Genomic DNA, 57,098 nt, shown 5'->3' with positions numbered 1-57,098 from the left:
ACGGCGCCCTTCGCGGTCGTGATCGTAGATATGGAAGGAGAAGCAGCGCACGGCGGGACAGATATCGAGATGATCGCGCATCGCGGCCATCAGGTTCTCTTCCGGCAGTCCCGCAAACGCGTTGTAGGACAACAGCGTGCCCCACTTGCCGAGCGCACCCAGATAGCTCGTGAACTCCGGCCCGCAGACGTGATCGAGCACGAGGCCTACGCCCTCGCCCTTCGTCAGTTCACGGGTTCGCGCCACGACATCCTCACGGCGGTAGAAGATCACGTGGTCTGCGCCGTTGCGGCGCGCGAACTCTGCCTTCTCCTCGGTGGAGACGGTGCCGACGACCGTCATCTGCGCGAGCTTGGCGAGTTGCACCAGCGCCGTGCCGACGCCGCCGGCCGCTCCGATCACCAGCACACTCGCGCCCGCGCGCGGATGACGACACTCGTGCAGCAGCGCGTAAGCCACCTGGTAGTTCGAGAGGCAGACCGCCGCGTGCAGATCGACATCCTCGGGAAGCACGTGAACAGCGTCTGCGGGGGCAACGACATACTCGGCGTAACAGCCGCCACGCTGGGCAAGGTCCCGCGCGCTCAGCAGGACTTTCTGACCGATCGCCATACCCTCGACGCCGGAGCCGATTGCGGAAATGCGGCCGGCGACATCATTGCCGGGATTGGCCGGGAGCGGCGGCATCCATTTGTAGACGCCACGGCGGATCAGAACGTCGGGCTGTCCCACCCCGAACGCCTCGGCACGGATTTGGACCTGCCCCGCTGCCGGCACGGGGACCGGAAGCTCGACCACCTCGAGTGCATCCGGCCCACCCGGCTGACGCACCAGAACCGCCTTCATGAGTAATCCCCTCGCCAGACCTGTATTTTCGAAAATAATATCGTTTACGAAAATTATTGCAAGATGGTCGTTCGCGCGGCATGTTGAGGCATCGATTCATTGGCAGAACCATGCCTCACAGCGCCATTCGCCCCCGCAAGGAATTCGGCAAGACCATCGCCGCCGACATCACGTATCGGCTGCGCGAAGAAATCGTCACCTGCGCCCTTCCGCCGGGCGAGCCCTTGCGTTTCGACGTGCTGCGCGAACGGTTCGGCGCCAGTTTCACCACGTTGCGGGAGGCGTTGACCGCGCTCGCCGCGGAGGGGCTGGTCGATGCCCAGGAGCAGCGCGGATTCCGGGTCGCGCCGGTCTCCAGCCAGGATCTTGTGGAAGTGACCGATGCCCGCGTTCTCATCGAAGTCGAATTGATCCGGCGTTCAATTCAGAAAGGCGATGACGACTGGGAAATCGCCGTCATCTCGACGCTGCACAGATTGAAGCGCATCGAGCAGCGCGATCCCGAGCATGCTTTGCGCGACGGCGAATGGAAGATTGCCCATCGCCAATTCCATCAGGCACTGGTCTCGGCCTGCGGCTCCGCGACCCTGCTGGCGATACGCGCCGAACTGTTCGACCGCGCCGAGCGCTACCGGCATCTCTCTGCCAATTTCCGGCCGCGCCCGCGCGACAAGGCCGGCGAGCACCAGGCGATCATGCAGGCGGCCATATCACGCAATGCCGACCAGGCCGCAGAGCTGATCGAGACCCATATCCGCACCACCGCCGACAACGTCGCGAAATACGCCGGGCACCTGCTCGAAACGGAATAGGGCGTCCGATTTCGTTCGCGACGGACTTGCGCTCGGCTAAATTTTCGAAAATAATACACAAGATCGAAAAACGTCAATCTTTGAGGCCGCACCATGAAGCTGTTGTCGTTCGCCGCGGGAGCCCGGGAAAGTTGGGGGGCCGTTATCGAAAACGGCGTCGTGGATCTGGGCCGCGCCTTGCCGCAATACCCGACGCTCGCGGATTTCGTCGGCAGCAATGACTACGAGCGCCGCGACGCCATTGTCGGCCGGCACAAGCCCGACCTGAAGCTCGGCGACATCAAATACCTTCCCGTAATCCCGCGGCCCGAGAAGATCGTGTGCGCGGTGCGCAACTATCTCGACCATCACCACGAAGCGGTGGCGTTCGGCATGAAGCGCGAGATCACGGAATTTCCGCCGATCTTCCTCCGGGTCTGGCGCTCCCAGGTCGGTCACAACGCGCCGGTCATCCGGCCGAAAGTGTCGGACAATTTCGACTGGGAGGGCGAACTCGCCGTCATCATCGGCAAGGGCGGCCGTCATATCAGCCAGGCCGATGCATGGAATCACGTGGCGGGCTACTCGATCTACAACGACGTCAGCGTTCGCGACTGGCAACGGCATGCGCAGCAGATCGCCTCCGGCAAGAACTTCGTCGGCACGGGTCCCTTCGGGCCATGGCTCGTCACGCCGGACGAGATCGGCGATCCGACCAATCTGAAGCTGGAGACTCGCGTCAACGGCACGGTGATGCAGACCTCCACCACCTCGATGCTGATCTTCTCGATCCCGCGCCTGATCGAATATTGCTCGACCATTTTCGACCTCGTGCCGGGCGACGTGATCGCCACCGGCACGCCGGCCGGCGTCGGCTTCACCCGCAAGCCGCCGATCTTCCTCAAGCCCGGCGACGTCGTCGAGGTCGAGATCGAGAACATCGGCGTGTTGCGCAATCCCGTGGTCGACGAGGCATAAGACGGCGGATGACATCCAGTTATGATGTTCGGAAGACCGCGCTCGGTATCGAGACGATCTGGCATGAGCGCGGTCCCCGGCTCGAAAAGCCCCTGCTCGTCGGCACCGCCATTGCCGTGATCCGCAATCCGTTCGCGGGACGCTACGAGCCGGACCTGATGCCGTTTCAAGCTGCTTTGCGCGAGCTTGGGCGCGAGCTCGCGACGAGCCTGATCGCGCAGCTTGGGGGAGCAAGGCATGTCGAAGCCTACGGCAAGGGCATCATCGTCGGCGAAGACGGCGAGCTCGAGCACGGCGCCGTCTGGCACGAGGCGGGGGGACAAGGCATGCGCGAGGTGCTCGGACAGCCGAAGGCGATCGTCCCGGCGGCAAAGACCATCGGCGGTGCAGGCACGCGCCTCATGGTCCCGCTTGGTCACATTCACGCCGCTTATGTCCGAAGTCATTTCGGGACGGCCGAGATGACGCTATGGGATGCTCCCCGGCGCGACGAAATCGCCTTTGGTCTCGTGATGGCAACCGGTGGACGCCCGCATGCGCGGATCGGCGGGCTCTCCGCGTCGGATATTTCGGTTCACGACGGGCAGCGTTGAGACACCCGGACTTGCGGTAGCCCGGAACGGCTAGGCCTTTGGTTCTCGGCGGCTCTGCTGTAAAGCAATTGCCGGAGAGCAGTCGAGGTCAGCATGTCATTGTTGGGCAAGGCGGCCGTCGCAATGTGGTGGAACGTCCGCCCCGAGCAACGCGCGGAGTTCGGCGACTGGCATTCGCACGAGCATTTCCCGGAGCGGATGAGCATTCCCGGCTTCCGGCGCGGCTCGCGATGGACCAGCACCGATGATGCTGATGGCTTCTTCGTGCTCTACGAGCTGGAGCAATACGAAGTCCTCACGTTGCGCGGATATCTCGACCGACTTAACGCACCGACACCATGGTCGACCAAGATGATGCCACATCATCGCGGCATGGTCCGCAGCCAGTGCCGGGTCGCGGCGAGTTTTGGCGGCGGCGTTGCGACCTCGCTCGCCACCATCAGGCTCTCGCCGGAGACCGGACGGGAGACTGAGTTGCAGGCACAACTCTCCGATATCCTCCGCACGCTGGCGCCGCAACCGGGACTGACGGGCGGCCACCTCCTCCTGACCGACACACCCAGGACGAGCTCGCCCACGACCGAGCAGCAGATCCGCGGCAAGGACGGCGCCGCCGACTGGATCATCCTGCTGTCAGGGTACGATGCCGGTGTGGTCGAGCGCGTGGTCGCCGACAAGCTCTCGCCGCCAGCGCTTCACGTCGCAGGCGCGCGGAACAATCCGACCATCGGCCGCTACAGATTGGCGTTTACAATGACGCCGCCGGATGTGGCGGCAGTTTAGCTGGTCCGGCCGGGCGCTCCCCAAAAAAGCCGGCAAGAAATCCGAGATGTCGTGTCGGACCGGCAACGTCTCGTTCGTCCTCGGGGCATGAAGGGGCAACAGACGTCAACGTCGGGCCCATCAATTCATGAGGATGACGAATATGCCCAGCACCGTACGTCTGCACCGCGTTCTGACGACCAGCCCGGAGAAAATCTATCGCGCTTTCCTCGAGGCGGATGCGCTTGCGAAATGGCTGCCGCCGAACGGCTTTGCCTGCACGGTGCATCATTTGGAGCCCAAGGTCGGCGGCACGTTTAGAATGTCGTTCCGCAACTTCACGACGGGCAACAGCCACGCGTTCGGCGGCGAATATGTCGAGCTCGTCCCGAGCGAACGGCTGCGCTACACCGACAAATTCGACGACCCCAATTTGCCCGGCGAAATTCAGGTGACCGTGACGCTGAAGAAAGTCTCCGTCGGCACCGAGCTGGATATCACGCAGGCGGGCATACCGGACGTCATTCCACCGGAAGCCTGTTATCTCGGCTGGCAGGAATCGCTACGGAACTTGGCACGGCTCGTCGAGCCCGAGATCAATCAATAGGGCCAGGACGAGAAAGGGCGCGGGCGGCCGCATGGCTGTGGGGCTACGCGCCCGCCCTCGACTCGAGCCCGCCGGCTGCGGTCCAGCGGTCCGGGTCGGGACTGTGCCCGATCAAGGCGAGGCCGTAGGCGATCGACTCGAACTGGTCCCCCGACATCAGCCGTTCGTTGCCGAACCGCTCGGCGAACAGCCGGCGGACGGCGGGCACGAAGGAGGTCCCGCCGGTCAAGAACACCTTCTCCACCTCGCGCGCGGTGATGCCGGCCTCGCCCAGCACCTTGTCGACGGTAGCGCCGAGCCGGGCGATATCGTCGGCAATCCAGGCTTCGAAGTTCTTCCGTGTGATGGTCGAGCGAATGTCGACGCCGCCGCCATTGAAGTGGAAGTCCACCTCATCCCGGGCCGACAGCGCGACCTTGGCGTCGGACACCGCGCGGTACAGCGAAAAGCCGAGGTCGAAGTCGACGATGGTGATGAAATCCTGAAGCAGGGCCGGCTTCAGCGCGGTGCGCGAAAGCTCCCGCAGCTCGCGCAAATCGCCGTTGCTCTTCATCAGCGCGAGTTGATGCCAGCGCGCGAGGTTGGTGTAGTGACTGTTGGGGATCGGCAGCACCTTGTCGAACGAGCGAAAGCTGGAGCCTTTTCCCAGCCGCGGCGAGACGACGTGGTCGACGATGCGGTAATCGAAGGTGTCGCCCGCGATGCCGATGCCGGCATGGCCGAGCGGCTCGGCGCGCAAGTTGCCGCCTGCTCGCGAGAAACGCATCACGGAAAAATCGCTGGTGCCGCCGCCGAAATCCGCAACCAAGACGGTGGCATCGCGCTCCAGCCGGCGGGCGAAGGAGAACGCTGCTCCCACAGGCTCGTAGACATAGCGCGCGTGGCCGGCGCCCAGCCGTTCGAACGCGGCCCGATAGCGCTGCATCGCCAGCGCCTCGTCGGGATTGCCGCCGGCGAAGCGCACGGGGCGGCCGACCGTGATGCTTGCCGCCTCGAAGCCGAACCTGTCGCTGCCGTGGCGTGCCAGCGTCCGCAGGAACGCCGCGAGGAGGTCCTCGAACTTGTAGCGCTGCCGGAACACCTGGGTGGAATTGAAGCTGGCACTTCCGGCGAAGGTCTTGAACGACTGGAGGAAGCGGTTGATGTGGCGTCCTTCGAGAAACTGCTCGATCGCCCAGGGGCCCCCTTCAGCCTGAGCTCCGGCTCCCGGGCGGTCCTCCCAGAAGCACAGGGCCGACACGTAGACGCTGTGCCGTTGCCCACCATGATCGAAGCGAATGGCTTCGACCCGGCGATCGTCCGCCGCGAGTGCGACGACCGTATTGCTGGTTCCAAAATCGATGCCGATCGAGACGGCGGACGAGGCGCTCGACATGAACCACTCTGACAGATGATTGGAAGGGGCAGACCACTAGCGGCTTTGAATTGCCCTGCCAAGACCCGGTCCATTGTGGCCGGCCGGAATTCGCACCCATCGTGGCGCCGGTGCGCTTCGGGCGAAATAACGCGCCCCTGCTTCCACGTCTTTCTGCGACGGGGAAAGGCATTTTATGGCCACCACCTTGTTACGACAGAAATTTTATGCCCGAAACGGCCGCGTTAACGCGTCATTATGTTGCAATGCGGTAGGTCGGATGCTGCTATGCAATGACACGCATAGACAGTGGCATCTGGTATACATAGATTACCCTCCGAAATGAGACAGCAGTACTGACCGTCTCAAGAAAGGGATTTCCCATGTCCAAGACCGCCTCCGTCGCGCTCGCCCCCTCCACCTCGCTGTTCGCCCGTTTCATGGCGGCGGTCGACCGCTTCCTGATGGCGAGCGCCGAGATCTCGAATCACAACGGCGACCTGCCCCGCTTCGGCCTGTAACCAACGCCTTCCGCGCCGCGACCGCGACGCGCGGGTTTCGGAACAGTCCACATACTACTTTTGATGAATGGCCCCGCACGACGGGGCCATTTCTATTTGCGTTATCCGATTCACAGCCGGGGCCGGAAAGGTCTGCGGCATTTGCGCACGGTGACCGGACCAGCGCTTGAACCTTGGCATAATGAATACAAGAATGCCGCTCCAGCGCTCGCAGAAAAATTAGAGGCGCCACGGGAGGCTTTATGACGGACATGGTGCAGGCAACGGCCCCTACAGCCACGCGGGTTAGCGACACGTATCGCTGGGCGCAATTGGCGGTCGGTGTAGCGGCGATGGTGATGATCGCCAACTATCAATACGGCTGGACGTTCTTCGTCCCCGACATCCAGAAGAAGTTCGGCTGGGATCGCGCCTCGATCCAATGGGCCTTCACGCTCTTCGTGCTGTTCGAGACCTGGCTCGTTCCGGTCGAAGGATGGTTCGTCGATAAATATGGTCCGCGCCTCGTCGTGCTGATCGGCGGCGCGCTCTGCGCGATCGGCTGGGTGATCAATGCGGAGGCCACCACGCTCAACGGCTTCTATCTCGGCATGATCATCGCCGGCATCGGCGCCGGCGGCGTCTACGGCACTTGCGTCGGCAACGCGCTGAAATGGTTTCCCGACAAGCGCGGCCTCGCTGCGGGCATCACGGCCGCAGGCTTCGGCGCCGGCTCCGCGCTCACCGTCGCGCCGATCCAGGCCATGATCAAGGACAGTGGATTCCAGACCACCTTCCTCTATTTCGGCCTGGGCCAAGGCATCATCATCTGCATCCTCGCCTTCTTCCTGCTGGCGCCGAAGCCGGGACAGGTGCCGAGTGTGGTGGCGAATGCCGCGCTGGTGCAGAGCCGTCGCAACTACCAGCCGACCGAGGTGCTGCGCCAGCCGATCTTCTGGCTGATGTACTTCATGTTCGTGATCGTCGGCGCCGGCGGGCTGATGGTAACGGCGAACCTGAAGCCGATCGCGGTCGACTGGAAGGTCGACAGCGTTCCGGTAACACTGATCGGCATGACCATGACGGCGGTGACGTTCGCAGCGACGATTGACCGCGTGCTCAACGGCCTGACGCGTCCGTTCTTCGGCTGGATCTCCGACATGATCGGCCGCGAGAACACGATGTTCCTCGCCTTCGGCATGGAAGGCTTCGGCATCTGGATGCTCTATCTTTGGGGCCACGACCCGATCTGGTTCGTGCTGCTGTCGGGCTTCGTGTTCTTCGCCTGGGGCGAGATCTACTCGCTGTTCCCCTCCACCTGCACCGATACGTTCGGCGCGAAGTTCGCGACCACCAATGCGGGCCTGCTCTACACCGCAAAGGGCACCGCCGCGCTCCTCGTTCCGGTCGCAAACCTGATGCAGCAGGGCTCGGGCAATTGGGACAACGTGTTCATCATCGCGGCCGGCGCCAACATCCTGGCTTCGCTGCTCGCGATCGCGGTGCTCAAGCCCTGGCGCAAGATCGTAGTCGCGAAATCGACCGTCTGATACGCCTCACAAGCGCTATCTCGCGCATGACGCCCGGCCTCGCGGCCGGGCGTTTTCGTTTGCGCAAAGCCTTCTCGATTCCAATAATCCGAACGGAACTGCGCATTTTCTTTGCGCCAGGGCGCCAGTTAAGGCTTGCATTCTGGAATATGGTATACCAAGGTCCCCGCCGCGCTTGCGACGATAAGCCACAATATTTGCGACACTAAGTCATCTTGGCAGCAGTGTTTGCGACCAGACAGGCGCCTTGGGAGGTTGTTGATGATTTCCAGCACGGATGGCGCCGTGACCGCTGCGCCCCTTCGAACCGGTTTCCGTTGGTTCCAACTCGGCATGGGCATCGTCTGCATGGCGATGATCGCCAACCTGCAATATGGCTGGACGCTGTTCGTCGATCCAATCGATGCGGCCCACCATTGGGGACGCGCGGCGATCCAGCTCGCCTTCACCATCTTCGTCGTCACCGAGACCTGGCTGGTGCCGGTCGAAGCCTGGTTCGTCGACAAATACGGCCCGCGCATCGTCATCGTGTTCGGCGGCGTGATGATCGCGCTCTCGTGGATTCTTAACTCGTATGCCGACTCGCTCACCCTGCTCTATGCGGCCGCGGTCGTCGGCGGCATGGGCGCGGGCGCGGTCTACGGTACTTGCGTCGGCAACGCGCTAAAATGGTTTCCCGATCGCCGAGGTCTTGCCGCTGGCGCGACTGCCGCAGGCTTCGGCGCGGGCGCCGCGCTTACCGTGGTGCCGATCGCGATGATGATCGCATCGAGCGGCTACCAGAGCGCGTTCTTGAAGTTCGGCATCGGCCAGGGACTGATCGTGTTCGTGCTCGCCTTCTTCATCCAGCCGCCGCGGATTGCGATCCCGCCGAAAAAGAAGCAGCTCAACCTGCCGCAGACCAAGATCGATTTCACGCCACCGCAGGTGCTGCGTGCCCCTATTTTCTGGGTAATGTACCTCGTTTTCGTCATGGTCGCCTCCGGCGGCCTGATGACCGCGGCGCAGATCGCGCCGATCGCGCACGACTTCAAGATCGCCGACACGCCGGTCACGCTTGCGGGCTTCCAGATGGCGGCACTGACCTTTGCGATCTCGCTCGACCGCATCTTCGACGGCTTTGGCCGGCCGTTCTTCGGCTGGGTCTCCGACACGATCGGCCGCGAGCACACCATGTTCATCGCCTTCGGCACTGCCGCGGTGATGCTGCTGGCGTTGTCGGCCTACGGTCACGTGCCGATCGTGTTCGTGCTCGCGACCGCGGTTTACTTCGGCGTGTTCGGCGAGATCTATTCGCTGTTCCCTGCGACCTGCGGCGACACCTTCGGCTCGAAGTTCGCGACCACCAACAACGGCATGCTTTACACCGCGAAGGGCACCGCCTCGCTGCTGGTCCCGCTCGCAAGCGTGATCTCGACTGCCTACGGCTGGAAGGCCGTGTTCGTGGTGGCGGTGGCGCTGAACGCCACGGCTGCGCTGATGGCACTGTTCGTGATCAAGCCGCTGCGCCGCTCGTTCATCCTCGGCAAGGAAGCCGAGAGCGCGAACACTGCGACGGGCAACGCCAAAACCGAGACGGCGTAGCGACCACACACCTTCACGTCGGTCAGAAGGGGCGCAGCGATGCGCCCCTTTTCTTTTTGCCGGGAGCGACAAACGTCAGCTTGACTGCCGCAAGAATTTTCGGATCAGCCAAATTGAGTCCTTGACGATTGGCATTATGTATACCAAACTTCAATCCATCATTCACCCATGGAGGTTGCAATGCTGGTCGGAGACATTCTGCGCAAGAAGACGCCGCGCGTTGTCACGGTGCGAATGAACGAAACGATGGGTATCGCCGCCAAGCTGATGCGCGCCAACAACATCAGCGCGCTGGTGGTCAAGGACGTGGTCCGCTCGGAAGGCAACACCGCCGTCGGCATGTTCACCGAGCGCGACGTGGTGCGCGCCGTCGCCGAGCACGGCGCCAATGGCGTCAACGTCAAGGTCTCGCAGCTCGTCTCGGTGCAGCAGCTGGTGTCCTGCACCTCGAGCGACACGATCGAGCACGTCCGCCACTTGATGAACCGCAATCACATCCGCCACCTGCCGGTGATCGACGATTACAGCCTCGTCTCCGTCATCAGCATGCGCGACATCGCCGCTGCCATGGACGAAGCGATCAACGGTACGCCGCAAGCAGCCTAAGCGGCACTACCCTTCCCCTGCGACTGCCGGCCCCGGCTCGGATCCTTCCGAGCCGGACCGGATCTTTCGTCCCGGTTTCTGCTCGCGAGGATTTCATGAAGATCTGCATCTACGGCGCCGGCGCGATCGGCGGATATCTCGGGGTTCAGCTCGCACGCGCTGGCGCCGATGTCAGCCTGATCGCGCGCGGCGCCCACCTCGCCGCGATGCGCGAGCGCGGCCTGACGCTGCTCGCAGGCGAAGAGAAGCACACCGTCTATCCCCGCTGCACCGATGATGCCGCCGAGCTCGGCGTGCAGGATTACATCATCATCACGCTGAAGGCGCATTCGATCACCGGCGTGATCGAGAAGATGCAGCCACTGCTCGGGCCCCACACGCGCATTGTCACCGCCGTCAACGGCATCCCCTATTGGTACTTCCACAAGCACGGCGGCCAACACGAGAACTCGACGCTGGAGAGCATTGATCCCGGCGGGCGGCAGTGGCGCGAGCTGGGGGCCGAGCGGGCCATCGGCTGCATCGTCTATCCCGCGACCGAGATCGAGGCGCCCGGCGTGATCCGCCACGTCTACGGCAACAACTTTCCGCTCGGCGAGCCCTCCGGCGAGATCACCGCCGACGTGCAGCGCCTCGCCGATCTCTTTGTCGCCGCCGGCCTGAAGGCCCCGGTGCTCGACCGCATCCGTGACGAGATTTGGCTAAAGCTGTGGGGCAATGTCTGCTTCAACCCGATCAGCGCGCTGACCCATGCAACGCTCGACGTGATCTGCACCGATCCGGCCACACGCGCGCTGTCGCGTGCGATCATGGTGGAGACGCAAGGCATCGCCGAGACATTTGGCGTCAAATTCCGCGTCGATGTCGAGCGCCGCATCGAGGGCGCCCGCAAGGTCGGCGCGCACAAGACCTCGATGCTCCAGGATCTGGAGCGCGGCCGCCCAATGGAGATCGACCCGCTCGTCACGGTGGTGCAGGAGATGGGCCGCCTGACCGGGATTGCGACGCCCGCGCTCGACTCGGTGCTGGCGATGGTGACCCAGCGCGCCCGCATCGCCGGCCTCTATGACGGCGTCTCGACGCCGGCCGATCCGCGCGCCCTGGCGGTGGCATGATGACCGCCGAGACGAAAAAATGGCTGCGCTTTCGTCACGGCGGAGCGACCGGTTTCGGGACACTGACGCCATCCGGCATCAGCGTGCATGAGGGCGAGATGTTCGGCCGCAACGCAGCGAACGGAAAGACGCTGGCGCTGGCCGAAGTCGAGCTGCTGGCACCCTGCGCGCCCAGCAAGATCGTCGCGCTGTGGAACAATTTTCACGCGCTCGCCGCCAAGCTCAACCAGCCCGAGCCGCCGGAGCCGCTCTATCTCCTGAAGGCCACCACCAGCATCGCGGCGCCCGGCGCCGTGATCCGCCGCCCCGCCTCGTATGACGGCAAGACCACCTATGAAGGCGAGCTCGGCATCGTCATCGGCAAGACCTGCGCCCGCGTCACGCCGGCGGAAGCCGATGCCTTCATCTTCGGCTACACCTGCGTCAACGACATCACCGCAAACGACATCCTGACCCGCGACCCGACCTTCGCCCAATGGGCGCGCGCCAAGGGGATCGACGATTACGGCCCGTTCGGGCCGGTGATCACGACCGGCCTAGATCCGGCCAAGCTCACAGTCCGCACCATCCTCAACGGCGCGGAGCGGCAGAACTATCCGATCGCCGACATGATCTTCAGCGCCCAGGAGCTGGTCAGCAAAATTTCGCATGACATGACCCTCCTCCCCGGTGACCTCATCGCCGTCGGCACCTCGGTCGGCGTTGGCGTGATGAAGGAGCCGGCGAATACGGTGACGGTCGCGATCGACGGCATCGGCGAGCTGACCAACGAGTTTCGGCTGTAGCTGCTTCCCTTCTCCCCGTCATTCCGGGGCGCGACCGCCGCCCCGGAATGACAACTGGAAGGTATGGGGCGCGCCCCAAAAACGCGGGAAAACCCGGCAAGCCTCGGAGGGCCATCCACCGATCGGTCGACCCGGCCGGCCTGGATCGCCCCCTCCGAAACACCCCTGCAGCCCGTCCGCCCCTTTGATCTCGGTTCCACTCTCAAATAGCAACACAGGAATGTTGTGTGCCGGCGTGTGGAATTCACGATGTGGCTGTTTTTCCTGGTTGCCTGGTTTGTCCTGCTCGCCGCCATCGCGATCTTCGCCCAGCAGGCGTTTGGTTACGACGTCGGCCACCTGGCCGCCCTGTTTTCGGCCCTGCCGATGCCGCAGCGCATCGCGGCGGGTGCCATCCTGGCCGTGGCGCTGGCGCTGATCGGCCTTCAGGCCTGGCGGATTTCGCGCCAGGACCGGCGTCTCAGCACGCTACGCGACCGCCTCAAGAAGACGCGGGAGGACGTCGTCGTCGCCCATGCCCTGCAAAACCACCTGGACGCGACGGTCCAGCACCTGATCGAGAGCGACCCCCGGGAGGCCGTCTCCGCGCTCCACGACAAGCTGGGCGAGACCGAGCAGCGGGCCCTGCTCCAGCAGAGCCGCAACCAATCCACCGACATGCACGACCAGCTCGCCGAAATCCGCCGCCGCCAGCAGGGGCTGCGCGAGATGGTCGGCAAGGTCGCCGAGCAGCGCCGCGCGGTCGAGCCGGTCTTCACCGAGATCCGCGACCGCCAGAACCAACTCGAGCGCTCCCTGCTCGACCTCGAGACCGACGACCGCAAGAACAACCTCGCCGACCGGCTCAAGGATATCGCGCGCGACGTATCGACGCTGCTGTCCCGGGTGGGCACGGCCCAGGACACGTTCGCGACCCTCAACCAGTACAAGGAAGATCTGGCGAAATCCCACGCCGAGCTGGTGCCGCTGCGCTCGTCCGAGGCCGGCATCGACACCCTGGTCGGCGAATTGAGCCTCAGCCATGAACGCCTCGCCAAGACCATCGACGAGCTCGAGACCGGCGGCGAGACGCCGCTCAGCACACGCGTCGAGGCACTCTCGAGCAACAAGATCGAGATCGAGCAGCGCCTGGCGCGCATCGACGACAGCTCCAACATCCTGAAGGCGATCCGGCTCGATTTCGAGGAGCTCGGTCAGCGCCAGGCGCAGCTCGAACGCTCGCTTGCAGAGGTCGAGACCGACCCCGACGGCAAGACCCTCGCCGACCGCCAGAATGCGCTGAACGATTTTATCATTCAGTCGCGCCAGCGTCTTGGCGCATTGCAAGAGACGCTGACGACATTGAACGCCTTCAAGATCGAGCTTTCGAAGTCGCAGGCCGACCTCGTCCCGCTGAAGGCTCCGGTGTTCGGCATCGAGGCGCTGATCGCCGAGGTCAGCACCACCCGCGACCTCCTCGCCAACACCGTCGGCGAGATTGAAGCGAACGGCGATGTGACGCTCACCTCACGTGTCGACGCACTCACCAAGAGCAAGCGCGAGGTCGAGGACCGTCTCGTCCGCATCTTCGACAATTTCAACGCCCTCGACGGCTTGCGCAAGGACATCGGCGGCATCTTCTCGACCATCAGGAACAGCCTGAACCGGATCGGGTGAAACACGCACGGGATTCGAACCGCGATCCATATCCATGCGACCAACCTCGCATGCGCTTCATCCTCGGTCTCCTCTCCGCTCTGCTCGGCATGCTCGCCGGCTGGTCCGCGCTTGCAGCGCTGGTGATCATGCTGGCCGGGCCGGACCGCGATGGCGGCATCGCCATGGGTGCATTCTTCAACATCGGCCCGATAGGCGGCGTGGTCGGCCTGATCGCTGGCATCTGGCTATTCGCGCGCATCGGCCTCGTTCGAAACAGTGCGGCTCCGCCCGTTGCGGAAACATCCAACGCCGCAGTTCGCGCCGAGACGCGCCTGTCTTTCCCCTTCGCCGTCACGCTTCTGCTGATCACAGCAGGCCTGGTCTGGTGGGCGTGGTACGAGTTCATCCGCTCGCCCTATCTCAGCCACGGCTTCATGACGCTCGAGCTTCAGTTCCGATTGCCCCCCGGAATGACCCTGCCGGATGACAAGGAGGACGTGCAGATCGAGGTCGAGGAAGCGCGGGGGCATGCGATCGCATCGCCGGCTGCAAGTTGGCGCGCTCATGATGGCGACCGCCCGGTGATCCTCGCCTCCGCCTCGCTGATGTACAAGACGCGCCACCGGGTCGTCAGCCTGACGCTCCCGGGCAGTCCTGCGGAAACCTGGCAGATCGATCTTCCGTCAGACCCAGATCCCACGCCCGGTTATTCGCCGTGGCGCGTTGCAGGCGAGCCATCGCGCGCAAGGATCGAGATGAATTTTCGTCTGCGTGCTGATCGCTGACGAACGCGCGGCGCAGCTGCGAAACATTTGGACACACATCACAGCTCCCGCACGCCAGACATATGCCGCCAACATGTCCCGCGTCCGCCGCACTGTAGACGCATTCCGACGCCCATCTGTGAGGCGTGTCTGGGGGCACGGCGTCGCCGTGTTTGGACCAAACCTTCAGGGGTATGACTGTGAAGAAGATTGTATTTGTCGTGGGTGCTACGCTTGCTCTGGTGACGGCTGCGAATGCCGCGGATCTGCCGCGCCGGCAGCCCGTCTATGTCCAGCAGCAGGCGCCGATCGGCAAGATGCCGATTGGCAAGAGCCCGGTTGGAAAGTCCCCGATCGGCAAGGCGCCGGGCCCGGTGGCGTCGCGCTACTGACGCGTGATCTAGCAAGCGCTGAATCAGCGTGAACGGCCGGCAGTCGAGGGGGCACAACGTGACGAACAAAGCTGATCGATCGGGATCCTGCCTGCTCGCAGGGCTCGGCCTTGCGGCCATGATCGCGTGCACGATGCCATCGGCCTCGGCCCACGAAGCGAACAAGCGCGTTGCTGACGCGAATGCGCTTGTCTCGAACGACCCTGGATCAGAACCGGCACCGCAATCGGCGCGACGGCCTGTCGCAAGAGCGGAGAAGGGTCCCTACTACGTCGATTTCCGCGCACGTACGGCCGCGAGTTGGGGCCACGCCTTCGTCTGGTACGGCAAGACCAGCGAACGCGCCGTCGAGGTCGCCGGCCTCACGCCCGCCGGTGACACCTGGGCTTACGTGCTCGGTCACCTGACCTGGGTGCCGTCCGAGACCGGCGCAAGCTACGGCGATCTCGATCCGGACTATTTGACCGCCAGCTATCGCGTCTACCTGAGCGAAGCCGACGCCAAACGCGTGTTCGCCTACATCAAGAAATTGCAGGCGAGTTCGCCGGTCTGGAACGCCGAGACCACGAACTGCACCGGCTTCATCGGCGACATCGCTGAATTCATGGGACTGAAGGTCCCGTACCGCTGGCAGCGCCCGGAAAACTTCGTCAACACCCTCAAGGAAATAAACGGTGGCCGCCAGATGGTGCGGCTGTCGGCGGAGTAGCAAGCCGCGTTCCCGCCGTCGTCCTGGCAAAAGCCAAGACGACGCGGTGAGGCACCGCACATCCGAAATTATCCGCCCTGCGGAATCATCCACACCCCTCGCATAATCGCCCCGCCCCCACCACGCCGGCGCAATAGACTTTTGCTACCCCGGGCGGCATCCTGCCGCCATCAACCGATAACAGAGCCCGCGAGCCACGCGGGCGGGGGAAACAGGTCATGTTGCAGACACGGTTCACAAAACTCGTCGGCGTCGAGCATCCGATCGTCCAAGGCGGCATGCAATGGGTCGGGCGCGCCGAGCTGGTCGCGGCGGTCGCGAACGCCGGGGCGCTCGGCTTCATCACGGCGCTGACGCAGCCGACGCCGGAAGATCTGACCAAGGAGATCGCGCGCTGCCGCGACCTCACCGACAAGCCTTTTGGCGTCAACCTCACCATCCTGCCCGCGATCAAGCCGCCGCCTTACGCCGAATATCGCGCCGCAATCATCGAGAGCGGCGTCACAGTGGTGGAGACCGCCGGCAACAAGCCGCAGGAACATGTCGACGAGTTCAGGAAGCACGGCGTCAAGGTCGTGCACAAATGCACCAGCGTCCGCCACGCGCTCTCCGCCGAGCGCATGGGCGTCGATGCCATCTCGATCGACGGCTTCGAATGCGCCGGCCACCCCGGCGAGGACGACACGCCCGGCCTGATCCTGATCCCGGCCGCCGCCAACAAGATTAAGATCCCGATGATCGCCTCTGGCGGGTTCGCCGATGCGCGCGGCCTCGTCGCCGCGCTGGCGCTGGGCGCCGACGGCATCAACATGGGCACGCGCTTCATGGCCACCAGGGAAAGCCCGATCCACCAGCTGATCAAGGAGAAGATCGTCGCCAATGACGAGCGCGAGACCGAACTGATCTTCCGCACCATGCGCAACACCTCGCGTGTCGCCAGGAACGAGATATCCAGCAAGGTCGTCGCGTTGGAGAAGGAAGGCGCCAAATTCGAGGACATCCGCGACCTCGTCGCGGGCGCCCGCGGCAAGATGGTCTATGCAACGGGCAATTCCGACGAAGGCATCTGGTCGGCCGGTCAGGTCCAGGGACTGATCCAGGACATCCCGAGCTGCGCCGAACTGGTCTCCCGCATCGTGCGCGAGGCGGAAGCCATCATTCGTAGCCGGCTCGAAGGGATGATCGTTCATCCGACAGCGCAAGCCGCGGAATAATCACTGTAAGAAGCGAGAGCAATTCATGAAGGCTTATGTCTATGGCCCTGACGGGGCAGCGATTTCCGACGTCGCAAAGCCCACGCCAAAAGGCACGCAAGTGCTGGTCCGCGTCCGCGCCTGCGGCCTGAACCGCGCCGACACCGGCATGCGCAAGGGCCACGCGCATGGTGCGGCCGGTGGCGTCGGCGCCGTACTCGGCATGGAATGGGCCGGCGAAGTCGCCGAGCTCGGGCCTCACGCGAAAGGCGTCAAGGTCGGTGACCGCATCATGGGCTCGGGCGGTGCTGCGTTCGCGGAATATACGCTGGCCGATCACGGCCGGCTGTTCCGCGCACCCTCAAACATGAATTTCGAGGAAGCCGCCACCCTCCCCGTCGCGCTCGCGACGATGCACAACGCCGTCGTCACCGTCGGCGGCGTGCAACCCGGCCAAAGCGTGCTGATCCAGGGCGCAAGCTCCGGCGTCGGCCTGATGGCGATGCAGATCGCCAAGCTGAAAGGCGCCAAGTTGGTGATCGGCTCGTCGACCGATTCCTATCGCCGCGGCCGGCTGACGGAATATGGCGCCGACCTCGCCGTCGACTCGTCCGATCCCAAGTGGGTCGACGAGGTGCTGAAGGCGACGAACGGCGAAGGCGTCGACCTCATCGTCGACCAGGTCTCCGGCAAAGTCGCCAACCAGAACCTCGCTGCGACCAAAATCAAGGGCCGCATCGTCAATGTCGGCCGGCTCGGCGGCACCCATGCCGATTTCAACTTCGACCTGCATGCGGCGCGCCGCATCAACTATGTCGGCGTCACCTTCCGCACCCGCACCATCGAGGAGGTCCGCGAGATCTTCGACGAAGTCCGCAAGGACATCTGGGGCGCGGTGGAATCGCGAAAGCTGCAACTGCCGATCGACAAGGTGTTCGCATTCGACGACATCAATGAGGCCTTCGAGCACATGGAGGCGAACAAGCACCTCGGCAAGATTGTCGTGACGATGTGATTGCGTGACTGTCATTCCGGGGCGGTCCGAGGGACCGAACCCGAAATCTCGAGATTCCGGGTTGCCTTCGGCGCCCCGGAATGACGGAATTAAAGGCGAACCGACCGTTCTATTCGGAACAGTTCGCAGCAGCATCGCTCCTGCAAATCACTAGCGACTACACCTGTGGATCATCGCTTGATGTTCGCCCGTGGGCTGCTAAATCCCCGCCATGACCTCCCAGCACAGCAAGACATCGGTCGCAGCGATCTCGATCTTCGCCAGCGGCGGCATGGCGGCGGCCAAATTCGCGGTCGGCATCGCGATCGGCTCGCTCGCGCTGATCTCCGAGGCCCTGCACTCCTCGGTCGACCTGATCGCGACCATCATCACCTGGGCGGTGGTTCGGGTGTCCGACAAGCCAGCCGACGAGGAGCACCATTACGGCCACGGCAAGCTCGAAAGCATCTCCGCGCTCGGCGTTACCGCCCTGCTCTACGTGCTCGCCGGCGGCATCCTGGTCGAAGCCTATAGCCGCCTGCGCGAGGGAACCCCGCCGCCGACGATCTCGGCCGTGCCGTTCGTCGTGCTGGTGATCGACATCGTGGTCAATCTTTGGCGCGCCCGCGCGCTGCATCGCGCCGCGCGGGAAACGCGGAGCCAGGCGCTCGCCGCGGACGCGCTGCATTTCGCCTCCGACGTCATGGGCTCCTTCGCCGTGATCGTCGGCCTGATGCTTGCCGCCCTCGGCTATTGGTGGGGCGACGCCGCGGCCGCAGCGGCCGTCGCCGTGATGATTGCGCTACTCGGCCTGCGCATGGCCGGCTCGACCGTGCAAACGCTGGTCGACCGCGCGCCGGAAGGCGCCCAGGAGCAGGCGACCGCCGCGATTCGCGGCGTGCCCGGCGTAATCGACGTCGAGCGATTGCGGGTGCGCATGGTCGGTGCAACCTATTTCATCGACACCATCGCAAAGGTGCCGCGCACCTATCCGATCGACCGTGTCGAAGAGATCAAGCGCAACGCGCAAGCGGCCGTGACCAAGGCATTCGGCGATACTGACCTCACCTTCACGGCCGTCCCCGTCGCACGCGACAACGAGACCGTGCGGGACCGCATCATGGTGATTGCGCGCAATTCGGGCCTCGCCATCCACCACGTCACGGTGTACGACCTCGGCGCCAAGCTGATTGTCGGCATCGACCTCGAGGTCGACGGCGAGATGGCGCTCGACGCTGCCCATGACGTCGCCAACACGCTGGAGCGCAACATCCAGGAGGAGTTCGGCGCCGACGTGGAGATCGACGTCCATATCGAGCCGTTGGAGCCGGAACTTCCGTTCGGTGTCGACGCAGCGCCCGAACGAGTGCAGACTATCGCGGCCGCGCTCACCGAATATGCCGCCGGCGGCGATATCCACGACATCCACAATGTGCGTGTCCGCAACACCGATGCCGGCGAGATCGTCAACTTCCATTGCCGCGCCACGCCGTCGATGAGCGTGATTAGAGTGCACGAGCATGTCGATGCGATCGAGCGCGCGCTGCGGCGCGCGTTCCCCACCGTGAAGCGCGTGATCAGTCACGCCGAGCCGCCGCGCGCGTGATTCAGTGCGCGCGAAGAGTCACACGTTCTCGTTTCGGACTCATGGCGCACGTAAACTTGCGGACGCGAGCCGCGCAAACTCTGCGCGGGATAAGAATAAATTCGCATTAACGATTCGTTGACTCTCGACAGCCTGCGAAAACTGGATTCAAATCGCTGTGATTCGGAAGCGACGTGGGGCTGTTTCCGAACCTCGTCGCAAGCAGGTTTTCAGGGGGCCGAAGGCATGGCGCGCGCAGACGCCGCGGACGCGTGCGTCCAATCCGATTCGATCAAAGGATTGGCGCAATCGATCGCGAAACCTGCCTATCATCGGCTCCTGATCGCGGAGCCGGCGCTGCGTCGCGCCGTGCCGACGCTCATCATCGCCTTCTTGATCACGATCTGCCTCGGCGCCTTCGTTCAGGTCGTCGATCAGACGCGCCAGAAGCGGTCGGTGATCCGGCATGACATCTCGGCGCTGGCCGACCTCCTCGCCGAACGCGTCGACCGCCTCACCTCGTCACGGCAGGAACGACTGAAGAACATCGAGAGCCTGCCGACGCTGCTGCCCGACCTGATCCCGTCCTGGGGCACGGCCTCGGGCCGGCACGTCATCGTCACCTCGGCCGGCGTCGACCGCCGCATCCTCGCCCGCATTCCCATCGACAGCGATCCGGCCGGCAACGATCGCCTGCTCGACGCGATCACCACGGCGCAATTGCTCGCGTCGCCGCCGCGCGACAGCAACGTTTCCGACATGACGCTGCCGAACGGCAACGCCGCAATGGCGACCTCGCGACCGATCAAGTCCCTGCCGGGCCTCGTCACCGTGATCCAGGAGCGCAACGAGCCGATCTGGGGCTCGGATGCTGCACTCTCGGTGACGCTGTCAGCAACCACCGGCTTCGTCGTCCTGATTCTCGGCTTCGCCTTCCACTGGCAGTCGACCCGCGCCCGCGAGGGCGATCTGATCAACGACGCCGTGCGCGGCCGGATCGACACCGCGCTCAACCGCGGCCGGTGCGGCCTGTGGGACTGGGATCTGTCGCGCGGCCGAATCTTCTGGTCGCAATCGATGTTCTCAATGCTCGGCCTCGACGGCCGCAACGAGCTCCTTACCTTCGGCGAGGTCAACGCGCTGGTGAAGTCCGACGACATCGACCTGTTCGCGATCGCCGACCAGCTCATCTCGGAGAAGATCGATCATATCGACCAGACCTTCCGCATGCAGCATGTCGACGGCCACTGGATCTGGCTCCGCGTCCGCTGCGAAAAGACGCGCGGCGCCACCGACTCCAGCGTTCACCTGATCGGGATCGCCGTCGACATCACCGAGCAGAAGAGCCTCGCCGAGAGGACCGTGGAAGCCGACCTGCGGCTGCGCGACGCGATCGAGACCATTCCCGAAGCCTTCGTGCTGTGGGACGCGAGCGACCGCCTGGTGCTCTGCAATTCGCACTTCCAGCGCCTGCACAAGCTGCCCGACAGCGCCGTCATCCCCGGCACCTCCTACGAGACCGTGCTCGAAGTCGGCCGCATGCCGGAGGTCCGCACCCGCCACAACGAGACCGCAAGCCAGGGCCCGGGCGCACGCACCTTCGAGGCCCAGCTCGACGACGGCAGCTGGCTGCACATCAGCGAACGCCGCACCAAGGACGGCGGCTACGTCTCGGTCGGCACCGACATCACCCGCATCAAGGAGCACGAGCAGAAGCTCGTCGACAACGATCTGCGCCTGCGCGCCACCGTCATCGACCTCAAGCGCTCGCAGGCCGCGCTAGAACGCCAGGCGGGCGAACTCGCCGATCTCGCCGAGAAGTATCAGCGCGAGAAGACCCGCGCCGAGGAAGCCAACCAGACCAAGTCGAAGTTCCTCGCCAATATGAGCCACGAGTTGCGCACACCGCTAAACGCGATCATTGGCTTCTCCGAGATCATGGGCTCGGGCATGTTCGGCGAGCTCGGCTCGGAGAAATACCAGGAATACTGCCACGACATCCTGACCAGCGGCCACTATCTGCTCGAGGTCATCAACGACATCCTCGACATGTCCAAGATCGAGGCCGGCCGCATGAAGCTCGACATGGAAGAGCTCGACCTGGCGCAGACGCTCGCGGAATCCCTGCGGGTCGTTACCGGTCGGGCGCAGGACAAGCATCTGACGCTCGACGCCGACATCGAGACATCGATCTCCGTCGTCGCCGACCGCCGCGCCACCAAGCAGATCATCGTCAACCTGCTCTCGAATGCGGTGAAGTTCACGCCGGATGGCGGACGCATCGTGGTACGCAGCCGGCAGCTCGACGACAGGATCGTGCTGATGATCGCCGACACCGGCATCGGAATTGCACAGCAGTCGCTGGCAAAGCTGGGCCGTCCGTTCGAGCAGGTCGAGAGCCAGCTCACCAAGACCTATCACGGCTCGGGACTGGGGCTCGCGATCGCCCGCTCGCTGGCACAGCTCCACGGCGGCTCGATGCGATTGCGCTCCAAGCTCGAAGTCGGCACCGTCGTGCGCGTGACCCTGCCGCGCGACGCCAAGAAGGCGGCAATCGGGGTTTCCGCCGCGGCGTGAAGCCGGGCTAGAGCTGCAGCGTCGGCGCCACCTCGCGCGCGACGTTTACCAGCGCCGCGATCAGCGGCGTCATCGGATCGCGCTGCGGGATCACCATGCCGATGCTGTAATTGACCTCGGGATCGATGATCGGGATTGAGCGCACCGTATCGGAAAGCCCGAGCGTCTCGGCGAGCTTCGCCGGCATCACGCTCGCCCAGCGCCCCGTCTTCACATGCGTGAACAGCACGAGCAGCGAGTTCGAGGTCAGCGTCGGTGTCGCCTCCGCGCCGACCGAACGCAGCGCGCGGTCGATGATGCGGCGGTTCTGCATGTCGGGCGTCAACAGGCAGAGTGGAACCTGACCGACTTCCTGCCAGGTCACGCTCTCCCGGTCCCCGAACATCGCATCCGGCGCGGTCAGCAGACGATAGCTCTCGTTGTAGAGCGGAATGGTGCGAACCTTGCCGATCGGTTCGTTCTCGATATAGGTCAGCCCGGCATCGACTTCGAGGTTTTCCAGCAGCCCCAGCACCTCGGACGAGGTGGTGGACTGGATGCGGAAGCGCACGTCCGGATGTTTGGCGCGGAACGGCGTCGTCAGCGAGGCGACCATGCCGAGCACGGTCGGGATCGCCGCGATGCGGATCTCGCCGGAGAGCTTGTCCTTCAGCGAATTGATCTCCTGGCGCATGGCGCGGGCATCGCCCACAATCCGCCGCGCCCAATCCAGCGCTCGCTCGCCTTCGGGGGTGAAGCCCTGGAAACGTGACCCGCGCTGGACCAGCATCACGCCGAGGATCTCCTCGAGCTGCTTCAGCCCGGTCGACATGGTCGGTTGGGTCACGCCGCACACCTCCGCGGCCCGGCCGAAATGCCGCTCCTTCGCCAGCGCCAGCAGCAGTTCAAGTTTGTCGAGCAACCGCGCATCCCCTCGGATTATGTCGTGGCATGCAAGCTAGCACGCCCGATCCCTCCCAACACGCAAAAACCGGGCGGCGGAACGGCGTCGATTGCAATTTCATATCGATTGATTGCACCCGTCAATCGATCTGAGTTCGCGATCGCAGCATGAGACAGCTTTATTGATCTTCGAACGATTCCAAATATTGATGGGGATCAGTCACTCCGGTCGAGAATGAAGAATGACAGCGGCTTACGAACCTTGGGACGAGAAACGCGGCGCCGAGATCATCGCCGAACATGCCAAGCAGGAAGGTGCGACGCTGGTCGTTCTGCACGCGCTCCAGCAGGCATTCGGCTACGTGCCGGAGGCGGCCATTCCCGTGGTGGCGCAGGCGCTGAATCTGTCGCGCGCCGAGGTCCATGGCGTGTTCACGTTCTACCATGATTTCCGCCACAAGCCGGCCGGCCGCCATGTGCTGAAGCTCTGCCGCGCGGAAGCCTGCCAGGCTGCGGGCGGCGATGCGTTGGCTGCACGCGCTGAATCCAGACTTGGCGTGTCGCTCGGCAACACCACCGCGGACGATCGCGTCACGCTGGAGCCGATCTACTGCCTCGGCCTGTGCGCGACCGCGCCGTCCGCGATGCTCGACGGCCGCCTCGTCGGCCGTCTCGATGAAAAGCGCCTCGATGCGCTGGTGGCGGAGGCGCAGCGATGAGCATGCGTCTATTCGTCTCGCGCGATGCGGGCGCGGTCGCCGTCGGCGCCGACGAGGTTGCGCTGGCGCTGGAACAGGCTGCGGCGAAGCGCGGCGTAGCGGTCGAGATCGTCCGGACCGGCTCTCGCGGCCTGTATTGGCTGGAACCCCTGGTCGAGGTCGCGACGCCGAAGGGACGGATCGCCTTCGGCCCGGTCACTGAGGCCGATGTGCCCTCCCTGCTCGATGCGCTTGCCAGCAACACCCCGCATCTGCTGCGGCTCGGCGCGACCGACGAGATCCCCTGGCTCAAGCGCCAGACTCGCCTCACCTTCGCCCGCTGCGGCGTGATCGACCCGCGCTCACTCGACGACTATCGCGCCCATGGCGGCTACAAGGGCCTGGAGCGCGCGCTGTCGCTCGGCTCCGATGCGATCCTCGCCGAGGTCACCGCATCCGGCTTGCGCGGCCGTGGCGGTGCAGGCTTTCCGACCGGCATCAAGTGGAAGACGGTCGCGCAGGCGAGCGCGAATCGCAAGTTCATCGTCTGCAATGCCGACGAAGGTGACAGCGGCACCTTTGCCGACCGCATGATCATGGAAGGCGATCCCTTCCTCGTCATCGAGGGCATGACGACCGCCGCGATCACAGTCGGCGCGACCAAGGGCTATATCTACATCCGCAGCGAATATCCGCACGCAGTCGAGGCGATGAATGCTGCGATCGCGGCGGCAAAGCGCGGCGGCTATCTCGGGACGAACATCGGCGGGTCCACGCAAAGCTTCGAACTCGACGTGCGGGTCGGCGCCGGTGCCTATGTCTGCGGCGAAGAGACGTCCCTGCTGGAAAGCCTCGAAGGCCGCCGCGGCCTCGTGCGCGCCAAGCCGCCACTACCGGCGCATCATGGCCTGTTCGGCAAGCCGACGGTCATCAACAACGTGCTGTCGTTCGCGGCCATTCCCTTCATCCTCGCCGAAGGTGCCAAGGCCTATGCGGATTTCGGCATGGGCCGCTCGCGCGGCACGATGCCGATCCAGCTTGCCGGCAACATCTGCCATGGCGGGCTGTTCGAGACGGCCTTCGGCGTCACGCTCGGTGAGCTCGTCGACGACATCGGCGGCGGCACGTTCACGGGCCGCCCGGTCCGCGCCGTGCAGGTCGGCGGCCCCTTGGGCGCCTATTTCCCGCGCGCGCTGTTCGACACGCCGTTCGACTACGAGGCCTTTGCCGCGCGCGACGGCCTGATCGGCCATGGCGGGATCGTCGTGTTCGACGACAGCGTCGACATGCGCAAGCAGGCGCGTTTTGCGATGGAGTTCTGCGCGATCGAATCCTGCGGCAAGTGTACGCCGTGCCGGATCGGCTCGACCCGTGGCGTCGAGACCATCGAGAAGATCATGCGCGGCGAGCGCGTGAGCGAAAACCTCGCGCTCGTCGAAGACCTCTGCAACACCATGAAATTCGGCTCGCTCTGCGCACTCGGCGGCTTCACGCCCTACCCCGTGCTCAGCGCATTGAAGCACTTCCGGGAAGATTTTGTCCCGGCGCCGAACACGCTTCAGGCCGCGGAATAGGAGAACAACGATGTCTCTGATCGAAGAAATCGACTTCGGCACGCCGCGTTCAAAATCGGAAACGATGGTCACGCTGACCATCGACGGCAACCAGGTCACGGTGCCCGAGGGTACCTCGATCATGCGTGCCGCGATGGACGCGGGCCACCAGATCCCAAAACTCTGCGCAACCGACATGGTCGATGCGTTCGGCTCCTGCCGCCTCTGCGTCGTCGAGATCGAGGGCCGCGCCGGCACGCCGGCCTCTTGCACCACGCCGGTGATGCCCGGCCTCGTCGTGCATACCCAGAGCGAGCGGCTGAAGAAGCTGCGCAAGGGCGTGATGGAGCTCTACATCTCCGACCATCCGCTCGACTGCCTCACCTGCGGCGCCAACGGTGATTGCGAATTGCAGGACATGGCCGGCGCCGTGGGCCTGCGCGACGTCCGCTACGGATACGAGGGCGAGAACCACGTCTTCGCAAAATCGAATGGCGAGGTGAATGCCGCCTGGATGCCGAAGGACGAGTCGAACCCCTATTTCACCTACGATCCCTCGAAGTGCATCGTCTGCTCGCGCTGCGTCCGTGCCTGCGAGGAAGTGCAGGGCACATTCGCGCTGACCATCTCCGGGCGCGGCTTCGACAGCCGCGTCTCGGCCGGCATGAGCGAGAGCTTCCTTGGATCCGAGTGCGTCTCCTGCGGCGCCTGCGTACAGGCCTGCCCGACGGCGACGCTGACCGAAAAGTCCGTGATCGAGATCGGCCAGCCCGAGCATTCGGTCGTGACCACCTGCGCCTATTGCGGCGTCGGCTGCACCTTCAAGGCGGAGATGCGCGGCGAGGAAGTCGTGCGCATGGTGCCCTACAAGGACGGCAAGGCCAATCGCGGCCATTCCTGCGTCAAGGGCCGCTTCGCCTGGGGCTACACCAACCACAAGGAGCGCATCCTCAAGCCGATGATCCGCGAGCGGATCGAGGATCCCTGGCGCGAGGTCTCCTGGGATGAAGCTTTCTCGTTTGCCGCCGACAGGATGCGCGGCATCCAGAAGAAATACGGTCGCGACTCGATCGGCGGCATCACCTCGTCCCGCTGCACCAATGAAGAGACCTATCTGGTGCAGAAGCTGATCCGCGCGGGTTTCGGCAACAACAACGTCGACACCTGTGCCCGCGTCTGCCATTCGCCGACCGGCTACGGGCTTTCGGTCACCTTCGGCACCTCCGCCGGCACGCAGGATTTCGACTCGGTCGAGGACACCGACGTCGTGGTCGTGATCGGCGCCAATCCGGCGTCCGCCCACCCGGTGTTCGCCTCGCGCCTGAAGAAGCGGCTGCGCCAGGGCGCAAAACTGATCGTGATCGATCCACGTCGCACCGAGATGGTGGAATCGCCGCACGTGAAGGCGCTGCACCTGCCCCTGATGCCCGGCACCAACGTCGCCGTGATGACCGCGCTGGCGCATGTGATCGTGACCGAGGGCCTCGTCAATGAAGCGTTTGTGCGCGAGCGCTGCGACTGGACCGAGTTCGAGGAATGGGCCGCGTTCGTCGCCCAGCCCCAGAACAGCCCGGAAGCGACCGCGATACTGACCGGCGTCAATCCGAACGATCTGCGCGAAGCCGCGCGCATCTACGCCACCGGCGGCAACGGCGCGATCTACTACGGCCTCGGTGTCACCGAGCACAGCCAGGGCTCGACCACTGTGATCACGATCGCGAACCTCGCGATGGCGACCGGCAATATCGGCCGCTCCGGCGTCGGCGTGAACCCGCTGCGTGGCCAGAACAACGTGCAGGGCTCCTGCGACATGGGCTCGTTCCCGCACGAGCTGCCCGGCTATCGCCATATCTCGGGCGACGCCGTGCGCGACCAGTTCGAGGCGCTGTGGAACGTCAAGCTCAACCCGGAGCCGGGCTTGCGCATCCCCAACATGTTCGATGCCGCGATCGAAGGCACGTTCATGGGCATCTATGTCCAGGGCGAGGACATCCTGCAATCCGATCCCAACACCAAGCATGTGGTGGCGGCGCTGTCGGCGATGGAATGCGTCATCGTCCACGACCTCTTCCTGAACGAGACCGCGAACTACGCCCATGTCTTCCTGCCCGGCTCGAGCTTCCTCGAAAAGGACGGCACCTTCACCAATGCGGAGCGCCGTATCCAGCGCGTGCGCAAGGTGATGACGCCGAAGAACGGCATGGCCGACTGGGAGGTCACCATCGCCCTTGCCAAGGCCATGGGCTTCGACATGCCCTACAACCACCCGTCCGAAATCATGGACGAGATCGCGGCGCTGACGCCGACCTTCGCCGGCGTCTCCTACGCCTGGCTCGATGAGCTCGGCTCGGTGCAGTGGCCGTGCAACGAGAAGGCCCCGGAGGGCACGCCGGTGATGCACATCGACGGCTTCGTCCGCGGCAAGGGCAAGTTCATCATCACCGAATATGTCGCGACCGACGAGCGCACCGGTCCGCGCTTCCCGCTGCTGCTGACCACGGGCCGCATCCTCAGCCAGTACAATGTCGGCGCGCAGACCCGGCGCACCGAGAATGTGGTTTGGCATGCCGAGGACCGGCTGGAGATCCATCCGCACGATGCCGAGCAGCGCGGCGTGCGCGACGGCGACTGGGTGCGGCTGAAGAGCCGTGCGGGCGAGACCACACTGCGCGCGGAGATCACCGACCGCGTCGCGCCCGGCGTCGTCTACACCACCTTCCATCACCCGGACACGCAGGCCAACGTGATCACGACCGACTATTCGGACTGGGCGACCAACTGTCCCGAATACAAGGTCACGGCGGTACAGATCTCGCCGTCGAACGGCCCGTCCGATTGGCAGAAAACCTATGACGAGCAGGCGCGGCACTCCCGCCGCATCGCGCCGGCCGAAGCCGCGGAGTAGCGGCATGCACGTGCCGGTCCAGGCCATCGACCGCGAAATCTGGCGCGACGGTGTCGCGTCCGAAGGGACGCGGCTGATTCCCGAGGAGACGCCGCTGGCTCTGACCTATAATGGCGGCACCTATGCCGTCATGATGGGAACGCCGCAGAACCTGGAAGATTTTGCGGTCGGCTTCAGCCTGAGCGAAGGCATCGTCAAGTCTGCGGATGACATCCAGTCGCTGGCGGTGGTGCGTCTCGACGAGGGGATCGAGCTTCGGATGTGGCTGGCGTCGGAAAATGCCGGGCGGATCAGCGAGCGCCGGCGCCACATCGCCGGCCCGACCGGCTGCGGCATCTGCGGTATCGATTCGATTGCGGAAGCGGTGCGACCAGCGGCCGTCGTTCCGCAGGGGCAGGCTTTCACGCCCGAACAGATCATGACGGCGATGCAGGCCATCGCTCCGCTGCAATCGATCAATCTGCAAACCCGCGCCGTTCACGCCGCTGCGTTCTGGTCCCCTGTCGGCGGCATTGTAGCCCTGCGCGAAGATGTCGGCCGCCACAACGCGCTCGACAAGCTCGCAGGTTCGCTGGCGCGCAGCCGGACGGAGGCGAGCGGCGGCATGGTGCTGCTGACGAGCCGCGTCTCGGTTGAGATGGTGCAGAAGACGGCAGCAATCGGCGCGCCGGTGATGGTCGCGGTCTCCGCGCCGACCGCGCTCGCCGTACGTACCGCGGAGGCTGCCGGCATCACGCTGATTGCGATTGCTCGGCAGGACGGGTTTGAAGTGTTTACGCATGGCAGCCGCATTGTCGCCCGCCGTGCCATGGAGGTTGCCGATGTCGCCTGACCGTCTGATCTACATGGCCAACCAGATCGGCACGTTCTTCCGCAGCCAGGGCCACGACAAGGCCGTGCCGGGGATCGCCGAGCACATCAAGAAGTTCTGGGATCCGCGGATGAAGCGCGCGATCTTCGCCCATCTCGATACCGGCGGCGCGGGCCTGGAGCCGAATGTCCGCGAGGCTCTCACCTCGCTGAAGCAGGCCACGTCCCTTCCAACAGCGTCCTGAACACCCGCCGCACCTCGCTCTGCGTTTCCTTCACGCGCGCCTCCAGCGACGAGAAATCCGGCGCATCGCCCGCGCGCGCCATCACGCGCTGAAGGTCGGTGCCGGCGGTCTCCGGCTTGAACCGGTCGCTGACACAGAGCCGCAGGATCTGAGTCAGGTCGTGATAGAGCCGCGCCGCTGCGCGCAAAATCTCGGCCTCTGATTGCGGGAGCACGCCGAGCCTGGCGGCATTGTCCAGTACCTGCAACGTGCTGACGTCGAGAATCCCCGGCTTGTCGTGGGCGTGCACGAGCTGAAGATATTGCGCGATGAAGTCGATGTCGACCATGCCGCCGGCGGCATATTTGAGATCCCAATAGTCGGTCTCACCCTTCTCCTGCGCGATCGCGCGGCGCATGTCGGCGACGTCGTTGGCGGTAACCGTCGGATCGCGGCGGCGGGTGAGGACCTCGCGGATGATGCTCTCGATCCGCGCGCGGAATTCGGGCGATGCCGACACCACGCGGGCGCGCGTCAGGGCCATGTGCTCCCAGGTCCAGGCCTCGTTCGCCTGGTAGTCCGAGAAGGAGACGAGGCTGGATGCCACCGGGCCGGCCCGCCCCGAAGGACGCAGCCGCATGTCGATCTCATACAGCACGCCGTAGTTCGTCCGGGTCGTGAAGGCGCTGATCAGGCGCTGGGTGAAGCGAGCGAAATAATGCGCGCCTTGAAGCGATTTCAGCCCGTCGGAGTCCGGCGCTTCGCTGTCGAAATCATAGAGCAGGATCAGGTCGAGATCGGAGGACGCGGTCATCTCGCGGCTGCCGAGCCGGCCCATGGCGATGATCGCGGTTTCCTGCCCCTGGATGCGGCCGTGCTGGGCGCCGAAACGTTCGGCAACGAGGCCGTGTACGGTATGGACGACGCCTTCGGCGACGTCGGCGAACGCCGTGCTCGCCTGTTGCGCCGAGACGGTGCCGGAAAGGATGCGCGTGCCGATCAGGAACAGGCTCTCCTGCCCGAATAGCCGCAGGCGATCCAAAAACTCCTCGTAGGAGCCCGCGTCCTGCACTGTGGTCGCGAGGCGCGCCGACAGCTCCTGTCTATCCGGCATCGCGCCGAAGAAGCGCGGATCGATCAGGCCGTCCATGAGCTGCGGTTTCCGCGCCAGCATCTCGCCGAGCCGCGGTGCGGCGCCGAGCACCAGGGCCACCAGCGCGACGAGGTCGCGATTCTGGCCGAGCAGCGTGATCAGGCGCCCGCCACGCTGGAGCGCCTGGAGGAAATGATCGAACGCCACGACCGCACGGTCCGGCTCCTCGGCATGCGCGAGACCGTCGATCAGGGCCGGCACGAACTCGACGAAGGCGCTTCGCGTCTGCCCGTTGCGGAACACGCGGTAGTCGGCGGTGATCCAGTCGCACACGGTTTGCGCGACGGCGGCAGGCTTCTTGAAACCGAGCGTCGCCAGATACTGCAACAGGCGCGGATCCTCGGGGCCGGCGCGGTAGTCGATGGCCGGCAGCTGTGCCGTGCCAGTCGGATCGTCGCCCTCGAACAGTTTCTCGTAGTGCCCCTGGACGATCTCGAGCTGGCGCAACAGGTCGCGCGCAAAGGCCTCGCGGCTCTCATAGCCAAAGAACCAGGCAAAGCGCTCGACCGCCTTCTTGTCGTCGGGCAGCGTATGGGTCTGCTCGTCGGCGATCATCTGGAGACGGTGCTCGACCCGGCGCAGAAACTCGTATGCCCTGGTGAGTTCGTCGCGTGCCGCGAAAGTGATCCAGTTGCTGCCGGCAAGCGCATCGAGCGCAGCGAGCGTTGGCCGCACCCGCAGCTCCGGATGACGGCCGCCCGCGATCAATTGCTGCGTCTGCGCGAAAAACTCGATCTCGCGAATGCCGCCGCGCCCGACCTTGACGTTGTGGCCCTCGACCGCGATCTCACTCTGACCGCGATAGGTCTGCATCTGCCGCTTCATGTCGTGGACGTCGGCAAGCGCGGCGAAGTCGAGATGCTTGCGCCAGACAAAGGGAGCGATCTCAGCGAGCATCGCTTCGCCTGCCCCGGGATCGCCGGCGCAGGCACGCGCCTTGATCATCGCGGCGCGTTCCCAGGTGCGCCCCTCCCGCTCGTAATAGTGCAGCGCAGCGTCCCGGGAGATCGCCACTTGCGTCGAGGACGGATCGGGACGCAGGCGCAAATCGACGCGGAAGACGTAGCCGTCATAGGTACGCTGCTGGAGAATGCGCGCCATCCCTTGCGTCACCCGCACGAAAAACGGCTGCGGCTCGATATCGGGTGCGAGCGTCGTGTTGTCAGGATCGAAGAACACGATGAGGTCGATGTCGCTGGAATAGTTCAGCTCGCCCGCGCCCATCTTGCCCATCGCGAGCACGATCAGGCCGCAGCCTTCTTCGGGCGCCTCGGGATTGGGCGGCGAGAGTTTTCCACGTGCGGCTTCCTGCCGCAGCAGGTACTGGAGCGCCGACTGCACCGAGGAGACGGCGACGTCGGTCAGAGTCGCCGTCACGCGCATCACCGGCCAGACGCCGCCGATGTCGCATAGCGCAATCAGAAGCGCCGCCTCCGCTTTCATGCGGCGGAGCAGCCGCATCACGTCGGCTTCGTCGGATGCAGCGAGCACCGCACTCCTCGCCTCTGTGATCACCGCCTCGATATGCGAATCCGGATCGCATTGAAGAAGCCGGATCAGGCGCGGCGGATCGGCGCGAACCAGATCAAACAGATAGGGAGAGAATTCCGCGATGCCGGCCAGGATATCCCGTGTGAGGGGATGAACCAGCAGCGCTTCGAGACGGGTCGATTGTGCCGGCTCGAGTTCGGCCAGCCAATTTTCGAAACGTCGTTCGTCGGTTGCGGAAGCGGCAATATGGGGAGCCTCCGCGAAACGCGCGGCCAGGCTCTCACCATGCTTGTCCGCGTTTCCCGGCGCGGAGTGGTTCATGCCACCTTCTGTGGCACATCCTGCATTGGAGGAGCAACCCTGTCGCCCGCGCGCGCCGGCAGCACCAGCGTGGCGACGAGACCGGGCTGGGCGTCGCCCAGCCGCAATTCGCCGCCATGCAATGTCGCGACCGCCGAGGCGAGGCTGAGACCGAGGCCGGAGCCCGGCAGAGTGCGGCTGGCTTCCAGCCGCACGAATCGCTCGACGACGTGCTTGCGGTCGCCCTCGGGGATGCCGGGGCCGCGATCGGTGACGCTGAGCAGCACCTGATCGCCCTCGCGCTTGGCCTCGATCACGATCTGCCGGCTGTCCATGCTCACCACGGTTCCCGTAGGCTGGGTGGCTGGCTTGCCGTATTTGATCGCATTCTCGACCAGATTGGCGAGCGCCTGGCTGATCAGTTCGCGGTTGGCGTGAACCGGCGTCGGCTCGACCTTGACCTTCAAGGTCATGCCATCGTCTTCGGCGAGCGGCTCATAGAGTTCGTGGATGCCGTTGGCGACCTCGGCGGCGTCGAAATCATCCATATTGCCACGCGCCTGCCCGGATTCCGCACGCGCGATCATCAATAGCGCGTTGAAGGTACGGATCAGCCCGTCGGATTCCTCGATGGTCCGTTCCAGCGCCGCACGGTAATCGGCCTCGCAGCCCGATTTCGCCAGCGCCTCTTCGGCCCGATTGCGTAAGCGCGTCAGCGGCGTCTTGAGGTCATGGGCGATGTTGTCGGAGACCTCCTTCAGCCCCACCATCAGCGCCTCGATCCGCTCCAGCATGGCATTCAGGTTTTCGGCGAGGCGGTCGAGCTCGTCACCGCTGCGCCCAACGGGCAGGCGTTCACTGAGATCGCCGGTCATGATGCGCTGGGCGGTGCCGGTCATGGCATCGATGCGCCTCAAAACCCTGCGCGCGACGAAGACGCCGCCGCCGAGGCCGAGCACCACGACGATCAGGATCGACCATTGCGCGGCCTTCGCGACGATGCCGAACAGGCGGCGCCGCTCGTCGAGGTCGCGACCGATCAGGAGCCGGAAGCCGTTGTCCAGTTCGGTCACGCGCACCAGCGCGCGGTGATCGCGTTCGTCAGCATCCTCGATGCGCCGGTAGGCGGTCTCGGTCCAGCCGCGCGTTGCCATCACGCCTGGCGCCAGCGAGCCGACGTTGCCGGCGATCGCCTGCCCGGTCGGCGTGGTCACGAGATAAAGGTTGGCGCCCGGCCGCAGCGCCCGATACTCGATCGCAAGCACGAGGCCACGCAGGCCGCGGCGGCCGTAGATCTCGTTGATCTCCGAGGTCTCGGCATTCACCGTCTGGGTGATCTCTTCGGTGATCAGCCGCCGCGTATTCCAAGCGAAATAGCCGAGCAGCGAGGCCGCGAAAATCGCAAACAAGAACAGGTAGACCAGCGTCAGCCGGAATGCCGTGGTGCGGACGAGTTTACCGAATGCCGTCACGGATCATGTACCCAATTTGACCAACGCGCCTGCCATCACCGGCCATCGTCTCTCCTCATATTTTGTTGCAATTACAAATGATTATCTGCATCTGCTGTCGTCTGGATTTCGCCGAAAATCGCCTAACGCCGGCCGGTTTTGGCGAAAAATCGGTAAGTTGACCTACTCTCCCTTCCAAAGTATCCGTGACGGCCATACATTCGAAATGGGTCGATTTTGGAACGGACTGACCGTCGCGAGCGAAGCATCCGCGACGGTAAGTGGTAAACGGAATGGGAACGTTAAAGTGGCACTCAATTCGAACCAAGTTAAATCGCTGCAAGCTGGCGTTCATGCGGACGGTTGGGGGCTTTATCTGGTCGTGCGCGAGAGTGGTGAACGGGTGTGGGCCTTCCGCTTCACCGACCTTCACGGCAAACGGGCGCAAATGGAGTTCGCCAGGATCGGCGACCGCGACAGCGCGGCCGGCGACGTACTGACGTTGAGCAGCGCGCGCAACAAGGCCCGCGAATACAGGGTCGCCTTGAAGCGCGACGGCGTCGATCCGCGCGTCAAGAAGCGGGCCACCACAGAGCGCGGCAAGACGTTCAAGGAATTCGCCGAGGAGCAATACCCCGGCTGGTGCAAGGGTCTGTCGGAGGAAGAGGAGAAGCAGTGGGCGCGCTCCATCCGCGACGTACCGAGCCTGCATGATCTGAAAGTCCACGAGATCACAACTGAGCACGTGCTGGAGGCGCTCAAGCCGATCTGGAGCGTGAAGCCGGTCACGGCGTCACGGACGCGCCAGCGGATCGAGCGGCTGATGGACGCTGCCAAGGCGTTGTAGCTTCGCACGGGCGAGAACCCGGCCGCATGGCGCGGCAACCTTAAACACCTGCTGCCCTCGCCCCGGAAGCTGCATCGCAAGAAGGGGCACAGGTCGGTGCCCTACACGAAGATGCCACAGATGATGACCGGCCTGCAGTATGATGGCGGCGTTGCTGCTCGTTGTGTCGAGATCGGTATCCTCACTGTCACGCGCTCTCAGGAAATTCGGCTGATGGAGTAGGACGAACTTGACTTCGAAGCAATGACGTGGACGGTTCCAGCCGAGAAGATGAAGATCAAGGGCGAGCTAGAGCCGAAGCCGCATCTTGTTCCGCTGTCCGATCAGGCCATCGAGATCATCCGCTCGATGCCGCGCACCGGTAAGTACGTGTTCCCGTCCGATCACGCCGAGACGCATCAGCCGTTTCGGGCAAACGCGCTTGTTGGGTCCATCGAGCGAACTGGCATCAAATCCACCATGCACGGCTGCCGCACGAGCTTCCGTAATTGGGGCGCCGATAACAAGAACCACAATTTTCGCCGTGAAGTGCTGGAATTCTGCCTGTCACATCGCATCGGCGGTGAGGCTGAACTGTCATACTGGGAAAGCGAGATGATCGCGCGACGCCGCGAGGCGCTGCAGGCGTGGGCCGACTTCATCAAGCCGCGCAAGAATACGTCAGGCGAGCAGCCGCCCGCAAGAAAGCGGCCAAAGCTCAAGCTGATCGCCTAACCAACAAGCCGCCCTCCGGGGCGGCTTGTTATTTCCACACTGCAGATTTCGACCCAGCCATTTTTCGTTGAACCGCGCGCCAAGTGACCCGTGGGTCTGTGCCTCGGTGGTTCTATCCCGTAGCCTTCGGGGTTCCTGTTATGGCAGGTTCAAACACCGCGATACGACGATCAAGTTGCCATAGCTCGATGTCGTTGACGTCAACTAGCTGCTGAACGCGTTCTCTTGCTTCCTGCTCGTCGGCGCACTGCAGATTGGCCACGCTTATAACATGGCGGTGCTGATCCAAAAGGTAAGCTCGGTAGTGTGCCATGCCTACCCCCAGGAAGAAGCAGTACTCCATGATGCAAAGGGAGACCACGGAAATTGATGCTCGCGTGTTCACGCTTGATGTCTATCCCTCTCAAGGTTGCTTTGACGGATGAGGATAACCGTGTCGGAATACCGCAATGAGCCGATCCTGCCGCCAAAGCTCCGCGTCACGATGACGGCGCAAAAGAAGCCGCCAAAGAATTGATGGGGCACCGCCTTGTCGATCTTCTTCAATCGCCGATCTTTCGTGAGCCGAACACCCTCTTAGCCACGAAGATTGCGTTCGATCATCGGTCCGGTGATGCAATTGTTTGAACCCAATCTTGGCGCGGCGACCACGGTACGCGTCGGCGCCCAGCACGTGCTCAATATCGAGGATCTCAAGCACATCGACGCGCTAAAACTCTACCGCAACCATCATCGGCATGGCCATGGTCTGTGCGCTAATGCCGTGACGTACCTGCTTTCTGCGCGCCTGATACTGGCGCAGCCCGCATCCCCTTGGCGATGCTTATGTCGCAGCGCTTCGACCTCACCAGGAGGGTAGCTCTTCGCGCGAAGCGACCTAAGGACGAGAGAAGCTTATTTGCCGTCGTTCCATATGTCGGTGGTGAGCTTCCAGTCGTTTCCGACCTTTTCCCAAACGACGACATATTTTCCGGTCACCTCCTGCGGTGTCGGTCCCTTGGTCTTCAGAGTGAAGGTCCCGATTTCGCGTGCCGCGGAAGGGCCAAGCGGCTTGACGTCAACGGTTGTGAGCTTTGGATCGCCAACTTGGTCGGCCATGCCTTTCCACATTACCTCGATGGCCGCTCGGCCCTGTACCATCGCAGAACCGGGCGGGAAGGCGGTCGCATCAGTGCTGTAGAGTGACGCAATCCCAGAGAAGTCGCCCTTGTTGAACAATTCAATCCATTTCGTGTTAATCGCTTCGATCTCGGCCTTCTGAGCCGAAGCCGGGGCGGTCAATGAGATCACGACTGCAATCACCAGTGCTGTGCTGCGCATGATCATCTCCCATTGCGATCTTGACCTCGAAGTGGATGCCGCATCTCAGACCGCGTTTGGCGCAACAGCAATTCCGGGGAATTACCGTCAGCAACGTTGACGAACCGGACAGCAACGCAGGTGCCTCGCCCAGCTTGCAAGTGCACCTGGTCCAAACATCGTTGACCCACGCGCGGATATCGAAAGCCTTTTGCTGACGAGTGTCGGTGTGCAATCGAAGCTATCAGATTTGCTTGAGACGATCCGTCCCCTGAGCGCCTCCTCTGAGTTACAAAAGAGATTCGGGTTCGCTCGTCGGGTTCGCCTGCTCCAGGGCCGCTACCCTCTCCAGCTCAACCTCCTTCTCAATTGTCGCTAGTGAGCTACCCATCCTGTCTACGATCCTCGCGAGATCGCTGGCGGAGATACTGAGACGTTTCTTACGGATTTGACCTGGTTTGGGTCGGCTAGGTTGAGCATCGTTCGTATCGGGCGTGGCGATCTTCCTCGCATCATATTTCGGCCTCCTGTCCGAAATAATCGTGGCGAAGCTTTCTTAGTTCCACACTTCATCAATGGCGCAACAGCATCGCCTTCCGAACGGCTCGGCTCGAGCTTAAGACGGAAACGAGTCCCAGAGCCATCAGCAGCATGCCAAGCCAGTTTGCCGTCCAGCCCCGCCCGTCATCGCCCGCCTCGGCAATAGGAAAGCCGACGGGTGAGGCCGGAGCCACGGAGACGGCAACCGTGTCGCTGGCGGCCGGCGCGGCTGCCAGAAGCGTCTCCACGTCCAACTGGCGCTGCGTGGGGTGGTCTGGAGTGAGCTGATCGGTCGCGCGGTTGGCGATGGGGGCCGATGGGACGAGGGCTGCGGCCCCGATAGCTACCACGGAAGCGGCATCAGCCACCTTTAGCTTGGACGCGGGCGGCATCGGTTGAGACGTCGCCGGTGCGGAGCGCCGCAGCTCCGCACGCGCATCCACAAGCGCCTCCTCCTTGCGCGACGGGATCTCGTTCTCCGCAGGAGCGGCGACACGATCCTTTGCCGCGTGATGACGAACTGGCTTCTTCACCGTCGCGATCCCCTCGGCAGCCAGGAACCAGCACTTGCGGTGGCCGTCCAAACGATAGACCCAGTGCTGACCGACCGCCGTCGACTTGCCGGGTCGCGGCAAGCACTCCCTTTCCGCGGAAGCGGGCGCAGTGGCTGTCTGGGGCGCGACATTGAAGAAGTCTGCAAACGGATTCGAAGACGCAGGCGCCGTTGAAAGTCCTGAGAGAAGAACAAGAGCGCCAAAGCAAAATCGCAAATGACCGGACATGAAAACCCCCGGTGTTGCGCCCCCCGGCACGACCCTTGGCTGCGACCTGGGTCACAATGCGACCCAAATCCGGCAATGCGGTGGATTCATTCTGGCCCCAGAAACGAGATCCGAGCCCAAGAACAAGCCCCTGCAGCCGAACGAAAGGCATCCACTATCGCGCGCTGGCCATGATCGAGCCAGGCCGGACCAACTAATCCGGATAAGTGATCCTGAACATGCCATAGACAGGCTGATCAAGGCGGCTCGGTCGGTGCGCACGGGCGAGCCGCTTCCGGTCTGCGGTCTGCCCCCAAAACCGAACCACCGGTCATCCGGCCGGGACTTCGCGTACGGGCAAATCGGCGACATCGAGAGATCGGCCGGCTGACGCGAAATTTGAGCCCCGGCAGTGTCGCATCCTGCCGATCGTCGAACCGCGACGCCCTTCGCCCTCTAGGCAAAGTGGACCGAGTTCCTGTTGGATCACCTGATCCAGGGTCTTTTCGTTGCTGTCGCTGGGCGCATTCTTAGTTGCGCCTCGGTCCGCCGAGCTCGCGGACCTCGGACAAGGTGTCGCAAACTCACCTCAGAGGGTTGCAATCATGCAGCAAGGCGCGAGCGGCTCGGATCCAACCGCTCACGTCAGCCGTAATTGATGGCGGCCCGGCTACGCAGCGCGCTTCATGCGTTCGATACTTTGAGCTATGTGGTTTCCCGCATCGTCAGCCACCTTGAGGGACATGTCTGCCATCCGGCGGCTGGTATCTAAGGCGCTACTGATCGTGTCCCGCACCAGATCGCTGTGCACAGCCGCCAAATCGAGAGGAGTTCGGCAGCGCCAGAGTTCATTCATGCGGTCCATGCTGCTCTCGATCTGCTGTCGAACGAAATCAAAGTACTCGCGTGAGACGCCGTTCATGCCTTTGGCGACAGCAGTGGCGGAGTACATGATTGCTTCAGCGTTCCGCGCCGAGCGTTCCGTAGCCCGCTGCGCTTCATCGTCCGTCAAACCGAAAGTGCGGCCAAGCTGGTCAGTGGAGCGGCCCATCATCGCCGTGGCCATGTCAACGCCATGGCGCCAAGTGTTTTGCAGCATCTCGGCATTTTGTTGCAACAAATGGCTGCTGGCTTGAGCCACCTCCTCCCCGGCCTGAGCCGCGGCTAATCCAATCCGTCTCGTTTGCTCACTGCTCCTCTCGCCGGCGCGTCGGATCGTGTCTTCAGGATTTTGGGTAGACTTTTCCTCCTGGCGTGGCTTTTCCTCCGGGCGTGGATTGGCCATTTTATTGCTCCATCGTTGTTGTTGTTGGTGAGGTCGGATCCTATGCGTCTCCGTCACAGGTCTGATCCTACACAGGCAAACGTGGCCACCTTTGGGCCGTTCCCGGCGAGTTATTTTTTAATCAATGCTCCGCGATTGCGCGCAGGAACGAGCGCTTCAACTTTCAATCATTCTACGAACTGGCTTACCGCGGCTCTTGATCTTAGCCGAGGCGGCATCATCAAGTCTCAGTAATGACCGCCGCTGAAACCGTATTGCTCATCGCGGCCTCGCTGTTGGTGCTTCTCGTCATCGGTAACGTCGTTTTCTCCAAGCTGGCGGAGCCGCAGAATCCACCCATCGGAAACTTCCTCCGATGCGATGGCATGCTTCTGCACGACATCGATCGCGGGGATCCCGCGGTTCCTTGTGTCGTGCTGTTCCATGGCAACGGATCCATGTTCCAAAGACTTCATGATCAGCGGGCTTGTGGACCGTCTTGCTCACGATAATCGTGTTGTATGTTCTCGACCGTCCAGGATTTGGACATAGTCGACAACCGCAGTCCCGGTTCTGGGTCGCGGCGCTCCGCGCCATTTCGCTGTACCCGATCCTGCCCCGGATCATCCGCGCACCCGATGTCTTGCGACGGTGCCAGAGTCCGTTAATGGGGGTCAAATGCGCCCTCTGACCTGTCGAATTGGACCCAGGGACGTCTCCGATCGTCTGAAAACCGACTGTCATTTTATAAGGCTTCCGGCTTGAGACTGGGTGATCAGCTTGCGCGCATCATCGCGTGGAACGCGCCGATCCGCGGTGCGCGGCATGGTTCGCGCACCACTCTTCCGAGATCGCAGCGGCGTTTGCCGCGCCCCGGAAATTGGAACTCCCTATGGTATTACCCATACGCATTTTGCAATTGTGCCGCGTAGAACTGGGATCTAAGTCCTCGATGATCGTGCGAGACAAAATTTCGCCTCGCGCTTACGAGTGTGTGTGGAGTTTTGACATTGAGAGCTTCCACAGCTGGATTGGATTTCTGGGCGCGAAGCGTAGGCGGCTTCAAACAAAGTTTGAGGTTGCCGCCCTATGCCGCGCGAAATGCGATGCGGCGGATGGTTCGCGGCGGCTTACGGTGACGCTTCCCAGCGGAATTGGTAACCGACTTCTGGCAGCACTACCGGCGGCGGACTTCGATCTGCTGGCACCCGAGCTAGAGATGGTTGCGCTCGATCGGGATGCGGTCGTCTCGCGGGCGGGTGACCAGACCGAGCACGTCCTCTTCCCTCATAGTGGCGCCATTTCGGTGATGATCGACATGGCGAACGGGCAGACGGTCGCCAGCGCCGCAATCGGGCGCGAGGGAGCAGTAGGCACTCTTTCCGTGCTGGGGCCGTCCCCTGCGGCCGTTACTGCCATCGTTCGTGCCGCGGGCACCGCCTCGCGGATCCCCGCAGCGCGCTTCCATGCCGCTTTTAGCCGGAGCCCCGCGATCCGCCACGCAGTCCAGATTCACTTCAAGGCGATGCTGATACAGCTACAAATCGGCGGGGCCTGCAATGCGCTGCATCCAGTCCAAGCCCGCATGGCACGCTGGCTGCTCCATCTTCGCGACCGCGTCGACCGCGACATCCTCCCGCTCACCCAGGAGGCGCTTTCGCAAATACTGGGTGTGCGACGAACGACGGTGTCGCTCCTGATGCGCAATCTGCGCGCTTCCGGAGCGATCAGATCTGAACGGCGAGGCGAAATCGAGATCGACCCATCGCGCCTCGCAGTGGTGGCATGCGAATGCCGCGACACCATGCGTCTCGAAGTCGAGGGGATCTTCTCTATGAATGCAGCCCTATCTCGCGTTTTGGTGCTGCCGACGCAGTAAATGAAACGGGCGATGCTTACCGTTTCGGCGCGGTGGCGCCGAGAACTAGTTGCGAGCGAGCAGGCTATGCCTTGAGGAACACCAGAGCAAGAATAAAGACGTCAACGCGAAGCAATCCGTATCGCAGCGCGGAGCGGTGAGCAAAGGAGCGTCAGTAGAGCTGATCATTTTCAGACTGTTCGGGAAAGGACTTCCACTCAGGGTCAAAAGCGGCGGCCCGACGCTCGCCTAAGGCAGGTCCGGTTTACCCGTCACAGCGGACCTATCCGCACCCACGATGCCCGCTACCCTGGCGCCGGTCCGATCCCAATACCTTGATAATTTGCAACGGACTAAGCCGAAGTTTTCGCTTGGGAAGTGTGCAAGGGATTGATCCGACTCGATAAGTTGACGGTCGGTGTTTTCAATTACTGGACACGCAGCGGGTCAAGATCGAGCAGCTTGAACGCGGCCTCCTGGACGGAGGTTGGTGTGGAATGGAGCATGAAGCGATGCTTGGTGTGAAGGGGCACGCGCATCGTGTTTCGGACCAGCGTGCCGAGATGGGCGATGAGCGCATCGAAGCTCATGACGTGATGGCCGTCGGCTGATCGCTTTGTTGCCTTCTTGGCCTTCGCCGCGAACTAAGCGCGGCGCTTTCAATCCGCGGCATCCTGACCACGAGATGTGTGGGCCGGCGCCATACCAAATCTGACGGGAGCGCTCCTTTGGATGCGCAGCCTCCATTCGATCGCCACCAACCAGGCCGCAAACCATCGCGCTTTTCGGCGTGATCAACCGTTATCTCGGCCATAGACGATGTGGCTAATGTGCAACGGGCGCCCGGCTTCTCCACAGCAATGTCCGCAACCGAACAATCCCGCTCATGAGGTACGCGGTACCATCCGCGCGCCAAGTACTGAGGGCCCGTGGATGAACTTTTCAAACTCGAAAGATCAGACCTTATTGTCTCTTTGGGAAAGTGTGCGGCGACAAGTGTTGGCTGATCGCGCGAATGGCGGACGCTCCCGCTTTGTTGGTGACAATTTGCGCATCTATGCTGAATTGCTCCGTTCGGAAATGGATCGGCGGGAGCTCAAGTACACCTCCATCAATTCAACTGAATGAAACAGAGGGTGCCTCTGGGGCACACAGAAGATGAGAGACATGCAGGAGCAGTTGGAGCTATGCAGGATTTTGGGTGACGAGGCGATCAGGCGGCGTGGTTTGCCGGCATGTGGATGACCTCGATGCCGTCGTTGAATCTGACACCTGCGATGACCTTCGGCAACTGATTTGTGCCTTTGAGCCGCCGCCAGGTTTTCGATGCGGCGACGACCAGCTTGAACACCATCAGCCTTGCTGTCGTTGACGACAGTGATCCTTTCGTCCGCACGGTTCTGTGCCGCACGGTTGCGAACACGCTTTCGATGGGGTTGGTCGTGCGCAAGTGATCCCAATGCTCGGCAGGGAAGTCGTAGAAGGCCAGCAGCGCGTCACGGTCCTTGGCGAGGCATTCGACCGCCCGGCCGTACTTGACGCGGTATTTCTCGGCGAAGACGTCGATCGCCGCCTCGGCGGCCGCCCGGTTCGGCGCCCAGTAGATTTCGCGCAGGTCCTTCTTCATGTTGGCCTGCACCGAGAGTGGCACCTTGTCCAGGACGTTCACGGTCTTGTGCACCCAGCAGCGCTGGTGCCGCGTGCCAGGAAAGACCTCGTCAAGCGCCTTCCAGAAGCCGAGCGCACCGTCACCAACGGCAATTTCCGGGGCGATCTGCAACCCGCGCTGCTTGACGTCGATCAGGAGCTCACGCCAGCTCTGCGTGCTCTCCCGGACGCCGACCTGAAAGCCAATCAGCTCCTTCTTGCCTTCCGGCGTCGCGCCGATCAGCACCAGCATGCATTCGCCGTGGTCTTCCATGCGTGCCTGCAGGAATATGCCATCAGCCCACACATAGACGTAGCGCCGCGCCGACAGATCGCGCTTTTGCCAGCGCTCGTACTCGCCCTGCCACTCGGCCGTCAGCCGGGAGATGACCGCCGGCGACAGGTTCGGCGCGTCCTTGCCCAGTAGGGCCGTCAGCGCCTCCTGGAAATCACCGGTCGAGATGCCGCGCAGGTACAGCACCGGCAACAGCGCATCCAGGCTCCTGGTCCTCCGCGCCCACAGCGGCAGGATCGCCGAGCTGAAGCGGATCCGCTCGCCGTCACCGGCCGCCCCGCGGTCTCGAATCTTCGCCCGCGCGATCTCGACCGGGCCGATGCCGGTCGCAATCGTTCGCGCCGGGCCGTAACCATGCCGCACGACACGGGCGCGCCCGTCGGCAAGCTTCAAATCCTTCACCGTGGCAAGAAACGTCTCGACTTCGATCTCGACGGCCTGCGCCAGAAGCTGCCGCGCACCAGTTCGCAGAATATTGGTCAGTGGATCGTCGATATTGTCGGGCTGACGAAGGGCAACAATATTGCTAGTCTCGTTCATGGCGTATCGCTCTCCTTGAGAGGTTCTGGCAGGCTCGACACCCGCCTCGATACGCCGCCTATCTCATTCCGTCATCACCCACTTTCCCGCATAGCTCGAGCAGTTGGAGAACCTCCGCAACGATGCAGCCGACTGCAAATCGATCAGCGATCTGGCCACCGACCTGCAAAAGCGAGAGTTGTTCGCGAGGCCTGCCGATCATCTGGGCGTGTTGGCTTCCGAGGTCGAGCGTGCCATTGCTGCGACAGCCTTTGGCACCGAATCAGAGCGATAAAGGATGTGCCCCGACATCGATGATTGGGAACGAGCATGCGATGGGTGGTGAAGGAGGACATCGCTACCGCGCGGGCTAGCGGAGCTGTCGCCGAAAGTTGGTGACGGCGGGAATCGGGAAGGCGGCATATCGTGGGGGTGCTTGACGCCTCCACTTCTCCACCGAAGGAGCGATATGCCGTGTCCAACGATAACGTCATCCAACTGATTCAGCCAGGAATCTTCGACGATCAACTCACAGAAGTCTTGCGCAACGGGGCACGTGCCCTTCTCGCCAAAGCGGTCGAGGCTGAGGTCGCGGACTTTCTCGGCCAGCATGCGGATTTGAAGACCCGGGACGGCCACCAGCGCGTCGTCCGCCACGGTCACCTGCCGGAGCGCGAGGTGATGACCGGCATCGGTCCGGTCGCCGTCCGCCAGCCACGTGTACGCGATCGTGAGGCGGCCGCTGCCGATCCTGGCCGCATCCGGTTCTCGCCGTCGATCCTGTCGCCCTACATGCGCCGCTCTGAATGAAACAGAGGGTGCCGCCGGGGCACACAGAGATGAGAGACGTGCATGAGCAGTTGGTTCGACGCCTGTCGTGTGAGCTTCGAGATGGAGGCCCACGAACCATTTATCACCCCACGAAAGGTGGTGACTAGATACGAAGGCAGTGGGACGCCATCAGCCACTGAGCGGAGATCCTAGGGGCTCACGCCGATATCATCGTAGGCCGCGGCTTAATTTGGAAGCGAAGGCTGCGTCATGCTCATTCGCTGTAGGACCGGCGTTGCCCTGTTTCGGCAGTCTCGTCCGAGGCCAAGCAACGCCGCGCCCGCTCGATCTGAGCGCCGGTCGCCCCGTGGTTACGGGCATACATCTCAGCCAGCGCCGCCGAATACCTGGCTACGTAGTATCTGACCTCTGAGCAAGAAATCCGCTCTCCCGGTCTGTGCTGGCGCAAAGCATAGGCTTCAGAGCTCAGCGTCATCAGAAACAAGGCAGCAGCGCCAACCGCACGCGTGACAGTCATTGTCATCCCCCACAGCTACTAGGTTCGTTCCAGAGAGCAGGCCTGAATCGTCCCGATCGCGCAAATTAACAGTGGTGCGCTTGTGCAACGTGTTGTGGACTGTTGCTTTCCTGCCCGATCTTCGTGAGCACCGGCCCGCCCATACTAGCGAACCCCGTACAAATCCGGGCTCGTCGACACAGATGCGCAGCAATTGACGTCCCCATGCGTAAGCTGAAGTGCGCGAGAGGACACGCCGCTCTGATCATCTCAGGAACCCAAGCGCGCGACACGCCGGCCGGAGCCGCTGCGGTCTTACGGGCGCAAACCCCTCCGGCGTCGCCTGGGGAGGACCTCACGATGTCGGCGAGCAATTCAACCTCTGCGCGGCTGGGTGACACCGGTACGATCGTCCTCTCCACGATTCTTGTAGTCATTATTCCTGCTGCGGTTGATTAGCCGTTAAGGGTTGGTTTAGTTCCGAGCAGGATCATTGCGGAGCCACCAGGGATCCGATCATGCGATTGCACCAAGCGAGTACCTTGGAAAAGCTCGGGGCGACGGTTGCTGGAGACAGCAGCGAAGGCCCAACGCAGCCTGCGACGTTGGACCCCTGGGATTTCTCAAATCCTAGTCGAGATGAGGTTCTGGCGTTATTGAAGCCGGACGGTTATCGAAAGCGGACTACTTGGCTGGTCGCAGGCGCACTGGTTGCAGGCTTTGGATTAGGAGGGGCTTGCGGGCCAAGTTGGTACGGTGCTGCAACTAGCTCGGTCCTCAATGCTATCACTCAACCAGAAATGTCTTCGCGCCAAGTTGCCCAAACAAAGTCGGTCAAGACCGAAGGTGCCCGAAGGACGGCATCCACGTCACTTTTGCAAACACCATCAACTGTAAATCAGATCTCCGCAGGTCGAACGAGTATTTCCGCCAAGCCTCTAGCCAGATGGTCGGACGGGGCTCACTCAGCGGACTCTTCAAGCACGACCTCTCCGGCTATCCAAGCAGATGTGACTGTGACCGGCTCGATAGAGCCCAGAGCACCTCTTACGCCCGCGCCAGACACAAGACCGACAACGATTGAGGGTTGGACCGTGCTTGATGTTCGAAGCGGGACGGCGGTTCTCGCTGGGCCAGATGGCGTTCGGATGGCAATGCGCGGCGACACAGTCCCCGGCATTGGGCGCGTCGACTCTATCGTGCGTTGGGGCAACCGTTGGATAGTGGCGACGGATAGCGGATTGATCGCAACCCCATGAATGGCGCGCCGGGCTTTTCTTGCTGTATTCTACAGCGTATCCGGCGTTTTGAGTTCGTGGCGAATCAACTCTTCCCCAAGCCGTCGTTCCGCTTCCAGATAGAACTCTCGATCACGCCCGTTAGGCATTCCTGCCTGCTCCCACAGGTGATATGCCCGGCGCTCGATGTCCTTTTGGGTTGGAGGACCTGCCATGTGCGTTACTCCCGATGAGACCAACCCTGAGGCTAGCCACCCTCTCTAGAATTTGTGAGTGTACTAAATCTCCTCAGTGAGCAGTTCGTTCTATCTTCCCAGAAACACATCCGGCTGATCATTGCCGTTGCAGTTCCAAGGCATCTCCGCTCCGCACGGGATGGCTACAAACCTATCCCATGACAGCGGAGCGGATGTCTTCTCGGCTCCACATCGAGATTATCTCTTCGCTGGTGCGCACGCGACAAGTCTGCCCTCCTCTCTAAAGCGAAATCAAAGACTGAACATTGATTTGCACTGCGAAAGGATTGCCAACGGTCTGAGAATAGTTGAAAGGCCGGACTCAATCCACGTTTCGGTTTGTTCGTTGTCCCATTAAACGCATTGGACGAATAAGCCCGGCATTTCCGCCGGGCCGATCGCAAGTAAGTTTCAGGTGCTCAGCAACGGACCGATTTGAATCTATTCGCGGTAGTCAGTCGGTTTGTAACGTTGGATGCTTGCTCGCGCGGTTTGGCAGGTACTGTGTTGCTGACGCGTGACGCTTCTTAGATGCGCCTAGACGGATCGTCTTGCTCCCCGGAACTGCGCGAGGCGCAGCAAGCCGTCTGCATACCCAAGTAGCGTTCGAAACCGATGTGAAGCCGCAAACGAAAGCGGTTCCCACCCAGATGACCTGTCGGAGCTAATCGGGCCTTTCCAAAAATGACAAAAATTAATTTTGGCTCATAATCATGATGACTCTATCGCAATAATAAAAAATAAGCTTGGGGAAAACAGGGAGGTTGGACATGGAAACGGCACGCCGCTTTCGCGCGATGGCATCGCTTTGTCGGCAGACTGCCGAGCGCAATCCTGACAGAAGCTGGAAGCTGCTCGCAGAGGCGGAGTATTGGGAGCACTTGGCGGCTGCAGCTCAAGCTCACTGAGCGCCGAACTGCCGATTACTCAAGTTTTCCCATCGAGCATCGACGCGGGCGTTAGCGCATCGCATATAGATGCCAATAAAGAAAAAGGTCCTCGGAGATCCCAGGACCTTCGTTTTGGTTAGTCCTTCCCTTGTCCGTACAGGACCGCAGGCTACTTATCTGGTTGCGACGATCTCGATTCATTCGCGCCATGTACTTCTCTTTGACTCCCTCGGAAGGACAGGGACAAGGCGGGCCATAGTGGATCTTCCAACACGCGCTTGCGCCGGCATCAATGAGCTCCCAAGCGATGACATTTTCCGTTTGCACGAGACCGCCAGGACCAGGAACCGCGGTTGTACGTGTCCTTCAACCTTGTACGCGGGTGATGGGAATACCTAAGCGGGATCAAGTTCGGTGGGGTAGACACGAACAAGACCCTCCACGGTCGCGTCGCCTTTATGATCGCCCGCACCATTGCCTTTGTATACACCAGCGTGTCGTTCTCACGCGCATCGATGGGGACGCACGCCCACAGGTGAAGTTCTTCTTGAGTACGTATAAGAGCGGACGCTCTTGGGTCGCCTTTGGCGTGGCCTCGCTCGCGATGCGGCAATGGCGCGCGAAGAAACGGAAGCCGGCGCACGCAGTCGCGACCGCAGAGATGGTCTTGGCCTACATGCTCGCGCTGGCGCTCGGAATTCTCGTGTCCGTTGCCTATGACGAAGATTGGGTAATCGTTGCGGTGAACCGGATACCATAGTGGCGCTCACAAAGACATGCGACCGGAACGACGCAACTGACCCTATGGGAAAAGCTACTTGTAGAATTAACGATGTCCGAACTGCGCCACCATCGCATCTCAGACTTCGTATCCGGCCACGGGTATTTGGAGGAGCAACTACGTGAAGCAACACATCTTCGAAGAACTGTCCACCAGCGCGATCGATTGGGATGCCTCGGTCATCATGGGCCACATGATGCCGCCCCGAGACCCTGACGAAGATGAAGAAGACGACGAGGACGAAGAGGACGAAGGAGAGGAAGAGCCGCCGATCGTGCGCGAGCCAGACGAAGACTAGACTAGCCAGTAATTGACAGTCGGCGTTATAGTATCTCCATGAGTTGGGATGACAGAGACTTGGCGCTGCTGAAAGAACTCTGGGCCTTAGGACGCAGCGCCACGCAGATTGCGCGCCGTCTCGGATGTAGTCGTAACGCGGTTTGCGGGCGGCTGACTCGTTTGGACCTGAAACGTGGTCACAAGACATCAACTGCAAAACCCCAGATAAGGCCGGTACCAAAGCGAAGGCTGCCGTTGTCCGCCGCATGTGCCCGCGCGGTAGGTAAGAAGGTGTCGAAACCACTAGAGAAACGGCAGCCCAAAGAGCTCAGCAAGCGTCAGCTTTACGCCATGCTAGCTGAGGCGGTCAGGAATACGGGCTAAGAGCTAGCCCGCGACGCCGTTGCGGCATCTCCTTACCTGGTTCAGTTCGAACGGGCTCGCTATTGCAGAGGTACCCGAGCGATCACCGTGCGGGCCTGCTCCGGGCCGAGCAGCCCCGCCCCGCGCCCACTGAGCAATCAAAGAAGGCGAGCAGAGCGTCTTGCAGCGACATGCGCCTCGTGCGGACTTGATGGCGAAGCTATCATCGACACAATCCATCTGCACCACGCCCATGGCGCGGCCGTGTCGCCCAACGATAGATGCATGATCCGCCCCCGATATCGCGGGCCAGGGCGTCGCCAACCGCTCATCCTGTCTGCAGCAATGCTGCTGCGGTGGCGTTCGACCAGAAGAAATGGCAGGTCCCGACGGACGCCTTTGCGAGTATTCCGTTCGCCATAAGGGCGTTGTAGGTCGCATGACCCACCCGGCCGGAAGCGGCTACAAGCGGGGCGCTTATACAATCCCAGGCGTCGCACCCGAGATTGCGAACCGCACGGAGACGGTATTTCTAAAGCGCGTCGATACTGGCGCATCCGCGGCCTTGACGAACATGCTTTCGGCGGACCCGGCGCCTTGGAATACCGAGATGAAGACGCAATGCAACAGTACCGAGCCAGCCTGATCAGCGAGGGCGGGCCTATCAAGCAGCGCATCGACTCGTATGCGGCCGACGCGGATACGACCAAAGAACCTGTCAAAGCACTCGTCGACGGCGAAGCGATCGTCCCACGTGATCGCGACATTGGGGCCGAAGCGGCAGCAAGCCAGCCTGGTCGTGAGGCCGTAGAGATTGCGCTGCTCAGGCTTCGATCCCTGCGCATACCAGGGGCCGGATAGGAGCTATGCGGGAAAGTGGGTGATGACGGAATGAGATAGGCGGCGTATCGAGGCGGGTGTCGAGCCTGCCAGAACCTCTCAAGGAGAGCGATACGCCATGAACGAGACTAGCAATATTGTTGCCCTTCGTCAGCCCGACAATATCGACGATCCACTGACCAATATTCTGCGAACTGGTGCGCGGCAGCTTCTGGCGCAGGCCGTCGAGATCGAAGTCGAGACGTTTCTTGCCACGGTGAAGGATTTGAAGCTTGCCGACGGGCGCGCCCGTGTCGTGCGGCATGGTTACGGCCCGGCGCGAACGATTGCGACCGGCATCGGCCCGGTCGAGATCGCGCGGGCGAAGATTCGAGACCGCGGGGCGGCCGGTGACGGCGAGCGGATCCGCTTCAGCTCGGCGATCCTGCCGCTGTGGGCGCGGAGGACCAGGAGCCTGGATGCGCTGTTGCCGGTGCTGTACCTGCGCGGCATCTCGACCGGTGATTTCCAGGAGGCGCTGACGGCCCTACTGGGCAAGGACGCGCCGAACCTGTCGCCGGCGGTCATCTCCCGGCTGACGGCCGAGTGGCAGGGCGAGTACGAGCGCTGGCAAAAGCGCGATCTGTCGGCGCGGCGCTACGTCTATGTGTGGGCTGATGGCATATTCCTGCAGGCACGCATGGAAGACCACGGCGAATGCATGCTGGTGCTGATCGGCGCGACGCCGGAAGGCAAGAAGGAGCTGATTGGCTTTCAGGTCGGCGTCCGGGAGAGCACGCAGAGCTGGCGTGAGCTCCTGATCGACGTCAAGCAGCGCGGGTTGCAGATCGCCCCGGAAATTGCCGTTGGTGACGGTGCGCTCGGCTTCTGGAAGGCGCTTGACGAGGTCTTTCCTGGCACGCGGCACCAGCGCTGCTGGGTGCACAAGACCGTGAACGTCCTGGACAAGGTGCCACTCTCGGTGCAGGCCAACATGAAGAAGGACCTGCGCGAAATCTACTGGGCGCCGAACCGGGCGGCCGCCGAGGCGGCGATCGACGTCTTCGCCGAGAAATACCGCGTCAAGTACGGCCGGGCGGTCGAATGCCTCGCCAAGGACCGTGACGCGCTGCTGGCCTTCTACGACTTCCCTGCCGAGCATTGGGATCACTTGCGCACGACCAACCCCATCGAAAGCGTGTTCGCAACCGTGCGGCACAGAACCGTGCGGACGAAAGGATCACTGTCGTCAACGACAGCAAGGCTGATGGTGTTCAAGCTGGTCGTCGCCGCATCGAAAACCTGGCGGCGGCTCAAAGGCACAAATCAGTTGCCGAAGGTCATCGCAGGTGTCAGATTCAACGACGGCATCGAGGTCATCCACATGCCGGCAAACCACGCCGCCTGATCGCCTCGTCACCCAAAATCCTGCATAGCTCGCCGGATAGACCCCTCTATTGCCTCTCTGGTCACTGCAGCAGTTCGTTTCCGAGGGTGCTGCATTCTCTGTGCGCTATTGGCCTGTCCCAACTCTAAGCAGCTAACAAAGGACTGGTTGCCATCTAGCTGTGGATGCCCATACCATTGCGCTCTTGGCGCGATTTGCAATTTTGGCTGAAGCAGCGTGCAGAATAAGTTGGCGGTCCTGATTGCGCTGGCAAGACGCCCCGAGGGGCGAGCGACGCTTCATGAGCTCAGCCAGGACGTGACACTCATTGCAGACATCGACGAAAAGAACGGAAATACCGAGCAACCCTTTGCGCTCGACCTTATCGACGTTTTTCGGTCTGGGTTCGTCGCGTCCGAGGACGACAGCTTGTGGATTACCGAGAATGGTTGGTCACTTCTGCGTACGCTGGGGATCCCGGCGCAAGATCTTGAAGCTCAGCCAGTTGACCAGAATACAGATCTCGCTGCCCCTCACGATAAGACAGGCGGCCGGGAAGCTCGGTCAAGCACTCCCCCGCATGCCGGCCCCCGCATGCCAGCTGCAAGCAATGACCGTCGGCCGGCTCTGATAAGCAACGAAGCATTCGCACATCATAGCGATGGTGAGATCGCCTCGGGTGCTCCTGCTGCCTTGATCCACAAATTCGGCTCCGGGCTGCGAGACGCATCTACAAGGTCCAATTTCATGAGTAAGCTAACGCAGCGTATGCAGGAAGCCATCCGCTTCTGGCGCCGCCATCTCCAGCGGGATCAACTACCGAAACAGACCCGGCGCTCAGGCGCAAATATCGAGCGCGGACTGCTCGCGCTGCTGAGCCTGCTCGCAATCATGAGCTGCGCTGGCGCGGTAACCGCCCTCATGCAAGTCAGATCTTTGAAATCCGAATTGACCGCCCTACAACGCGAACTGCTTCCGCTCAAGGAGCGCGTAGCCAAGCTCGGTCAGATCGAAAAGAGCAAGGAAGAAGCACCAGACAAGGTGAGCGACAAGAAAGGTCAGTCTTCGCGAGAAAGTCGCGCTGAAGAAGCCCCCCTTCTTCTCTCTCGCGAAGAGATTCAGCTTGTTCGCGACTATATCAAGCCGGCTCCCGTCGTGGGCTCTCCCACGGCCCCCATCAGTGTCGGTGATCCTGTCACCGGGCCGACTATCCCCTTCCCGTCTTCGATCACGGAGAAGGTGCAGAAACTGCTTGGCGCGAAATTTACCATTCGAGACGGCGTCATTGTCATTACCCGAAACGGCAGCCATCACGCTGATGTAGTGATCCGGCCCAATTGAGGGGACTCAACCCGTCCGCCAACGCGCCTCCACCGCTTGTGCCTGAAGAGAGGCAATCCACCCGCATGTGTTCAACGGAGATATAGGGCGCAGTACATGGCCGCGGCGGCGGTGGGACGATGACCCGTTTAGCGGCTCGCGGCCGCGCTTTTCCTCCCAGTCCGGAACTACCGCGTTCGTAATATTGAGTGGCCGGAACGCAGGCGGGAATTAACAGGGCAAAACGTGCAAATCGGCCTTTCGAACACAGCCGAACTGCACGAAATTGCGGAAAAGTCGCGAATTCGGCGCGATTTCCCGCGTTAATTCCACGGGATTTATTGTCCTTTCCGATGGGAATTGTGCTGGACCGCATGCGAAAACTCGCATCGGCCTGCGTGGCCGGCCTCGCTTTAACCTCAGCATTACAGCCGCTAAATATGTTTGACGGCCGCGCGTTTGGCACCTAAATACGCTTTCAGCGATCCGGTTGTTCGCCGGTCGCCAGCTCAACAGAACCCCCGAGCTACCGAAGTGATGTTGGACGCGGGCAGACCGCGGCCTCGGTGGGGTTATGTCTGGTTTCCAGAAATCTCGCTCCGAGGCTAACAGCTAAAGGAGCTTGAGATGGACGAGGAATCTCAAAGAAGCGAGCTGCAGGCCACCTACAAGGTCGGCTATGGCAAGCCCCCGAAAGAGCACCAGTTCGGTCAGCGCAAGCAGCCAAATCGCACGAAGCGCGCAGCTGCCGCACCTGAATCTAGCGATATCGCGGCGTTTCTTGATCAGCCGATGCAGGTGAAGCTCAACGGCAGGAAGCTGAAAATGCATCCGCATGAGGCGATGCTGTACGGGCTCTATGGGCGCGTTCTGAAGGGCGAAGTCGGCGCTTTGAAGACGCTGCTTGCGGAGTTCAAGAAGGCCGGCCTGCTTGAACCTATGGCGGCAGCACCGAGCAGCGGCGTGATCCAGGTGCCCAGAGGCGTGCCGGGCGATCTTGCCGGCCGATTGATCAGGACGGGGGAAGCCCCGCCGTGGGATGAGGAGCTCTACTATCAACTGAAAGCGGAGTACGAGCAGGATCTTGCGCATCTTGCCAGGCTGAAAGAGGACGCACTCGCAAAGGCACGGGCCAATGGCGAAAACGTCTACTGAGCGCGGGCGCGTTCTTCCCCCGGAGGACCATCGCTTTCTCAAAGGCAAGTCCGGCAATCCGCGCGGGCGTCCGAAAGGAGCGGTCAGCCTGAAGCAACTAACACGCAAGTTCGCGCATAAGAAGGTTTCGACGCCTATTGATGGCAACTTGCAGAACGCTGATCGCCTCCAGATCACAATCTTGATGGCCCGCGCAATCGCCGCGCAGGGTAAACCGACCGCGGCACGTCTTTTGGCCGAGCTACGCGCCCAGATCGCGCAGCCTGAACCTGACAGAGGCGGCGGCTTTGTCGTGGTGCCCGAGGACCTCACAACGGAGGAATGGATGGCGCAGGGAGAGGCCCGCAACGCGCACCGCGTCGAGCCTGGAACCGCGATCAACATCGAGGCGGAGGAATTCCAAAAGGCCGCCCGTGGCGAGCCCACCGAATACGGCCAGGCCCTGCTCGCCTTCCATCGCAAGTACCGCGGTTAACTCCCGCGAATGTACCTCATTGCCAGAGATGATGCCGATGCCAAGCACACTGACGATCTATGACCTATTCGATGAAACGCGCCTGCAATATTGGGAGAGGCTCGCCAAACAAGGCATCGAACCAAATCGCGGGCAACTCGCTTCTCTCATCGAGGCAAACCTCGCAGAGCCGCTGCCGAGCTGGCTTAATCCCATCATCCTCAAGGGCCTTCGCGGCGAGTTGAAGGGCAAACCTGGACGGCCGAAAAAAGGCTTCATCGATAAGACTCGGCTTGAGCTTGCGGCCGCGGACTACAAGCGCCTCCTTCAAGAAATGCCGCGGGCCGAGCAGACCAAAGCGAGGGGGCCGGCGAAGCGCGGTGCCAAGGAGCCGGGATTGGAGCCGCGGCACGAGCGCGCCGCTAAAATCGCCATCGAGACATGGCGCCTTCAGATGAGCTGGAGATCATTTCTCAACGAGATCGCTTCAGAAAAATAGCTACCGTTTTATTGTGAGTGAGTCCGCGGCGCCCCGGCACTAAGCCTCCTTTTGGAACTAACCAGCAAAAGGAGTTCTCCCGTGTTGCAAGACCTACCGAAGCGCCCCCCGCTTGCGATTACGTACCAAGACCCGGCCAAACTCAATCCCCGCGCAACCAACCCGCGCACTCATTCCAAGAAGCAAATCGAGCAAATCGCCACCGCCATCCAAAGATTCGGTTTTACAAATCCGATTCTGGTTGACCAAAACAACGGCGTGATCGCGGGCCACGGCCGCCTCGCCGCAGCAAAACTCATCAGACTATCACAAGTTCCGACCGTCCGGCTCGCTGATATGAGCGAGGCGGAAATTCGCGCCTATGTCATCGCCGACAACAAGCTCGCGGAAAATGCCGGCTGGGACAAAAACTTACTTGGGCTAGAGTTCAAATATCTCTCAGAGCTTGAGTTCGATTTTGACCTTGCGATCACGGGCTTTGAAGCCCCTGAGATCGACATCCTGATTGGTGATGCCGCAAGCGCCGCGTCGGATGACGAGGCGGACGCGTTTGTCGAACCCGGTCCGGCCGTCTGCCGTGCCGGCGATATTTGGCGGATAGGCGAGCACTGTCTGATCTGCGGCGATTCAACCATGCCCGAGACCTACCAGGCTCTCCTCGGCGACAAGAGAGCGCAGATGGTGTTCTCCGATCCGCCCTATAACGTGCCGATTGCGGGCAACGTCTCCTGCCACGGCGAGGTCGTTCACGGCGAATTCGCCATGGCCTCCGGCGAAATGTCCCCGGCTGAGTTTACGGCCTTCCTCAACTCGGTCTTCCGCAATCTTATTACCTGCACCGTGAACGGCGCCATCCATTTCCAGTGCATCGATTGGCGGCATATTCAGGAGATGCTCGCCGCCGCCGAGGGCATCTACAGCGAGCTAAAAAACCTCTGCGTCTGGGCCAAGACCAACGCCGGCATGGGCTCGTTCTACCGCTCGCAGCATGAACTCGTCTGCGTCTTCAAGTCCGGAATGGCGCCGCATATCAACAATATCGAGCTCGGCAAACATGGCCGCAACCGCACCAACGTCTGGAACTATGCCGGCGTGAACGCCTTCGGCGAGGCTCGTTCGGACCTTCAGCTGCATCCGACCGTCAAGCCCGTGGCCATGGTCGAGGACGCCATCCGCGACTGCTCGCGCCGGAAGGGGATTATCCTCGATCCTTTCCTCGGGTCGGGCACCACCCTGATCGCCGCGGAGCGAAGGTCGACCGCCGTTGCCGCCAGGCGATGTCGCCGGTCAGAGGCTGCCTTGCGACAAAATCGACGTCACGTTGGGCGCAGCCTCGTCCAAGCGGATCACCCGGTCGGCGGAGTGATAGACAAAGATGATTGGCCACCTTTACTGGTAGCGGGTTCGATCCTTCTGCTCGCTCGTGTCGCACATGATTACCGCCTCCGGCAGGTCGGCATGCCGCCATCCGCCACGGCAGGAAACCCGCTCATTCACCGGGATTTGGCGCCCGCCGTTTGCGGCGTCACATGCGTGGGTGTTCGAACCCAACAACCCCTTCATGGGTTGGTTGAATCGATGGACCGTCTGGTTCGAATAATGCACCCGTCGCCAAAGCTCTGTACCGCGGCTATCCAACCCTCTCGGACGCGCTCTCTCGCTGCTTCATCATCTGTGCAGTCAAGGTCGACAGCGCTAATTAGGTCGCGGCGACGATCCAAAAAGTTGACTCGGTAATGCGGCATTTCACACTATTCCGTTCGAGCGCGGCGGCGGTCTTACTTGCCGTCGCCTGCAGCTGAAATTCAGCCTTCCTTTGCCGCCGCCAGTTGTGCGGTCACGCACCGCCGCCATACGCGCTTAGGCCTCATCGCGCAGGAGCCAAATTTGCTGATCGGCTCGCGGCAGCAGGTCCTCGCGCATGTCCTTCCAACGCTCAACCACGGTTTTGGCTTCCATGTTGAGATCAAGAAGCTGCGCCGGACGCTGTATGGAGCGCGCTCGGAGCGGTCGGCGCGACTGCAAGATCAGCTGGAGCTGGAGCTTGAGGAGCTCGAGGCGGCCGCAACCCAGGATGAACTCGCCGCTGAGAAGGCGAACGCCTCCCGGATCGTCTTTTCTGCCGGGACGAGTTCGAGTTGAATGCGGAGAGCAAGTAAATGCTCATAGCCAAGAGAGCTGGGGCATATTGCAGAAGCAAAAACGCCGCCCGCTTAAATCTATCGCGGACGGCGGCGTTCCAGCCCCGGGTAGGATGGCAAAGATCCCGGTGGATTAGTCTGAATGGACTAGCTTGGGCGAAGGTTCAACCCAGCACCAACCGCATCACGGTCATCAAGCGCTCGAGCGTGACGACCGCGCCGCTGCGACAGTCACCCCGCAAAACCCGCCGCCACCTCCGGGCTGCACCGCCCAACGGCGTTAGCGCCCCCGCAGAGAAGCAATAATTCCGCGAGCGACACGCCAGCTACATGGCTCCTGAAACCATTTGGCCTGCGCCAGCCGCACCTCCTATCTAAGGACGAAAATAGCGGACAGCAAAATGCACCATGAGTAGAAGCGATCGACACCTTGTGGCGCAGTCCGGGCGGACTTAAACTCATCCTCTCGGTAACTAATCTTTCGGTCGCAGCGTTAAGCTTAGGGTAGACATGAGTCGCTCTACTACGGGTCGCCGTCGTAGCTTACTGCCATTTCAGGGATGGCGGGCTTTTCAGAGAGTATTGACCTCCAGTGGGAACGCACGCGTTCTATGTTGACTGACTTCCTTCCTGACAAAAAGGAGGGTGCACCGCCTTTCTATTCCGAGCCGTGACGAAGTTGCCGAAAGTGTTGGCATTTCTGATCACGACACCACTTGCCGCTTCGCAAAAAGCGATTGGTTGACGGCGCAATCGCTGCCAATAGCTTGGGACGTTCGAGTGGCTGCGCCCGCGCTCATTGCGGCCGGCCTCTTGGCGGACTGTTGATTTTGCTCAGGCTAGGGAATTGAGCGCGAACGCGCCAAGGCAGTGCGGGATCTGTGCCACACCCTACTGGGCCGCCCGTTGCGGAGGTGCGCCTCAGTCGTACCGCATTCGAACATGTGGGTGATGCCTCCGCTATCAGAGTCCACCGCTGTTCGCACAAGCTTCATTTTCTTGCCGCAGATGCCGCAGGTTCTGGTGGAGTTGTCCGCGACATTGCAAATCTTCTCCGCGCGAAATATTTCCATGAACACCGCCCCTCATCCAAGGTGACCGTGGTGGAGATTAC

General features: G+C 62.4%; 53 protein-coding genes and 3 pseudogenes (1 of these 56 cut by a window edge). 41 read left to right on the top strand and 15 right to left on the bottom strand.

Going from position 1 to position 57,098, the window contains the following annotated elements:
• A protein-coding gene (locus IVB18_RS18480) for a zinc-dependent alcohol dehydrogenase family protein (RefSeq protein WP_247990434.1) crosses the window boundary here: on the bottom strand, positions 1-846 show its 5' portion. It extends 147 nt beyond the left edge of the window; 846 of the gene's 993 nt are visible here — the first part of the coding sequence; the start codon lies at positions 844-846; the stop codon falls past the left edge of the window.
• 110 nt (positions 847-956) lie between these two features.
• On the opposite strand from IVB18_RS18480, the gene IVB18_RS18475 reads away from it, so the two are divergent.
• From IVB18_RS18475 to IVB18_RS18455, 5 genes are all read left to right on the top strand, one after another.
• The gene (locus IVB18_RS18475; RefSeq protein WP_247990433.1) at positions 957-1,658 is read left to right on the top strand and encodes an FCD domain-containing protein; all 702 of its coding nucleotides are present in this window, start codon (positions 957-959) and stop codon (positions 1,656-1,658) included.
• 93 nt (positions 1,659-1,751) lie between these two features.
• Positions 1,752-2,615 (top strand): fumarylacetoacetate hydrolase family protein, encoded by an 864-nt coding sequence (locus IVB18_RS18470; RefSeq protein ID WP_247990432.1) that lies wholly within the window; start codon positions 1,752-1,754, stop codon positions 2,613-2,615.
• Between the two features lie 8 nt (positions 2,616-2,623).
• Complete coding sequence (locus IVB18_RS18465; protein ID WP_247990431.1) at positions 2,624-3,208, top strand: amino acid synthesis family protein; 585 nt, start codon at positions 2,624-2,626, stop codon at positions 3,206-3,208.
• Positions 3,209-3,301: 93 nt separating this feature from the next.
• Complete coding sequence (locus IVB18_RS18460; protein WP_247990430.1) at positions 3,302-3,991, top strand: hypothetical protein; 690 nt, start codon at positions 3,302-3,304, stop codon at positions 3,989-3,991.
• 142 nt (positions 3,992-4,133) lie between these two features.
• Positions 4,134-4,577 carry an SRPBCC family protein gene (locus tag IVB18_RS18455; RefSeq protein WP_247990429.1) on the top strand — a complete coding sequence of 148 codons (444 nt, stop codon included), beginning with the start codon at positions 4,134-4,136 and terminating at the stop codon, positions 4,575-4,577.
• Positions 4,578-4,620: 43 nt separating this feature from the next.
• Here IVB18_RS18455 and IVB18_RS18450 read toward each other — a convergent pair whose 3' ends face one another.
• Positions 4,621-5,952, bottom strand: coding sequence for an Hsp70 family protein (locus IVB18_RS18450; RefSeq protein ID WP_247990428.1), 1,332 nt, complete (start codon positions 5,950-5,952; stop codon positions 4,621-4,623).
• A gap of 362 nt (positions 5,953-6,314) precedes the next feature.
• On the opposite strand from IVB18_RS18450, the gene IVB18_RS18445 reads away from it, so the two are divergent.
• The 14 genes from IVB18_RS18445 (at position 6,315) to IVB18_RS18380 (ending at position 21,923) form a co-directional block, all read left to right on the top strand.
• Positions 6,315-6,452 (top strand): hypothetical protein, encoded by a 138-nt coding sequence (locus IVB18_RS18445; RefSeq protein WP_200299373.1) that lies wholly within the window; start codon positions 6,315-6,317, stop codon positions 6,450-6,452.
• A 242-nt stretch (positions 6,453-6,694) separates the two neighbouring features.
• Positions 6,695-7,981, top strand: coding sequence for an oxalate/formate MFS antiporter (oxlT, locus tag IVB18_RS18440; RefSeq protein ID WP_247990427.1), 1,287 nt, complete (start codon positions 6,695-6,697; stop codon positions 7,979-7,981).
• A 261-nt stretch (positions 7,982-8,242) separates the two neighbouring features.
• Positions 8,243-9,565: an oxalate/formate MFS antiporter gene (gene oxlT / locus IVB18_RS18435; protein ID WP_247990426.1), complete on the top strand. Its 1,323-nt coding sequence runs from the start codon at positions 8,243-8,245 to the stop codon at positions 9,563-9,565.
• A 180-nt stretch (positions 9,566-9,745) separates the two neighbouring features.
• Positions 9,746-10,171: a CBS domain-containing protein gene (locus IVB18_RS18430; RefSeq protein ID WP_247990425.1), complete on the top strand. Its 426-nt coding sequence runs from the start codon at positions 9,746-9,748 to the stop codon at positions 10,169-10,171.
• A 95-nt stretch (positions 10,172-10,266) separates the two neighbouring features.
• A complete protein-coding gene (locus tag IVB18_RS18425) occupies positions 10,267-11,286 on the top strand; it encodes a 2-dehydropantoate 2-reductase (RefSeq protein WP_247990424.1) in 1,020 nt (339 codons plus the stop codon).
• Positions 11,283-12,071 carry a fumarylacetoacetate hydrolase family protein gene (locus tag IVB18_RS18420; protein ID WP_247990423.1) on the top strand — a complete coding sequence of 263 codons (789 nt, stop codon included), beginning with the start codon at positions 11,283-11,285 and terminating at the stop codon, positions 12,069-12,071. Before IVB18_RS18425 ends, IVB18_RS18420 begins: the two co-directional genes overlap by 4 nt.
• A gap of 249 nt (positions 12,072-12,320) precedes the next feature.
• Positions 12,321-13,727 carry a hypothetical protein gene (locus IVB18_RS18415; protein ID WP_247990422.1) on the top strand — a complete coding sequence of 469 codons (1,407 nt, stop codon included), beginning with the start codon at positions 12,321-12,323 and terminating at the stop codon, positions 13,725-13,727.
• Between the two features lie 50 nt (positions 13,728-13,777).
• A complete protein-coding gene (locus IVB18_RS18410) occupies positions 13,778-14,494 on the top strand; it encodes a hypothetical protein (RefSeq protein WP_247990421.1) in 717 nt (238 codons plus the stop codon).
• 173 nt (positions 14,495-14,667) lie between these two features.
• Positions 14,668-14,865, top strand: a complete 198-nt coding sequence (locus IVB18_RS18405) for a hypothetical protein (RefSeq protein ID WP_247990420.1) — start codon at positions 14,668-14,670, stop codon at positions 14,863-14,865.
• Between the two features lie 58 nt (positions 14,866-14,923).
• Positions 14,924-15,574, top strand: a complete 651-nt coding sequence (locus tag IVB18_RS18400; RefSeq protein WP_247990419.1) for a hypothetical protein — start codon at positions 14,924-14,926, stop codon at positions 15,572-15,574.
• A gap of 218 nt (positions 15,575-15,792) precedes the next feature.
• The gene (locus IVB18_RS18395) at positions 15,793-16,788 is read left to right on the top strand and encodes a nitronate monooxygenase family protein (protein WP_247990418.1); all 996 of its coding nucleotides are present in this window, start codon (positions 15,793-15,795) and stop codon (positions 16,786-16,788) included.
• Positions 16,789-16,813: 25 nt separating this feature from the next.
• Positions 16,814-17,782 (top strand): zinc-binding dehydrogenase, encoded by a 969-nt coding sequence (locus IVB18_RS18390; protein ID WP_247990417.1) that lies wholly within the window; start codon positions 16,814-16,816, stop codon positions 17,780-17,782.
• Positions 17,783-17,993: 211 nt separating this feature from the next.
• Positions 17,994-19,367, top strand: a complete 1,374-nt coding sequence (locus IVB18_RS18385; RefSeq protein ID WP_247990416.1) for a cation-efflux pump — start codon at positions 17,994-17,996, stop codon at positions 19,365-19,367.
• A 225-nt stretch (positions 19,368-19,592) separates the two neighbouring features.
• Positions 19,593-21,923, top strand: a complete 2,331-nt coding sequence (locus IVB18_RS18380) for a PAS domain-containing sensor histidine kinase (protein WP_247990415.1) — start codon at positions 19,593-19,595, stop codon at positions 21,921-21,923.
• A 7-nt stretch (positions 21,924-21,930) separates the two neighbouring features.
• Here the strand turns inward: IVB18_RS18380 and IVB18_RS18375 are convergent, their stop codons facing one another.
• Complete coding sequence (locus tag IVB18_RS18375) at positions 21,931-22,824, bottom strand: LysR family transcriptional regulator (protein WP_247990414.1); 894 nt, start codon at positions 22,822-22,824, stop codon at positions 21,931-21,933.
• Between the two features lie 223 nt (positions 22,825-23,047).
• Here IVB18_RS18375 and IVB18_RS18370 point away from each other — a divergent pair, with 223 nt between their 5' ends.
• The 5 genes from IVB18_RS18370 to IVB18_RS18350 are packed head-to-tail and all read left to right on the top strand — an operon-like array spanning position 23,048 to position 29,016.
• Complete coding sequence (locus tag IVB18_RS18370) at positions 23,048-23,524, top strand: formate dehydrogenase subunit gamma (RefSeq protein WP_247990413.1); 477 nt, start codon at positions 23,048-23,050, stop codon at positions 23,522-23,524.
• A complete protein-coding gene (locus IVB18_RS18365) occupies positions 23,521-25,077 on the top strand; it encodes an NADH-quinone oxidoreductase subunit NuoF (RefSeq protein ID WP_247990412.1) in 1,557 nt (518 codons plus the stop codon). The genes IVB18_RS18370 and IVB18_RS18365 overlap by 4 nt, the downstream gene beginning before the upstream one ends.
• Positions 25,078-25,087: 10 nt before the next feature.
• Entirely contained in the window at positions 25,088-27,961 is a 2,874-nt protein-coding gene (gene fdhF, locus IVB18_RS18360) for a formate dehydrogenase subunit alpha (RefSeq protein ID WP_247990411.1), read from the top strand.
• Between the two features lie 4 nt (positions 27,962-27,965).
• Positions 27,966-28,793 (top strand): formate dehydrogenase accessory sulfurtransferase FdhD, encoded by an 828-nt coding sequence (gene fdhD, locus IVB18_RS18355; protein ID WP_247990410.1) that lies wholly within the window; start codon positions 27,966-27,968, stop codon positions 28,791-28,793.
• Positions 28,783-29,016 carry a formate dehydrogenase subunit delta gene (locus IVB18_RS18350; protein WP_247990409.1) on the top strand — a complete coding sequence of 78 codons (234 nt, stop codon included), beginning with the start codon at positions 28,783-28,785 and terminating at the stop codon, positions 29,014-29,016. The genes fdhD and IVB18_RS18350 overlap by 11 nt, the downstream gene beginning before the upstream one ends.
• Here IVB18_RS18350 and IVB18_RS18345 read toward each other — a convergent pair.
• Together IVB18_RS18345 and IVB18_RS18340 are read right to left on the bottom strand one after the other, a co-directional pair.
• Entirely contained in the window at positions 28,973-31,960 is a 2,988-nt protein-coding gene (locus IVB18_RS18345) for a bifunctional [glutamine synthetase] adenylyltransferase/[glutamine synthetase]-adenylyl-L-tyrosine phosphorylase (protein WP_247990408.1), read from the bottom strand. The two genes, IVB18_RS18350 and IVB18_RS18345, sit on opposite strands and share 44 nt — an antisense overlap.
• Positions 31,957-33,411, bottom strand: a complete 1,455-nt coding sequence (locus IVB18_RS18340) for an ATP-binding protein (protein WP_247990407.1) — start codon at positions 33,409-33,411, stop codon at positions 31,957-31,959. The genes IVB18_RS18345 and IVB18_RS18340 overlap by 4 nt, the downstream gene beginning before the upstream one ends.
• 16 nt (positions 33,412-33,427) lie before the next feature.
• On the opposite strand from IVB18_RS18340, the gene IVB18_RS18335 reads away from it, so the two are divergent.
• Both IVB18_RS18335 and IVB18_RS18330 read left to right on the top strand, forming a co-directional pair.
• Complete coding sequence (locus IVB18_RS18335) at positions 33,428-34,237, top strand: integrase arm-type DNA-binding domain-containing protein (RefSeq protein ID WP_247990406.1); 810 nt, start codon at positions 33,428-33,430, stop codon at positions 34,235-34,237.
• A 243-nt stretch (positions 34,238-34,480) separates the two neighbouring features.
• The gene (locus IVB18_RS18330; RefSeq protein WP_247990405.1) at positions 34,481-34,951 is read left to right on the top strand and encodes a hypothetical protein; all 471 of its coding nucleotides are present in this window, start codon (positions 34,481-34,483) and stop codon (positions 34,949-34,951) included.
• A 112-nt stretch (positions 34,952-35,063) separates the two neighbouring features.
• Here the strand turns inward: IVB18_RS18330 and IVB18_RS18325 are convergent, their stop codons facing one another.
• Positions 35,064-35,336: a hypothetical protein gene (locus tag IVB18_RS18325; protein ID WP_247990404.1), complete on the bottom strand. Its 273-nt coding sequence runs from the start codon at positions 35,334-35,336 to the stop codon at positions 35,064-35,066.
• The gene (locus tag IVB18_RS18320; protein WP_247990403.1) at positions 35,333-35,497 is read right to left on the bottom strand and encodes a hypothetical protein; all 165 of its coding nucleotides are present in this window, start codon (positions 35,495-35,497) and stop codon (positions 35,333-35,335) included. Before IVB18_RS18320 ends, IVB18_RS18325 begins: the two co-directional genes overlap by 4 nt.
• A 49-nt stretch (positions 35,498-35,546) precedes the next feature.
• Between IVB18_RS18320 and IVB18_RS18315 the strand changes: the two are divergent.
• Positions 35,547-35,663: pseudogene (locus IVB18_RS18315) on the top strand (phosphoenolpyruvate synthase regulatory protein); the annotation flags it as partial.
• A 182-nt stretch (positions 35,664-35,845) separates the two neighbouring features.
• Here IVB18_RS18315 and IVB18_RS18310 read toward each other — a convergent pair.
• From IVB18_RS18310 to IVB18_RS18295, 4 genes are all read right to left on the bottom strand, one after another.
• Positions 35,846-36,277 carry an SgcJ/EcaC family oxidoreductase gene (locus tag IVB18_RS18310; RefSeq protein WP_247990402.1) on the bottom strand — a complete coding sequence of 144 codons (432 nt, stop codon included), beginning with the start codon at positions 36,275-36,277 and terminating at the stop codon, positions 35,846-35,848.
• Positions 36,278-36,822: 545 nt separating this feature from the next.
• Positions 36,823-37,425, bottom strand: coding sequence for a hypothetical protein (locus tag IVB18_RS18305; RefSeq protein WP_247990401.1), 603 nt, complete (start codon positions 37,423-37,425; stop codon positions 36,823-36,825).
• Between the two features lie 796 nt (positions 37,426-38,221).
• Positions 38,222-38,836 (bottom strand): phasin family protein, encoded by a 615-nt coding sequence (locus IVB18_RS18300; protein ID WP_247990400.1) that lies wholly within the window; start codon positions 38,834-38,836, stop codon positions 38,222-38,224.
• A 227-nt stretch (positions 38,837-39,063) separates the two neighbouring features.
• Complete coding sequence (locus IVB18_RS18295; RefSeq protein WP_247990399.1) at positions 39,064-39,261, bottom strand: hypothetical protein; 198 nt, start codon at positions 39,259-39,261, stop codon at positions 39,064-39,066.
• Between the two features lie 446 nt (positions 39,262-39,707).
• Between IVB18_RS18295 and IVB18_RS18290 the strand changes: the two genes are divergently transcribed.
• Positions 39,708-40,694, top strand: coding sequence for a Crp/Fnr family transcriptional regulator (locus IVB18_RS18290; protein WP_247990398.1), 987 nt, complete (start codon positions 39,708-39,710; stop codon positions 40,692-40,694).
• 407 nt (positions 40,695-41,101) lie between these two features.
• On the opposite strand, the gene IVB18_RS18285 is transcribed toward IVB18_RS18290, so the two are convergent.
• Positions 41,102-41,263: a hypothetical protein gene (locus tag IVB18_RS18285; RefSeq protein WP_247990397.1), complete on the bottom strand. Its 162-nt coding sequence runs from the start codon at positions 41,261-41,263 to the stop codon at positions 41,102-41,104.
• A gap of 343 nt (positions 41,264-41,606) precedes the next feature.
• On the opposite strand from IVB18_RS18285, the gene IVB18_RS18280 reads away from it, so the two are divergent.
• Entirely contained in the window at positions 41,607-41,801 is a 195-nt protein-coding gene (locus tag IVB18_RS18280; protein ID WP_247990396.1) for a hypothetical protein, read from the top strand.
• An 85-nt stretch (positions 41,802-41,886) separates the two neighbouring features.
• Here the strand turns inward: IVB18_RS18280 and IVB18_RS18275 are convergent, their stop codons facing one another.
• Positions 41,887-43,155, bottom strand: coding sequence for an IS256 family transposase (locus tag IVB18_RS18275; RefSeq protein WP_247984146.1), 1,269 nt, complete (start codon positions 43,153-43,155; stop codon positions 41,887-41,889).
• A gap of 405 nt (positions 43,156-43,560) precedes the next feature.
• On the opposite strand from IVB18_RS18275, the pseudogene IVB18_RS18270 reads away from it, so the two are divergent.
• Positions 43,561-43,938, top strand: a pseudogene (locus tag IVB18_RS18270) (IS256 family transposase); the annotation flags it as partial.
• 241 nt (positions 43,939-44,179) lie between these two features.
• Here IVB18_RS18270 and IVB18_RS18265 read toward each other — a convergent pair.
• Entirely contained in the window at positions 44,180-44,443 is a 264-nt protein-coding gene (locus tag IVB18_RS18265; RefSeq protein ID WP_247990395.1) for a hypothetical protein, read from the bottom strand.
• Positions 44,444-45,710: 1,267 nt separating this feature from the next.
• Positions 45,711-45,875 carry a DUF2934 domain-containing protein gene (locus IVB18_RS18260; protein WP_247990394.1) on the bottom strand — a complete coding sequence of 55 codons (165 nt, stop codon included), beginning with the start codon at positions 45,873-45,875 and terminating at the stop codon, positions 45,711-45,713.
• A gap of 1,458 nt (positions 45,876-47,333) precedes the next feature.
• On the opposite strand from IVB18_RS18260, the gene IVB18_RS18255 reads away from it, so the two are divergent.
• The 11 genes and pseudogenes from IVB18_RS18255 to IVB18_RS51625 form a co-directional block, all read left to right on the top strand.
• Complete coding sequence (locus IVB18_RS18255; RefSeq protein WP_247990393.1) at positions 47,334-47,546, top strand: hypothetical protein; 213 nt, start codon at positions 47,334-47,336, stop codon at positions 47,544-47,546.
• A 142-nt stretch (positions 47,547-47,688) separates the two neighbouring features.
• Positions 47,689-47,865, top strand: coding sequence for a hypothetical protein (locus tag IVB18_RS18250; protein WP_247990392.1), 177 nt, complete (start codon positions 47,689-47,691; stop codon positions 47,863-47,865).
• A 38-nt stretch (positions 47,866-47,903) separates the two neighbouring features.
• Positions 47,904-48,230, top strand: a complete 327-nt coding sequence (locus IVB18_RS18245) for a GcrA family cell cycle regulator (RefSeq protein ID WP_247990391.1) — start codon at positions 47,904-47,906, stop codon at positions 48,228-48,230.
• A 576-nt stretch (positions 48,231-48,806) separates the two neighbouring features.
• A complete protein-coding gene (locus IVB18_RS18240; protein WP_247990390.1) occupies positions 48,807-49,070 on the top strand; it encodes a hypothetical protein in 264 nt (87 codons plus the stop codon).
• 97 nt (positions 49,071-49,167) lie between these two features.
• Complete coding sequence (locus IVB18_RS18235) at positions 49,168-50,436, top strand: IS256 family transposase (RefSeq protein WP_247984146.1); 1,269 nt, start codon at positions 49,168-49,170, stop codon at positions 50,434-50,436.
• A 228-nt stretch (positions 50,437-50,664) separates the two neighbouring features.
• Positions 50,665-51,756, top strand: coding sequence for a hypothetical protein (locus IVB18_RS18230; protein ID WP_247990389.1), 1,092 nt, complete (start codon positions 50,665-50,667; stop codon positions 51,754-51,756).
• Positions 51,757-52,362: 606 nt separating this feature from the next.
• Complete coding sequence (locus IVB18_RS18225; protein ID WP_247990388.1) at positions 52,363-52,890, top strand: hypothetical protein; 528 nt, start codon at positions 52,363-52,365, stop codon at positions 52,888-52,890.
• Positions 52,871-53,365, top strand: coding sequence for a DUF5681 domain-containing protein (locus IVB18_RS18220; protein WP_247990387.1), 495 nt, complete (start codon positions 52,871-52,873; stop codon positions 53,363-53,365). The genes IVB18_RS18225 and IVB18_RS18220 overlap by 20 nt, the downstream gene beginning before the upstream one ends.
• Positions 53,304-53,843 (top strand): hypothetical protein, encoded by a 540-nt coding sequence (locus IVB18_RS18215; protein ID WP_247990386.1) that lies wholly within the window; start codon positions 53,304-53,306, stop codon positions 53,841-53,843. Before IVB18_RS18220 ends, IVB18_RS18215 begins: the two co-directional genes overlap by 62 nt.
• 81 nt (positions 53,844-53,924) lie before the next feature.
• A complete protein-coding gene (locus tag IVB18_RS18210; protein WP_247990385.1) occupies positions 53,925-55,580 on the top strand; it encodes a DNA methyltransferase in 1,656 nt (551 codons plus the stop codon).
• Positions 55,581-55,802: 222 nt separating this feature from the next.
• Positions 55,803-55,946 (top strand): annotated as a pseudogene (locus IVB18_RS51625) (hypothetical protein); the annotation flags it as partial.
• Between the last annotated feature and the right edge of the window lie 1,152 nt (positions 55,947-57,098).

This window comes from Bradyrhizobium sp. 186 (assembly GCF_023101685.1).
In the GTDB taxonomy this organism is placed as follows: domain Bacteria; phylum Pseudomonadota; class Alphaproteobacteria; order Rhizobiales; family Xanthobacteraceae; genus Bradyrhizobium.
Note: the sequence above shows the minus strand (reverse complement) of the source record. Positions and strands in the feature narration are given on the sequence as shown.

What these genes read in the sequence shown, in the direction of transcription:
- IVB18_RS18475 (WP_247990433.1), top strand. Translation starts at nt 957, where the DNA reads ATGCCTCACAGCGCCATTCGCCCCCGCAAGGAATTCGGCAAGACCATC.
- IVB18_RS18470 (WP_247990432.1), top strand. Translation starts at nt 1,752, where the DNA reads ATGAAGCTGTTGTCGTTCGCCGCGGGAGCCCGGGAAAGTTGGGGGGCC.
- IVB18_RS18465 (WP_247990431.1), top strand. Translation starts at nt 2,624, where the DNA reads ATGACATCCAGTTATGATGTTCGGAAGACCGCGCTCGGTATCGAGACG.
- IVB18_RS18460 (WP_247990430.1), top strand. Translation starts at nt 3,302, where the DNA reads ATGTCATTGTTGGGCAAGGCGGCCGTCGCAATGTGGTGGAACGTCCGC.
- IVB18_RS18455 (WP_247990429.1), top strand. Translation starts at nt 4,134, where the DNA reads ATGCCCAGCACCGTACGTCTGCACCGCGTTCTGACGACCAGCCCGGAG.
- IVB18_RS18450 (WP_247990428.1), bottom strand. Translation starts at nt 5,952, where the DNA reads ATGTCGAGCGCCTCGTCCGCCGTCTCGATCGGCATCGATTTTGGAACC.
- IVB18_RS18445 (WP_200299373.1), top strand. Translation starts at nt 6,315, where the DNA reads ATGTCCAAGACCGCCTCCGTCGCGCTCGCCCCCTCCACCTCGCTGTTC.
- oxlT (WP_247990427.1), top strand. Translation starts at nt 6,695, where the DNA reads ATGACGGACATGGTGCAGGCAACGGCCCCTACAGCCACGCGGGTTAGC.
- oxlT (WP_247990426.1), top strand. Translation starts at nt 8,243, where the DNA reads ATGATTTCCAGCACGGATGGCGCCGTGACCGCTGCGCCCCTTCGAACC.
- IVB18_RS18430 (WP_247990425.1), top strand. Translation starts at nt 9,746, where the DNA reads ATGCTGGTCGGAGACATTCTGCGCAAGAAGACGCCGCGCGTTGTCACG.
- IVB18_RS18425 (WP_247990424.1), top strand. Translation starts at nt 10,267, where the DNA reads ATGAAGATCTGCATCTACGGCGCCGGCGCGATCGGCGGATATCTCGGG.
- IVB18_RS18420 (WP_247990423.1), top strand. Translation starts at nt 11,283, where the DNA reads ATGATGACCGCCGAGACGAAAAAATGGCTGCGCTTTCGTCACGGCGGA.
- IVB18_RS18415 (WP_247990422.1), top strand. Translation starts at nt 12,321, where the DNA reads ATGTGGCTGTTTTTCCTGGTTGCCTGGTTTGTCCTGCTCGCCGCCATC.
- IVB18_RS18410 (WP_247990421.1), top strand. Translation starts at nt 13,778, where the DNA reads ATGCGCTTCATCCTCGGTCTCCTCTCCGCTCTGCTCGGCATGCTCGCC.
- IVB18_RS18405 (WP_247990420.1), top strand. Translation starts at nt 14,668, where the DNA reads ATGACTGTGAAGAAGATTGTATTTGTCGTGGGTGCTACGCTTGCTCTG.
- IVB18_RS18395 (WP_247990418.1), top strand. Translation starts at nt 15,793, where the DNA reads ATGTTGCAGACACGGTTCACAAAACTCGTCGGCGTCGAGCATCCGATC.
- IVB18_RS18390 (WP_247990417.1), top strand. Translation starts at nt 16,814, where the DNA reads ATGAAGGCTTATGTCTATGGCCCTGACGGGGCAGCGATTTCCGACGTC.
- IVB18_RS18385 (WP_247990416.1), top strand. Translation starts at nt 17,994, where the DNA reads ATGACCTCCCAGCACAGCAAGACATCGGTCGCAGCGATCTCGATCTTC.
- IVB18_RS18380 (WP_247990415.1), top strand. Translation starts at nt 19,593, where the DNA reads ATGGCGCGCGCAGACGCCGCGGACGCGTGCGTCCAATCCGATTCGATC.
- IVB18_RS18370 (WP_247990413.1), top strand. Translation starts at nt 23,048, where the DNA reads ATGACAGCGGCTTACGAACCTTGGGACGAGAAACGCGGCGCCGAGATC.
- IVB18_RS18365 (WP_247990412.1), top strand. Translation starts at nt 23,521, where the DNA reads ATGAGCATGCGTCTATTCGTCTCGCGCGATGCGGGCGCGGTCGCCGTC.
- fdhF (WP_247990411.1), top strand. Translation starts at nt 25,088, where the DNA reads ATGTCTCTGATCGAAGAAATCGACTTCGGCACGCCGCGTTCAAAATCG.
- fdhD (WP_247990410.1), top strand. Translation starts at nt 27,966, where the DNA reads ATGCACGTGCCGGTCCAGGCCATCGACCGCGAAATCTGGCGCGACGGT.
- IVB18_RS18350 (WP_247990409.1), top strand. Translation starts at nt 28,783, where the DNA reads ATGTCGCCTGACCGTCTGATCTACATGGCCAACCAGATCGGCACGTTC.
- IVB18_RS18345 (WP_247990408.1), bottom strand. Translation starts at nt 31,960, where the DNA reads ATGAACCACTCCGCGCCGGGAAACGCGGACAAGCATGGTGAGAGCCTG.
- IVB18_RS18330 (WP_247990405.1), top strand. Translation starts at nt 34,481, where the DNA reads ATGACGTGGACGGTTCCAGCCGAGAAGATGAAGATCAAGGGCGAGCTA.
- IVB18_RS18310 (WP_247990402.1), bottom strand. Translation starts at nt 36,277, where the DNA reads ATGATCATGCGCAGCACAGCACTGGTGATTGCAGTCGTGATCTCATTG.
- IVB18_RS18300 (WP_247990400.1), bottom strand. Translation starts at nt 38,836, where the DNA reads ATGGCCAATCCACGCCCGGAGGAAAAGCCACGCCAGGAGGAAAAGTCT.
- IVB18_RS18295 (WP_247990399.1), bottom strand. Translation starts at nt 39,261, where the DNA reads ATGGAACAGCACGACACAAGGAACCGCGGGATCCCCGCGATCGATGTC.
- IVB18_RS18290 (WP_247990398.1), top strand. Translation starts at nt 39,708, where the DNA reads ATGGTATTACCCATACGCATTTTGCAATTGTGCCGCGTAGAACTGGGA.
- IVB18_RS18285 (WP_247990397.1), bottom strand. Translation starts at nt 41,263, where the DNA reads ATGAGCTTCGATGCGCTCATCGCCCATCTCGGCACGCTGGTCCGAAAC.
- IVB18_RS18280 (WP_247990396.1), top strand. Translation starts at nt 41,607, where the DNA reads ATGAACTTTTCAAACTCGAAAGATCAGACCTTATTGTCTCTTTGGGAA.
- IVB18_RS18275 (WP_247984146.1), bottom strand. Translation starts at nt 43,155, where the DNA reads ATGAACGAGACTAGCAATATTGTTGCCCTTCGTCAGCCCGACAATATC.
- IVB18_RS18265 (WP_247990395.1), bottom strand. Translation starts at nt 44,443, where the DNA reads ATGACTGTCACGCGTGCGGTTGGCGCTGCTGCCTTGTTTCTGATGACG.
- IVB18_RS18260 (WP_247990394.1), bottom strand. Translation starts at nt 45,875, where the DNA reads ATGGCAGGTCCTCCAACCCAAAAGGACATCGAGCGCCGGGCATATCAC.
- IVB18_RS18245 (WP_247990391.1), top strand. Translation starts at nt 47,904, where the DNA reads ATGAGTTGGGATGACAGAGACTTGGCGCTGCTGAAAGAACTCTGGGCC.
- IVB18_RS18235 (WP_247984146.1), top strand. Translation starts at nt 49,168, where the DNA reads ATGAACGAGACTAGCAATATTGTTGCCCTTCGTCAGCCCGACAATATC.
- IVB18_RS18225 (WP_247990388.1), top strand. Translation starts at nt 52,363, where the DNA reads ATGGACGAGGAATCTCAAAGAAGCGAGCTGCAGGCCACCTACAAGGTC.
- IVB18_RS18220 (WP_247990387.1), top strand. Translation starts at nt 52,871, where the DNA reads ATGGCGAAAACGTCTACTGAGCGCGGGCGCGTTCTTCCCCCGGAGGAC.